General features: G+C 35.4%; 50 protein-coding genes (2 of these 50 only partly in view). 3 read left to right on the forward strand and 47 right to left on the reverse strand.

Annotated features, from left to right (window positions below):
- From wecB to RBU59_RS11990, 16 genes are all read right to left on the reverse strand, one after another.
- Positions 1-921, reverse strand: partial view of a non-hydrolyzing UDP-N-acetylglucosamine 2-epimerase gene (wecB, locus tag RBU59_RS11920; protein WP_308148087.1) — the 5' portion only. 177 nt of this gene lie to the left of the window's left edge; 921 of the gene's 1,098 nt are visible here — the first part of the coding sequence; its start codon is at positions 919-921; its stop codon lies off the left edge, out of view.
- 6 nt (positions 922-927) lie between these two features.
- Positions 928-2,115 carry a radical SAM protein gene (locus RBU59_RS11925; RefSeq protein ID WP_308148088.1) on the reverse strand — a complete coding sequence of 396 codons (1,188 nt, stop codon included), beginning with the start codon at positions 2,113-2,115 and terminating at the stop codon, positions 928-930.
- The gene (locus RBU59_RS11930; RefSeq protein ID WP_308148089.1) at positions 2,116-3,135 is read right to left on the reverse strand and encodes a polysaccharide pyruvyl transferase family protein; all 1,020 of its coding nucleotides are present in this window, start codon (positions 3,133-3,135) and stop codon (positions 2,116-2,118) included.
- A complete protein-coding gene (locus tag RBU59_RS11935; RefSeq protein ID WP_308148090.1) occupies positions 3,132-4,223 on the reverse strand; it encodes a Coenzyme F420 hydrogenase/dehydrogenase, beta subunit C-terminal domain in 1,092 nt (363 codons plus the stop codon). Before RBU59_RS11935 ends, RBU59_RS11930 begins: the two co-directional genes overlap by 4 nt.
- Positions 4,220-7,738: a methyltransferase domain-containing protein gene (locus RBU59_RS11940; RefSeq protein ID WP_308148091.1), complete on the reverse strand. Its 3,519-nt coding sequence runs from the start codon at positions 7,736-7,738 to the stop codon at positions 4,220-4,222. Before RBU59_RS11940 ends, RBU59_RS11935 begins: the two co-directional genes overlap by 4 nt.
- 2 nt (positions 7,739-7,740) lie before the next feature.
- Entirely contained in the window at positions 7,741-9,474 is a 1,734-nt protein-coding gene (locus tag RBU59_RS11945) for a glycosyltransferase family 2 protein (RefSeq protein ID WP_308148092.1), read from the reverse strand.
- Entirely contained in the window at positions 9,467-10,597 is a 1,131-nt protein-coding gene (locus RBU59_RS11950; RefSeq protein WP_308148093.1) for a glycosyltransferase family 2 protein, read from the reverse strand. Before RBU59_RS11950 ends, RBU59_RS11945 begins: the two co-directional genes overlap by 8 nt.
- Positions 10,598-10,667: 70 nt before the next feature.
- On the reverse strand, positions 10,668-11,729 hold the full coding sequence (locus tag RBU59_RS11955) for an FkbM family methyltransferase (protein ID WP_308148094.1): 1,062 nt from the start codon (positions 11,727-11,729) through the stop codon (positions 10,668-10,670).
- Between the two features lie 17 nt (positions 11,730-11,746).
- Complete coding sequence (locus tag RBU59_RS11960; protein WP_308148095.1) at positions 11,747-12,466, reverse strand: IspD/TarI family cytidylyltransferase; 720 nt, start codon at positions 12,464-12,466, stop codon at positions 11,747-11,749.
- Between the two features lies 1 nt (position 12,467).
- Positions 12,468-12,644: a hypothetical protein gene (locus RBU59_RS11965; RefSeq protein WP_308148096.1), complete on the reverse strand. Its 177-nt coding sequence runs from the start codon at positions 12,642-12,644 to the stop codon at positions 12,468-12,470.
- A 62-nt stretch (positions 12,645-12,706) separates the two neighbouring features.
- Positions 12,707-14,026: a hypothetical protein gene (locus RBU59_RS11970; RefSeq protein ID WP_308148097.1), complete on the reverse strand. Its 1,320-nt coding sequence runs from the start codon at positions 14,024-14,026 to the stop codon at positions 12,707-12,709.
- A gap of 324 nt (positions 14,027-14,350) precedes the next feature.
- On the reverse strand, positions 14,351-14,569 hold the full coding sequence (locus RBU59_RS11975; protein ID WP_308148098.1) for a hypothetical protein: 219 nt from the start codon (positions 14,567-14,569) through the stop codon (positions 14,351-14,353).
- A 167-nt stretch (positions 14,570-14,736) separates the two neighbouring features.
- A complete protein-coding gene (locus RBU59_RS28785) occupies positions 14,737-14,931 on the reverse strand; it encodes a transposase (protein WP_442871703.1) in 195 nt (64 codons plus the stop codon).
- A gap of 519 nt (positions 14,932-15,450) precedes the next feature.
- On the reverse strand, positions 15,451-15,618 hold the full coding sequence (locus tag RBU59_RS11980) for a hypothetical protein (RefSeq protein ID WP_308148099.1): 168 nt from the start codon (positions 15,616-15,618) through the stop codon (positions 15,451-15,453).
- Between the two features lie 372 nt (positions 15,619-15,990).
- Positions 15,991-16,371 (reverse strand): molecular chaperone, encoded by a 381-nt coding sequence (locus RBU59_RS11985; RefSeq protein WP_308148100.1) that lies wholly within the window; start codon positions 16,369-16,371, stop codon positions 15,991-15,993.
- A gap of 211 nt (positions 16,372-16,582) precedes the next feature.
- On the reverse strand, positions 16,583-17,803 hold the full coding sequence (locus RBU59_RS11990) for an FkbM family methyltransferase (protein WP_308148101.1): 1,221 nt from the start codon (positions 17,801-17,803) through the stop codon (positions 16,583-16,585).
- Between the two features lie 659 nt (positions 17,804-18,462).
- Here RBU59_RS11990 and RBU59_RS11995 point away from each other — a divergent pair.
- Complete coding sequence (locus tag RBU59_RS11995; RefSeq protein WP_308148102.1) at positions 18,463-19,638, forward strand: glycosyltransferase; 1,176 nt, start codon at positions 18,463-18,465, stop codon at positions 19,636-19,638.
- A gap of 194 nt (positions 19,639-19,832) precedes the next feature.
- On the opposite strand, the gene RBU59_RS12000 is transcribed toward RBU59_RS11995, so the two are convergent.
- From RBU59_RS12000 to RBU59_RS12140, 29 genes are all read right to left on the reverse strand, one after another.
- Positions 19,833-20,891 (reverse strand): glycosyltransferase, encoded by a 1,059-nt coding sequence (locus RBU59_RS12000; RefSeq protein ID WP_308148103.1) that lies wholly within the window; start codon positions 20,889-20,891, stop codon positions 19,833-19,835.
- A 32-nt stretch (positions 20,892-20,923) separates the two neighbouring features.
- Entirely contained in the window at positions 20,924-21,919 is a 996-nt protein-coding gene (gene pseB / locus RBU59_RS12005; RefSeq protein WP_308148104.1) for a UDP-N-acetylglucosamine 4,6-dehydratase (inverting), read from the reverse strand.
- Positions 21,920-22,031: 112 nt separating this feature from the next.
- Positions 22,032-23,051, reverse strand: coding sequence for a UDP-2,4-diacetamido-2,4,6-trideoxy-beta-L-altropyranose hydrolase (pseG, locus tag RBU59_RS12010; RefSeq protein ID WP_308148105.1), 1,020 nt, complete (start codon positions 23,049-23,051; stop codon positions 22,032-22,034).
- A gap of 12 nt (positions 23,052-23,063) precedes the next feature.
- The gene (gene pseC / locus RBU59_RS12015) at positions 23,064-24,185 is read right to left on the reverse strand and encodes a UDP-4-amino-4,6-dideoxy-N-acetyl-beta-L-altrosamine transaminase (protein ID WP_308148106.1); all 1,122 of its coding nucleotides are present in this window, start codon (positions 24,183-24,185) and stop codon (positions 23,064-23,066) included.
- Between the two features lie 16 nt (positions 24,186-24,201).
- Positions 24,202-25,497: a serine hydroxymethyltransferase gene (gene glyA, locus RBU59_RS12020; RefSeq protein WP_308148107.1), complete on the reverse strand. Its 1,296-nt coding sequence runs from the start codon at positions 25,495-25,497 to the stop codon at positions 24,202-24,204.
- Positions 25,498-25,630: 133 nt separating this feature from the next.
- The gene (locus tag RBU59_RS12025) at positions 25,631-26,290 is read right to left on the reverse strand and encodes a class I SAM-dependent methyltransferase (protein WP_308148108.1); all 660 of its coding nucleotides are present in this window, start codon (positions 26,288-26,290) and stop codon (positions 25,631-25,633) included.
- A gap of 19 nt (positions 26,291-26,309) precedes the next feature.
- The gene (locus tag RBU59_RS12030) at positions 26,310-27,509 is read right to left on the reverse strand and encodes an ATP-grasp domain-containing protein (protein WP_308148109.1); all 1,200 of its coding nucleotides are present in this window, start codon (positions 27,507-27,509) and stop codon (positions 26,310-26,312) included.
- Positions 27,499-28,203 (reverse strand): pseudaminic acid cytidylyltransferase, encoded by a 705-nt coding sequence (gene pseF / locus RBU59_RS12035; RefSeq protein ID WP_308148110.1) that lies wholly within the window; start codon positions 28,201-28,203, stop codon positions 27,499-27,501. The genes RBU59_RS12030 and pseF overlap by 11 nt, the downstream gene beginning before the upstream one ends.
- A 37-nt stretch (positions 28,204-28,240) precedes the next feature.
- Positions 28,241-29,296: a pseudaminic acid synthase gene (gene pseI, locus RBU59_RS12040; RefSeq protein ID WP_308148111.1), complete on the reverse strand. Its 1,056-nt coding sequence runs from the start codon at positions 29,294-29,296 to the stop codon at positions 28,241-28,243.
- Between the two features lie 160 nt (positions 29,297-29,456).
- Positions 29,457-30,614, reverse strand: a complete 1,158-nt coding sequence (locus RBU59_RS12045; protein WP_308148112.1) for a CgeB family protein — start codon at positions 30,612-30,614, stop codon at positions 29,457-29,459.
- Positions 30,615-30,685: 71 nt separating this feature from the next.
- Complete coding sequence (locus tag RBU59_RS12050) at positions 30,686-31,516, reverse strand: glycosyltransferase family 2 protein (protein ID WP_308148113.1); 831 nt, start codon at positions 31,514-31,516, stop codon at positions 30,686-30,688.
- Positions 31,517-31,537: 21 nt separating this feature from the next.
- Complete coding sequence (locus RBU59_RS12055; protein WP_308148114.1) at positions 31,538-32,695, reverse strand: CgeB family protein; 1,158 nt, start codon at positions 32,693-32,695, stop codon at positions 31,538-31,540.
- Complete coding sequence (locus RBU59_RS12060) at positions 32,692-33,747, reverse strand: glycosyltransferase (RefSeq protein WP_308148115.1); 1,056 nt, start codon at positions 33,745-33,747, stop codon at positions 32,692-32,694. The genes RBU59_RS12055 and RBU59_RS12060 overlap by 4 nt, the downstream gene beginning before the upstream one ends.
- 26 nt (positions 33,748-33,773) lie before the next feature.
- On the reverse strand, positions 33,774-35,612 hold the full coding sequence (locus tag RBU59_RS12065; protein ID WP_308148116.1) for a motility associated factor glycosyltransferase family protein: 1,839 nt from the start codon (positions 35,610-35,612) through the stop codon (positions 33,774-33,776).
- An 18-nt stretch (positions 35,613-35,630) separates the two neighbouring features.
- Positions 35,631-35,942, reverse strand: coding sequence for a hypothetical protein (locus tag RBU59_RS12070; protein WP_308148117.1), 312 nt, complete (start codon positions 35,940-35,942; stop codon positions 35,631-35,633).
- A 94-nt stretch (positions 35,943-36,036) separates the two neighbouring features.
- Entirely contained in the window at positions 36,037-36,867 is an 831-nt protein-coding gene (locus RBU59_RS12075) for a flagellin N-terminal helical domain-containing protein (protein WP_308148118.1), read from the reverse strand.
- Positions 36,868-37,049: 182 nt separating this feature from the next.
- On the reverse strand, positions 37,050-37,529 hold the full coding sequence (locus RBU59_RS12080; protein WP_308148119.1) for a hypothetical protein: 480 nt from the start codon (positions 37,527-37,529) through the stop codon (positions 37,050-37,052).
- Positions 37,530-37,558: 29 nt separating this feature from the next.
- Positions 37,559-37,927, reverse strand: coding sequence for a flagellar export chaperone FliS (gene fliS, locus RBU59_RS12085; protein ID WP_308148120.1), 369 nt, complete (start codon positions 37,925-37,927; stop codon positions 37,559-37,561).
- 178 nt (positions 37,928-38,105) lie between these two features.
- The gene (gene fliD / locus RBU59_RS12090; RefSeq protein WP_308148121.1) at positions 38,106-40,265 is read right to left on the reverse strand and encodes a flagellar filament capping protein FliD; all 2,160 of its coding nucleotides are present in this window, start codon (positions 40,263-40,265) and stop codon (positions 38,106-38,108) included.
- Positions 40,266-40,286: 21 nt separating this feature from the next.
- Positions 40,287-40,691: a flagellar protein FlaG gene (locus RBU59_RS12095; protein ID WP_308148122.1), complete on the reverse strand. Its 405-nt coding sequence runs from the start codon at positions 40,689-40,691 to the stop codon at positions 40,287-40,289.
- Between the two features lie 225 nt (positions 40,692-40,916).
- On the reverse strand, positions 40,917-41,138 hold the full coding sequence (gene csrA / locus RBU59_RS12100; protein ID WP_308148123.1) for a carbon storage regulator CsrA: 222 nt from the start codon (positions 41,136-41,138) through the stop codon (positions 40,917-40,919).
- Positions 41,138-41,605 (reverse strand): flagellar assembly protein FliW, encoded by a 468-nt coding sequence (gene fliW / locus RBU59_RS12105; protein WP_308148124.1) that lies wholly within the window; start codon positions 41,603-41,605, stop codon positions 41,138-41,140. Before fliW ends, csrA begins: the two co-directional genes overlap by 1 nt.
- 432 nt (positions 41,606-42,037) lie before the next feature.
- Positions 42,038-43,528, reverse strand: coding sequence for a flagellar hook-associated protein FlgL (gene flgL, locus RBU59_RS12110; RefSeq protein ID WP_308148125.1), 1,491 nt, complete (start codon positions 43,526-43,528; stop codon positions 42,038-42,040).
- A gap of 94 nt (positions 43,529-43,622) precedes the next feature.
- Positions 43,623-45,413 (reverse strand): flagellar hook-associated protein FlgK, encoded by a 1,791-nt coding sequence (gene flgK / locus RBU59_RS12115; protein ID WP_308148126.1) that lies wholly within the window; start codon positions 45,411-45,413, stop codon positions 43,623-43,625.
- 48 nt (positions 45,414-45,461) lie between these two features.
- Positions 45,462-47,198, reverse strand: a complete 1,737-nt coding sequence (gene flgK / locus RBU59_RS12120; RefSeq protein WP_308148127.1) for a flagellar hook-associated protein FlgK — start codon at positions 47,196-47,198, stop codon at positions 45,462-45,464.
- Between the two features lie 35 nt (positions 47,199-47,233).
- Positions 47,234-47,749, reverse strand: a complete 516-nt coding sequence (locus RBU59_RS12125) for a flagellar protein FlgN (RefSeq protein WP_308148128.1) — start codon at positions 47,747-47,749, stop codon at positions 47,234-47,236.
- Positions 47,750-47,800: 51 nt separating this feature from the next.
- Positions 47,801-48,079 carry a flagellar biosynthesis anti-sigma factor FlgM gene (gene flgM, locus RBU59_RS12130; RefSeq protein ID WP_308148129.1) on the reverse strand — a complete coding sequence of 93 codons (279 nt, stop codon included), beginning with the start codon at positions 48,077-48,079 and terminating at the stop codon, positions 47,801-47,803.
- 296 nt (positions 48,080-48,375) lie between these two features.
- The gene (locus tag RBU59_RS12135) at positions 48,376-49,641 is read right to left on the reverse strand and encodes a diaminopimelate decarboxylase (protein ID WP_308148130.1); all 1,266 of its coding nucleotides are present in this window, start codon (positions 49,639-49,641) and stop codon (positions 48,376-48,378) included.
- A gap of 401 nt (positions 49,642-50,042) precedes the next feature.
- Complete coding sequence (locus RBU59_RS12140) at positions 50,043-50,726, reverse strand: PHP domain-containing protein (protein WP_308148131.1); 684 nt, start codon at positions 50,724-50,726, stop codon at positions 50,043-50,045.
- Between the two features lie 597 nt (positions 50,727-51,323).
- On the opposite strand from RBU59_RS12140, the gene RBU59_RS12145 reads away from it, so the two are divergent.
- Both RBU59_RS12145 and RBU59_RS12150 read left to right on the forward strand, forming a co-directional pair.
- Positions 51,324-53,255 (forward strand): DNA gyrase/topoisomerase IV subunit B, encoded by a 1,932-nt coding sequence (locus RBU59_RS12145; RefSeq protein ID WP_308148132.1) that lies wholly within the window; start codon positions 51,324-51,326, stop codon positions 53,253-53,255.
- 392 nt (positions 53,256-53,647) lie between these two features.
- Positions 53,648-55,897 carry a DNA gyrase/topoisomerase IV subunit A gene (locus tag RBU59_RS12150; RefSeq protein WP_308148133.1) on the forward strand — a complete coding sequence of 750 codons (2,250 nt, stop codon included), beginning with the start codon at positions 53,648-53,650 and terminating at the stop codon, positions 55,895-55,897.
- Positions 55,898-56,151: 254 nt separating this feature from the next.
- Here RBU59_RS12150 and RBU59_RS12155 read toward each other — a convergent pair whose 3' ends face one another.
- Positions 56,152-57,105 carry an ABC transporter permease gene (locus RBU59_RS12155; RefSeq protein ID WP_308148134.1) on the reverse strand — a complete coding sequence of 318 codons (954 nt, stop codon included), beginning with the start codon at positions 57,103-57,105 and terminating at the stop codon, positions 56,152-56,154.
- Positions 57,105-57,671 carry the 3' portion of an ABC transporter permease gene (locus RBU59_RS12160; protein WP_308148135.1) on the reverse strand. Its footprint extends 534 nt past the window's final position, so 567 of the gene's 1,101 nt are visible here — the last part of the coding sequence; its start codon lies off the right edge, out of view — the gene reads right to left on this strand; the stop codon is at positions 57,105-57,107. The genes RBU59_RS12155 and RBU59_RS12160 overlap by 1 nt, the downstream gene beginning before the upstream one ends.

Consider the following 57,671-nt stretch of genomic DNA (forward strand, 5'->3'; position numbering starts at 1 on the left):
CTCAGGGCGTTCCGTGGTAGTTCGCATTACAAGCACCGGTTTTCCGAAGTGCGGAGCTTCCTCTTGAATACCTCCGCTGTCGGTTAAAATCAGGTGCGAACGAGCGATAAAGTTATGGAAATCAAAAACATCAAGCGGTTCAATAAGGTGCAACCTATCGGAATTCCCGAATACTTCGTTCGCCGTTTCACGCACTGCTGGATTTAGGTGAATGGGATAAATCGCCTTAATATCAGGATGTTCGTCAAGCACACATTTAATTGCCCTGAACATATTTTTCATAGGCTCACCGAGGTTCTCCCGTCTGTGTGCCGTTATCAAAATCAGTCTGCTGTCACTTGCCCATTCAAGTTGCTCGTGGACATAATCGGCTCTAACGGTGTAGCGGAGAGCATCTATTCCCGTGTTACCTGTCACAAAAATGCTGTCGGGATTTTTGCTTTCTTTGATTAAATTTACTCTTGCCATTTCGGTCGGGGCGAAACTGAACTTTGAAACAATATCAATCGCTTGACGATTAAACTCCTCGGGATATGGAGAAGTAATATCATACGTCCGAAGTCCCGCCTCAATGTGTCCAATGGGAATTTGCAGATAAAAACAGGCAAGAGCAGAGGCAAACGCCGTCGTTGTGTCGCCGTGAACAAGAACCAGCGCGGGATTTATCGCTTTAAGCAACGACTTCATTTTGTCAAGAACACTTGACGTAATATCAAACAGCGTTTGCGCCGGTTTCATTAGAGCAAGGTCAAAATCAGGTACAATGTTAAACACTTTCAGCACTTGGTCGAGCATTTCACGGTGCTGTCCCGTAACGCAAACGAGCGTTTCAAAATCGGGGCGGGATTTTAACTCCAACACAAGCGGACACATTTTGATTGCTTCGGGACGTGTGCCGAAGATTACTAACACTTTGGACATATATATTTACTCCAGTTCACAATATTTTTTATAGGTTACAGACTCTCTTAATTGCTTCCCAACGGGAATTTTGTCAAAATCATATTGTGCTTGACTTGCGCCGTTGCACCACGAACAGCCTTGCGGAACGACTACTCCGCTTAAATAATCTCGGAGCAACTGACGATTGCAATGCATTTCAGAAAAATCCACACTGTTGGTAACATTAATTGGAATATGTCCTAGTTCTCTTTCGGCGGCAAGAAAACTACATATATAGAATTTTGAACCTTTCAGTTGGACACAAAAATGACATTCGGCACGCTTTTTCGCGCCATCCTCATGCTTTTCAGATATTGCGCGGATTCTGCTCCAATGCGGATGTTTTAATACTCTATGCTTAATACTGTTGCTTTTTAACAAATCAACCAATTCAACCAGTTTACACGAAGCATCACCATAATCAGATATATCTACTTCAACATCGGTTTCTTTCATCACTCTCACAACATCGCTTTTAGGAATTAACGTACCATTAGTAATCAGCACGGGGCGTCTGCCAAATTGCTCTTCGCGCACGCAATATAGAATTTTCGGTAAATCAGGGTGAATAAACGGCTCCCCTCCCCGTATCATCAGATAATCAACGTAGTCAATATATTTTTTTGCATTGCTTATTCCTTTTTTTATTATTTCAAAAGGGACATCCGTCTGACGGACGAAATAGTGCATTAACGCCGCACAACCATCGCATTTGAGCGTGCACCTGTCTGTTATCATTAAGTCAATTGCATCAAAGCAGATTGCGTCCGCTCTTTTTGAAGTCTCTAAACCGGCTAAAAAACGGTTCGTATTAATTTCTCGTTGCCAAGAAAAATAAAACTCTTCCGGCTTAATTGCCATAAGCGACTCCAAGTCTATTCGTGTTGAGGCAATAATTTCGTCGTCCTTCGACATTAAATCCTCATATTTCGAAATTTCGGAAAACCCCAAACGTTCACATTCCATCATTATTTCCAGTTGGTGAACTTTATGACATATATAAACCTTGGCATTTTCACTCGCCTCATAAGGTTCAATAAGTATCCCTTTATACTCTTTGCCTTGCAACATTACGCTTTTGTCAAAAAAACGAACGTTCTCGCCACTCGCTATAAGTTTTTCTGCCAAATACACGGCTTTTAACGTAAATGGAGCAATTATATTAATTTTCATTTATGATTGTACCTCCAATTGATTTAGTAGCCAATTTTTAGAATCATTGATATGTTGTTGCAGTAAAAACGCCGGTTTGTCCCATTCAATATTATTGCGGAAATTAATAAAATTTGAATGGGTCACAAGACGCTCGTGTAATCCGATTTTATTTAGAAACGAATCTATTCTTTCTCCTGAATGTTTGTACATCACATTGAATTGCTTAGCAAAAATCGCAGAAAAAGAACATCCATGGAAGGACGAAACGAATACATATTCCGCATTCTTTATAAGAGAGACAAAATCAAACGGCGAAATATTCTTTTTTATTATTCTTCCACAAGATTCGCGAAGATAGCTATTGCCGTGAAGATCGATTAAATACACCGGCAACAAACTGCCATTATTACGCATAAATGTATCAATAATATCATACATTGTCGAAGATGCAAACTGCTGATTGTACACAAATACATATGGCTTATCGAGTTGCAAACTTTGTGCACAGAGACTTGACCAAGTTTGAGTATCAAGCAATAAGGTTGGATCGCAAGTGTGATGTATCGGGTTGCTATAATATGGTTGCAAAAAATCTTTCAATAAACTTTCACGCACAGCAATAGCGTCAAAGTTCTGTAACAACGCGGGCAAATCTAATAAATCTTTTTGCCGATATGCTTTCATATTCGCACTTGCGGAAAACGCAATATTCTTGCCACTTTCAAATACTTTTCCAAAATATGCTGTATCAAAGCCTTTAAATGTAGAAAAATCAAACGGATGCCATACCGTATCGCTTCCGTATATGATGATATCGTATTTATCATCGATGCCATATGGTTTAGGCATAATGTTTTCGCATATAAATTTTTCAAATACGGAATTTGTTGCAGGATATACACTTCTATGATAATCGGGAGCATAATCAATAACCGACACATCAAATCCTTTCTGTTGCAGAAACATTTTAAGTGCGTAACATTGAAGCAAAGCCCCGTAATTATGTGCAAAATGGAAAGTTACAATGCCAATTTTCATTTTGAGATATACTCCTTTATGAGTTTCAAAACAGATTCCCCTTTGCCGAATCTGTCATTAAATTCGCTCCGATATACTGACGGAGTCGGTTGATTGGTAATCATTGGAAGGTTTTTGCCTAACCATTCATCAGACAAGGTTACTTTCTTTTGCGTACAAAATGGTTTGCAATGTTCAAACAAGTCTTCTCCTCTTTGTGTATGAACAATCATCAAACTTGTTCCCCCGTCGTCAAATAAATCATCATCAAAATCTCGCACATTCCAGAAATCTGCAAGCGTGAAATCGCTTTTGTGCTTTTTCTCTCGAAATTTACACTGATAACAACATGAACGCGATATTAAATGGTAGGAACAAAATGCCATTACATAATTATCACTTCCAATGTTCGCATATTTATTTGCAAACTTAAATTCTTGTGCGAACATTGTCCAGGGCCTGGACTTTGTTCGCATATTTATTTTTTGTAATTTTGATCCATATTCTTTTTCCATTTCACGAACATAGTCCGCCCAATATAGCGGGGAAGTGATAGAGTTACACACAAAATCAACAGTATAAAGGTTATCGTGAACCCCAGTGATTTGCAATAAACCGGCCACTTGGCAGGGGCAACCTGAATACAACACAAGTTTGCCTTGTCCAAGCAGATTAATAATTTCAGTATATGCAGAAAGAGTATTGCTTTGGACATATTTTGATTGACGCAATTCCTTTAAATCCTCAGTTACCGCAACGCCGATGTGACGAACTTCAAAATCAGCCGTAAACGCCGCACCGAAAACAACTCCATTTCTGCGAATAACCTCCTCTGCAATCAGGCTAAATGCTCCACCCGTGCTAGACTGTTTCCGCACTTCCCAGTTATTGTGAATAACACCATAAAATGCACTCGGTTCTTCTTGCATTGGATACTCGTTCTTTAATAATGGACATACGTTTTTGCAAATTTCGCAATTTACACATTTACTTTCATCTACAACAGGATATAAAAACGCCTTGCGGTACTCCATTGAAATAGCACCATATGGGCATTTTATTTTGCATACCCCACAACCAGTACAAAGTTCGTCGCTAACTATTTTCATTTCATCACCTTTTGGTCAGAGAATTTTTCGCACAAGTACAAAACCCTTGTTGACTCAGAATTTTTCACTTGCAAAATTTTATATCTTTTGCAAAGTTCCGCCTCAAAATTATCCTTTGTGTACCAACCAAAGTCCGCATTTTTAAGCGCGAGTGAAACAACACTGTCTTCGCGTTCAATCCACTCAATAATAAGCCATTTTGTTGAAAACGACGCAAACTGTCCTATTATTTCTTTGAACGATAACTGTTGCGCAAACGCCAAATGGTGCATAACGGCAAGGGCAAGAACCATATCGCTTTTCATTCTTTTTATTGCGCTGTCACGCCAAGGAACAATTGCGGTGTTTCCAATAGGCGTGTCGCGGTAATAATCAGGCGTTGGAGTAATAAGGTTGAGATACACCGGATAAATATTCTTAATCCCATTGGTAGCAACCGTCTTGAAGACAAAATCCACACAGGCGTGGTCTAAATCGGCGACAATATAACGCTCAACCTCGTTTTTGAGAGCAAAGCCATACCAGCCCATATTTCCCGCCAAATCTATAATAGTTTTAGGGCTGACACTGCGAACCATTTCGATTACGGCGTTTTGCTTTTCTGAGAGTTTTTCACTTTCACCTGTGTCATATAATTCGTTTTGATAGCCATTCCAACCTGTTTGGAACATTTCGCCCAAATCTATGCTTTTAATATATTCACTTAGAACATCGCAACATTTTTGTATTTCCCCATCAACCGAATATTGATTACACTCGGAAAACACTTTATTAAACAGAGCAACTTTCTCTGTGGATAAATACGCCGAAACATCCTTAAATGACAGTTTTTGTTCAGCATTGTTAAGATACAAATATGCCTTTTCACGCAAGTTCTCTGACATCATCAGCAAAATAACGAAGTGGTCGTTAATAAATTCTTGCAGATAAAACCAAGGCATTTTACCAATACGAACCGCATCAAAATCAAAGAACACAAATTTGCCGTTATTGAATGTCGCGTTAAATGCGTGACCGTCTAAGCAACAGAGCCCGTTTTTATCTAATTCCGCAAAAAAGTCGAGCATAAACAAAGTATAATCATAAAACATCTGCGGTGACCATTCTACGCAATATGTGACCATCGGCAAAAACTCATGTTTGAAACAAAGCGGATAGCCGTCTGCGATTTTTTTATCTGAAATTTCAGTCGGAACTAAATATTTATTAAACAATCCGCCAGACGCACAGTGTGAAAATACATCTTTGTATTCGTCAGACAAATCATTTGCTATTAAGCGGTACACGCAGTTTTCGGTTCTATCGACAACAAGCCTATTTTTGGCAACGGTTTTCACCATTTCCATATTAGATGACAGATGTAAAACCCCTGATGTATCCCCGAAATTCGTATATCCGCCCAAGAATATCTTACTCCATTCAAAGAAATCAACTTCATAATCATAACCGTATTCCGCAAGTTGCTCTTTTATTTGCGGAAAAAATTTATATCCAACAGTAACGATTACTTTGCATTTGCTTTTATCGCCCGAACGCAATATTTCAGGGGAACTGATTGTAATTCCGCCTAAACTGCCGCCCCACAGTTTGCTGTTGTTATCAACAATGCCGTCAATTTTCATATCCGAACGCTCGGCGTAATACAGCGCGTTTCGGCAATCCGCACCGGCTCCGAAAAATATAGTCTTTTTGCCGTTATCATTTTTCCCTCTTTTTGCGCCTTTCCATATTACAAACAAGTCATCACGCTCGTCATCGCTTTTTTGATGCAACTCGCTTGAAGAAACATCATCGCAGTATTCTTTTAATAATTCTTCTAAAACATTCCTGTCAGGCCATCTTTCCCAAGGCGGTGTATCAAGTCTGCCCCAACCGGACAACTGCTTATCAATGATAATTATTTTACCGCCAAACTTGCACACACGGGCAAGTTCCCTGATAGCCGCACGTAAATTCGGCGAATGTTCTATACATTCAACCGTGTAAATCACATCGAACAAGTCATTTCCAAACGGCAAAAACTCAATATCGCCGACAGTTGTATTAATCGTATCAGGAACATAAGAAAGCATTCCGCTTGAAATATCAACACCCTGCAAATCACATTCCGGATATTCCTCTTGAATACGTTTCAGTATCCTGCCTTTGCCGCAACCTACTTCTAATACGCTGTCGCCGTCTTTAATTTCGCTGATAACCTTTGTAACTTCGGCATTATCTTTTTCGATTGTATCAGGCGCAACAAGCGAAAACTCATTGTCAAAATGAGACTTTATCATCAATTTATAGGCGTCAAGATAAAACTTAACAGCCCAAGACAATTCGCGGTCGGGATAATATTCCGCTCCGTCACCAACACTACCTAAAAATCCTCCATTATTTTCCATAGCGGATTCTAAATATTTCATTATACGGTTTGCAGGTTCATACTTTTCGAGTTTGTAAAGGCAAATCGCAATTTGTGAACAGCCCGTTAAGCACACCCAATCCACACCCTCAAACGCCGGAATAGAACCGTCCTCTTTTTGAGAAGCGAGCAGTTTATCAATAATCTCTGTCACGGCATCAGTATAGCCCATATCAATAAGTCCGTCAATTTGATATGCGAGGAAATGCGTTAATGTTTTAATCGAGCAAACATCCGGGGCGGACAAATAGGTTTTAACCGCATTATGAACCTGCTCTATTTTGCCATTGTCATTTGTCAACTTCGCAAAATCAAGCATTGCGGGCAAGGCGAACAGCATTATTGTTTCTGGGATAATTTTGTCGTCCTCGTAACTTTTCATGAAAATGCCGCCGTTACTTTCAAGGGCGTTGAAAAGATATTTTGCCGCCCTGCACTGTATGCCGTAGTATTTGTTGGTAACTTTATAAATGGCGTTAAGGCCGCGTAAGGCCTGCGCGGTGTCGAACAAATACGGGCGTTCTGACCCTGCGGCGTTAAAGGAGCCGTCATTATTGATAATGGAATTCAAGAATTTAACCATATTTTCGGCTTGTTCTTTGAACCCATATTGGAGCATAGTCGGAATAATATATCCAGTCACTTCCGGATATTCATATTCACAACCACGATATACCGAAACGCCGCCGTTTGCCTGCTGATTCTCCAAAATCCAAGTTAAAGCTTTTTCAACGGAACTGGCGTTCGGGAACTTGAACGGTGGTATTTTGTAATGTGATTTGAACAGAAAGTAAGACGCAAAATTGTTAAACCCAAGTTCACTAAGTTGTGATGAAACCTCGCTGAAAAAGTTACAAGAAATCAATATCAAATAAATATTCTTGTCAATTTCGCTCGGCGAAACAATTTTAATGCCACCGATAGTTTCGCCGTAACGATTGGGGTTATTGTCGGCAATACAAGCTATTTCAATCCCGTTTTCAAGCAGAAACTTTACCGCTTCCTGACCAATTTGCCCTGCACCAAATAAGGCGATTCTCTTTCCGGCAGACTCGTTTTCGAGTTTGCTTATAAGCGACAGAATTTGTTTTTTTGGTAATAACGACATTTTTATTCTCCTTTTATCCAGTTAAGCAGTTCCAAGTTAAGAAACCGCTCTGCGTTTTCATTATATCCGCGAGCCGACGACAGGCATTTTAGTGCATTTCCCTTGTCTTTTAAAACATAACAGGCACGAATATTTTTAAGATATGCCCTCATAGCAATTTGCGAAGTGTATTTGCTTGCGTTTTCTGCTAAATTTTTCAATGACAATTTCAATCTTATTCGCTGAATCTCTTTCTGTTTTGTCATTGTAAGCGATATTGTGGAACGACGGTATAGATAATTTGCCTCGTTTATTCTGCCGAAAATATAGCCTTTATTGTATGCCGTCAGCCAGAAAAGCCAGTCTTCCACTAAAAACCAGTTTTTATCATACCCGCCAACATCTGCGTAGACATCCCTACGGAACATAAAGTACCCGCCAATTGCAGAAATTATAGGGATTTCCTCAGGGTCACCGATATAATCACCTGCGATTTTGTTACCGAAATCGTCAATATATATTTCATTTCCATAAACAACATCTGTTTCAGGATTTTGATTAAGGTATTTTACTAACGTCTCAATGCCATTCGGCAAATATATATTGTCGTCACTTGTCCAAGTGAAAAATTCGCCTTTGGCAAGTTCAAAACCTGTGTTTAGTGCCTGGGGCAGATATTGGTTTTTGTCATGCTTTACACTACGAACACGGTCATCCTTGTTTATATACTCGGCGATTATGTTCGGTGTTTCATCCGTGCTGCAATCATCAACAATAATCAATTCCCAGTTTGCATATGTCTGCGAAATAACGCTGTCGAGGCTTTCACGCAAAAACAGTGAGCCATTATATACAGGAAGCACTATTGAAACTAATGGCTGTGCCATAACCCACTCCTTAATTTGCGGTTTTAATAAGTCCAAAGCATTCTCATTTATTTGTTGCGCTTTTTCCAAACATTTCAGACCTGCCAAAATATCAGGGATACGATAAGCAAAACCAACACACTTCAAATACGAGCGAACAACAATTTCAGTCGAATAAATATGCTGATTATTTTCCAAATTTTCAAGCGACAATTCCATACATCGTCTTTGTATGTCAGTGGCTCTCGTTGAGGTTAGCGACTGCGAACTGTCACGGTATTTATAATTGCATTCATTAATTTTGTTAAAAATGAATCCGGTGTTATACGCTTTCAGCCAAAAATGCCAGTCCTCAACCAGAAACCAATCAGGCTCATATCCGCCGACTTCGAAATACACTTTCTTTCTAAAAAGAAAGTAACCGCCAACGCAAGACAATATCGGTATACACTCAGGTTCAAGAATTTGTGCAATGGCATCGGGCTTTACTATTTCATTATCGTTGCTGTCAATTATTTGCTCGTTCCCATAGACAACGTCTGTTTCAATATTTTGCCTAAGATAATTCACCAATGTTTCGATTCCGTTCGGCAGATAGATATTATCGTCGCTCGTCCAAGTGAAAAGTTCACCTTTTGCAAGTTCAAAGCCTGTGTTTAGTGCCTGAGGCAAATATTTATTTTTGTCGTGCCTTACGCTACGAATACGGCTATCCTTGTTTATATATTCAGCGATTATGGTTGGCGTTTCGTCCGTACTGCAATCATCAACAATTATAAGTTCCAGGTTTGCATATGTCTGTGCTATGACACTATCGATACTTTCACACAAGAACCGCGAACCGTTAAATACGGGAAGCACTATTGAAACAAATGGTAAAGAATCATCCACAGTAAGTTCCTTCTTTCTTTTCTATGAAATATTCAATGATATTTTCTGCTATATCATAAGTAAGCCCGACAAAGTCATCACTCGAATCATTTTTCGGTATTTTTATAACGGGCTTTTCAAAAGTTTGAGTGCAATCAGAGTAGCAGATTATGAAGTCCGCTGTCTCTATATCGCTGACAATTTGCTCAACGAAAACGACTGCTTTGTCCGTTCCGCTTATTAACGCATTATCCCCGCTTGCATAGAACTTGCAAGCCCATAACTTTTCAAGGTTAGTATCAATCGTCAACAAATACTCCTTGATTTTCTCGAATTCTGATTTCTCCACAATAAAATTATTAAATCTGCGGCACAGAAAGCGCATTTGCGATATAAACATTTTCTTGAATTCATCAATATAAGTTTCGAATACTCCAAGTTTTATCAGGTTTTGTTTAAGAGTTTGCAAAGCCTCAATTAAACAATTCCCGTCATAGTTCTCCGACAAACTGTTTTTTCTGTTTCTGTAATAATTAACAAGTGGCTTTTTCACATAACTTACTGTTTTTGCATACGCTACAACAGCCGGGATTACCGCAACATCTTCAAAATAATTTAAGTTCGGAAACCGCATATTGTCAAACAAACTTTTACGATATACTTTGCCCCAACAAAATGTTCTGCAAACATTAAGCCTGCGAATAACATCGTCAAAACGAATTCTTGAAACAGACAAGTCTCCAGTAACGGAATCGATATAATTTATATCACATACGGCAATGTCGGAACTATTTTCTTTCACCACATCGATCATATGTTCAATAAAAAAACTGTCAATTGAATCATCGGAATCCAAAAACGATATATATTCGCCCGTTGCTTGTTCTATTCCGAAATTTCTCGCCGCACTTACACTATTTATAGGCAAGTAAAAATATTTGAACCGACTATTTTTTTCCCCAAATTCAGCGCATATCTTTCTGCTACCATCAGTTGAGCCGTTGTCTACGCACAGTACTTCTAAATCTTTGTACGTTTGTCCTGCCACAGAAGACAGACACCGTACAAGAAACAGTTCCGAATTGTAAATCGGGATAATTATGCTTACCATTATTTTACTTGCACTTGTTGATATTACCGACATTTTTATCCTGCTCTTTCATATTAAATTCCAAATATCTGCTCACCCGTCATTGCCTCGTAACACGACAAAATCAATACGCATATAGCACCGTGTCCACATAAGCGTTGGTATGATGCCGCAAATAGAACTTATAATCCGGTCTAAATTTATGAATTAACATTGGCAATCTGTATAAATCGTCATCGCAATGGTAGACGGAAATCGCCAGTTTCGGTTTTGTTTCCGTGATAATACGTTCCGCACCAAGCAAAGCGTCATATTCTCCGCCTTCAATATCCATTTTTATAAGAGTCGGCGGGATTTTCATTGTGTCAAGTTTCATTATGTTTACTTTTGTCAAATTTTTATCACTGGCATTTTGAACTATTTTACTGCTCATAGTTCCACGCATATCAAAACTTATCTCTCCATTCACATTTCCGACAGCCATGTTGAGTAATTGAATTTTGTCCATATCGCCGAAACAACGTTGCAACAAGGCGTAGTTCGTGTTGTCGGGTTCAAAGCCGTATACTGCTTTATATTTTCCGTTTGTTTCGAAGATAAAATCTACAATATTCCGCCCGTCATAAACTCCGCAATCCGCGAAAACTTCATTTTCCGCAAGCGTAAGAATGTCGTTAAAATACATTGGTTCTTTGCTCGACAAATCGCTGAAATCCATATTAGCGGTTCTGTATTTTTCTATGATATTTTTGTAAAGTTCTTTAGATTGGGGGTCAAATAACACTATACATTCTTCAATATCAAGTTCTTGCAAAACATTATATTTTCTCACCAAAAAATGCGTATCTGTCAGAGCGGTTTCAGGAATAGGTTCATCAGCATTTTTATATTCGTTCGAGTAAATATCCGCAAATCCGAGCGACCGTAACTGCAAAGCTATTTCTCTATAAAATTCAGTATTAATAATTACCGTGATGTTATCGGCATTTTCGTCAAGCAATTTTGATGAATTGAATATTGGTTTACCGTAAAAACTCCTGCCTTGCAGCAAAGGATTATTGTCAAGAAAATATGCGATTTTATCTTTAAGCAGTTCTATTTCAATTCGGGAATATGTTCCGCAACCAAAGAAAACAAGTTGTTTCCCTTGCAAAATTTTGGTTACACAAGTTGCTAATACTGACATTTCAAAACCTCTCTTTATTATATCCCAAGTATCTGCTCATTCTCCATTGCCTCATATAAGGCGCGGAAGATGTAGAAATCTTGGGGTTTTGTGATTTTAATATTGTTGGTCGAGCTTTTAACGATGTTCATTTTTGTGCCATAATGACTGCACAGATTAGCAGAATCAATTGCACGAAATCCGTCAGATTTAGCCCGTTTATACAACTCATAAATCTCGCCGTAACGAAAACTTTGAGGTGCTTTCGCGGAATACATTTCCCAACGTGAGGGAACATCACCAACTGTTTTACCGTCAACGCTTCTGATAACACTCTCTACGACAGGTTCGCAAGTTATCGCGTTCCCGAATTCTTTTACCTTGGCGATGTTCTCAGAAATCAATTCTGCGTTTATCAACGGACGGACTCCATCGTGAATAAGCACAATATCGTCAAATTTGTGCATTTCTTCCATTGCTTTCAACCCGTTGTAGATGGAATAATCTCCGCCCTCGGGATTGCCCGCAACTATCTTTGACACCTTGGTAATCTCGTAAAGCCTAAGAAACCGACGGAGTTCTTTAATCCAGTTTTCAAGACAAACAACAACAATCTCATCCACTTCGTTGTGAAATTCAAAGTGTTCAATCGTATAAATTAAAATCGGTTTGCCGTGCAGTTCAAGGAATTGCTTAGGCTTTTTCGCTGTGTTCATTCTTATGCCGGTTCCTCCGGCGAATATCAGTGCAGTGGTCAAGTTATTTCACCTTCCTTTGAATTTTTTTAGCGAATGTTTCTCTCTTGCAACCTCGGCCGTTAAGCACCACAATATCGCCTGCCCAAAAGCCGTTTGTGACATAGCCACTTACAACCGGCACAATCGCATCCCCGTATCTCGGCGGGTCGCCAACTATGAAGTTGTCGCCCTCTTTCATCCCCTGCTCCGAAGGTATCTGATTTGCTCGTAAAAAAATCTGTTCATTTTGATATTCCTATTTCAGTTCCCTAAAACTTGTTTCTTTACAAAATCATATATTGCTTTGCCCGCTGTACCAGAGCTTATGTTGCGTTCAGAAAAAGTGTACGGCAAGTGGTCAACTAAATATGGAATGTCATATACAAAATCATATTGAAATCTCCCTGCTTCATAATCAGCGTATTCGCCGAAAGGCTTGTCTGTCGGTTGCTTTGAAAAACTATTTAGTAAATCTTCAGGATATTTAAGTTTGATAACTTCGTACTCGTTTTTTGCGACATCAACTTTGATTATTGCCGTCTTCCTGCGAGAAAACAGATAAACGAAAACACCGTCATCAGTCAAATAATAGCAACCGTCCGTGATGTTCGGGTCAAAAGTACTTTCTTCAGGTGGCAGATTTAGTGCGTCTATTTCAGAAGTTTGAGTATTCACGCGCAGGAACATATTTGACCGCAACGATTGAAATATGGCAAAACCGTTCAAATATATTGCCACATACAGCTTTAGTGTTTCTGAACTCTTAAACCCTTTCGGAAAATTTAGGTATTTAGTTTTCGCTCCCGTAACTAAATCCCATTTAACTAAGCTTGTGTCCAAACAACCGAGCCAGCAGTTTCTGCCGTCATAGCAAATGGACATATATTCGGATGCTTTATCAACAGTTCTTAAACTTTCTGTGTTGCAATCAAACTCAATAACACAATTAGGATTAAGTGTAACAAGCATAATTTTGTTTCCTGCGAGACAAGATGAACGTACATAAGTGCTGTTTGCCACGAAATTCGGAATGTTTATAAATCTCAACTCATCTTTTTGCAAATCAAGCACACCTATTGCGGGATAGAAAAATGGTATAAGGTAAAGCTTGCCGTCAAGATAAGCCGACCTATTTAAATTCACAGAATAATTTTCATTAATCCAATACTCTTTCTTTGAGGAGTTTTTTACATTATACCGTATTAAGTTTTTTGTTCTTGTCGGTATCAAAAATATTTCATCTTTAAGCAATGTACTTAACATCCTTGGATTGTTCGCAAGTACGTCACTGTCATCAGCAATCGCAATGGTCTCAACTTCTCCGCTTTTCAAATTAACTTTTGCAAGCAACGAGTTTGTTAAGAATGTGGTATACAACACATCGCCATCAATAACGCCGCTCAACAATGAAAGGGGATTTACAAAATCATGGTATTGGTATATTATCGGCTTCCCCGTCTTCTGATACAGCGTCATAACGCTCGACGCGTCGCCATAATATGCATCGCTCATAGCGATTACCCTGTGTAAGTCTGGACTATCATCGTAGATGAAATTTGACCGTTTTTTATTGTTTTCCATTTTTACTCCTACTGTTTCTTGAAAATTAGTTGTGTCGACGTAATAAGCATTTGACATTCCTATTGCTACAACCGTACCATTGATATGGATAGAAAACACCCGATTTTCGTCGCTTTTTCCTATGAAAGCTTCCGTGTTTTGCGACCATTTGCAACCAAAGTTATCCTAATACGCAACCAAATGCGACCGCCGAATTGAATTATTTACTTATATTCATTACCCTCATTCAAGGAAATCCGATGTATTATCATAAATGCCAAAATCTTCTTTTATATAATTCCTTTTTCTAATAGCTGCCGTCTCATTGTTTTGTAAGTACTTTCATTAAGCGGATGCGGCGCCACCAAAGCACCATATGCCAAGAAGATTGGCGAATGACCGTTGAGATTCACCCGCTGTATAGAGAATACGAATTTGAGAGTATAAACCTTCTTTTTTATGCTTAGCATATTTATTATAATATTTCTTCGCACGCTCCATATCTCCACATTCATAAATAAATCCAACACCTATAGTAGATAGATAATCGCTTACACCTTCCATCTTACATTCTTTTTAACTATCGTTTTAATTTTTGTTCAATATACATAAAGCATATATTATATTTCGACATAAAGCAATAAAATATAAAGAGATAAATTTAATTTTTGCGAAATATATATTACTCATCTACTGTCCTATCAGCACTTACAGTGTCTGGCAATGGGTGATCAAAATTTAAAACAGATCATACGCTTAATCATTTTTAACCGACTATTAATACCTTCCAGTAACCCGTTGTTCAGAGAACTGGCAACCGCATTTTCTACTGCTTCAATATCTTTGTTGCGACCTGACACAAAAGATTTCAAATTTATTACGCTGCAGTTTTCAAAGTATTCTATAAACAGGATAAGCAATGACATGCGTTTCTTATTAAAATTTTCTGGGAATACTTTGGCTGCAGTATTAAAATTTGTGGATATTTATCAGATATATAATGTCAGTCATCAGACTCTATGTATTTATTCATCCAGATATGTTGAAAGACCTGGGTTCGCTTTTATGAAATGAAAAGGAACTTTTTTATGATTGATTAGCTTCCCAATACTGTTTTTAGATGAATGGTATTCTATATTGTATATCTGCAGAAATTTCTTAGAGTAGTCATAAAAAGTAGATATAAATTCTTATATATTGATGTTCTTTAAGCCATTATTTAAAGGACGAACCATCTCGACCATCAAGAATTGCGACTGAATTATGTGAATACTCATCACAGATAACGGTACCGTAAGTCTGCCCTTTTTTAAAAGCAAAGCATCAATACCAATAAAACTGCCACACTGATGTTTGCTGTTCTCATTATCTAGTGATTAATAGCCTTATTACCGTATCATCGCTAACCTTATTACCATTTCACGGCAAATTCGAGAGCAGCCTTCTCAACTGGTATTCATTGCAATACTTAAAATGAGTTGCTCAAAACGCTCTGTTTTTCGGCGGTAAGTACCAGTAAATCCTTCAAGTTCTTCAGCAAATACTTTTTGTTTACATTTAGAATTTTCACAGTAATAGAGGTATGCAATTATACCAAGTTCAACCTCTTTCAAATATAATTCATAGTAATAACAAGGTAACATCTTGATATATTTTTAATGTGTTTTACCGTTTATACTGATACAGTGTATATGATATATATAATAAAACGCCGTATGTGAGAAAATGTCTTCTCAATCGGCGTAATTATTTTTTAGAATCATTTTTTCTTAAACGTCCGCACTTAGCCAACACACAATGAATTAGTTTTAAACTTTCATAAGGCAGATTCTCTTCTGCCTGTTCATCAAAATATGTCTCCACTTCTAAAAAATCACCTTCAGAACCGGCTATAAATAATTCTCTGGCATATAGATTCAGTAATTTCTCGGATAGTTTTTCACTTCGTTTTATTACTGAAAATTTACTGCGGAAAGCTAAAATAATTAAATAGCTATATTTGTGACTATCTGGATCCTGCTTTTTAGCGTTGACAGAAAGGGCAGAATATATTTTTCCAAAACCATTGCTTTATCTAAATCGTCATGTTCTTTTATGGAAATACTTAACTTATTTATTGCAATATTAATATTTTCTTTATCAATAGCATCTCCACTCTCATTTATTATCTCCATCGTCCGGTTTAGTACCTCAATTGTCCAATTAATACCATTAGTAATAGCTTGAAATAACTCGTCTGTATCAGCTCTCTTCTCGCCTCTTAATTCATTAATAATTGATTTAACAGCCGGTAATAATCTATTTAGATAATTATCTAATTCCTCCAATGCTTCCATCTGCTGTTCTCTCAGAGTTTTCTCTTCCATATTAATCGCGCCCCAGGACCTGGGTTCTCCTTTCACTCATGCATTTTTATATACTATAACATCTAAAAAGACATTTAATAATCTTTTTCCCAATGTAATTAGATTAATTTCTCTATAAAAATCTCTGTTTTGCAATAGAAACAATTGTATAATCCGATTTTATTTTCAACTGATCTATAACCTTTACTATATACAACAATTATCACATGCGTCATAATGCAAACAAAACGTATTCTGTTGGACCAAGTTGACTTCCATTATATCTCATATAAAAATGATAATTAGGATCCATTTCTTCAATCATACGAGGTATCTTCCATATGTCTTCGTTATTATGATATGTACAAATGGTCAATTTAGGATGTTCATTCATTATGTGCTTTTTACAACCCTTTAAAGCTTCCTGTTCTGCACCCTCTATATCCATCTTAATAAACGTCACTTTTTCTGTTATGTCATTATCAATTGATACAATGTCAACCGGTATTTCCCCTTTTTCCTTTACCATATTGGAAGAGCCTGATAAACCGAACTTATGAAAATACATCGTTTTATTCTCCGCTCCGACACCTTTATTTCTTATTACAATATTATCGTAAGCGGATAAAGTATCGTGACATTTTGACACACTTTCCTCCGTAATTTCATAACAATATATTTTCTTATAATGTCCGTATGTTTCTATAAAACTTTTTGCCGAATCACCATTATAAGCTCCTATATCCACAAATACTTCATTTTCATTACAAGTAACAAGATCCATGTCAAAATAATCAGCAAAATTATTTTCCTTAATTTGAAACAAAATAGAAAGATCGAAATATAACCAGTTTCTGAGTATACCAGATAAAACCATCTTAGAGCGGTAATCTTCTAAACGTTCATATAACCAGATGAAATCCTCCTGATGATCTTTTAGCGCCCTGCATCTTTGTTCAAAAACGTCGAAATCATTCATTTCCATATTTAGGCTACCCCAAAAATCCTTAGTAATGCCATAAAAATGTTTTAACTGTTGATAGTAGTCTTCATTAACCGATCGAATATTTATTAAATTAGTAATACAATTCGCTACCATATCCGTATAATCTGTTACGGTAACATAATCCATTATTTTATAAAATTCCCGGTCAACGCTACTTGGCAAGTCAAATCGGCGTTTTACAGTTTGAATAATTAAATTTCTCCATTTGTCCACTTCTATTATAAACAATTCAAGATTTTTATCATCAGCGCCAAGTGAATCTATATATTTTAATGCATTATTATTATTAATCTTTTCAGTACTAAAAACAGCCTCATTTATTTCCAATATAGCATCATGTATATCGTTTATTAACTCCATATTTACTGTATTCTGTTTTCGTATCATATTTTCTATTTGTTCAATACTTCTTAAAATGCCTAAAATCTGCTTATCATCTGCATTCATGTTATATCCTTTCTCAGTAAAAACTATGGGGCTTGTTTGGGTTAATTGTAAGGTTGTTTTTCTTCCTCATTTTTGTTGGCCGAATTAATTGTTTTATATTTTCATCCAAGGCAGGTACTACCTCTGTTTTACTTTCTTTAATATCCATAACTAGAAATTCATAAAAGAAGTCTTTAATTGTCAGGTTGCTATAAAAATTTATTAATTATAACTAAATTTCAATAATATCATAAAAAATTCTTAAGTATTACAATATAAAAGTGCAACTTTTCAAACGGTATATCAAAAATTCTTTGTTACTCTTAAAAACAAGCCGTATATTGAATGAATATACGCATGTATTATATTTCGACATAAAGCAATAAAATGTAAAGGGACATAATGTTTTTTTAGCAAAAGTATTTTCCGAAGAATTTATGATAGAAAAAATTTTCATCTCAGTTTCTGCTTTGTTAATTGGGAACTCCGTTCATATCACCTTTGAGTACAAATCATTGTAATTAGCGTAAGTTTTTCTCTCATACCGAGATAATCAAAAAGTATAAAGAAATATATAATGAATACACCCTGAACACAAATTAATTATTGCTATTTATAAATTAAACCAATATAATAATATAAATAACCTGTATAAAAAATAGATATGGAGAAAGTAGCTTATGGCGGAAAATATTATAGTTTTAAAAGGGCAATCTCAATACAATGTGTTACGTATCGCTGCCGATTACATGATAGAATCATTTAAAAAAAGAGGTTATAATGTAATTGAATTCGATCTTACCACAGATGGAGCATTAACTGAATTTATTGATACTGCAACGAAAATAACTTGCTCATTAATATTTTCTTTTCAAGCCTTACTTTTTGACGTTCTCCTAAGTGATAGTAAAACCGCTCTACTCAATCAATTGAACATTCCTGTATTTGGACATATTGTGGATCATCCTATTTATCATAATTTAAGATTATCACAAGTAAATGGGGATAATATATACTTAGGCTGTATTGATCAAAGCCATGTTGATTATGTTCATAAATATTATACAAACATAAAAAATGTAACCTATTTACCTCATGGAGGATTTAATGCAAGTACTATTACTCCCTATCAGGAAAGATCAATTGACTTATTTTTCCCTTGTTCTTATTCGGAGCCGGATGAGATAATGAATAAAATTAATGCTCTACCAGAAGTCTATCAAAATATGTGTATAATATTTATTAAAAAAATGCTCGATGATCCAACACAAAATTTACAGGATACTCTGTATCAATATTTAGATAATATAAACTTTATCTATGAAGATGAAGACTTTACTCAGATAATGGAAATTGTAAAAGTAGTAGATCAATATATACGTGCTTATACTCGCGATAAATGTATACGATATCTGCTTGATAATGGCATTACGGTAACAGTGTCCGGTAATGGTTGGCCTAAATTTAAATCAGCTCACATAAATAATCTTAATATACTTGAATCGAACGGTATGGCATTTGGGGATGTATTAAATGTTATGGGGAAATCAAAAATGGTCTTAAATCATATTGCAACTCACCAGAATGGTACTCACGAAAGAATTTTTACAAGCATGATGTGTGGAGCTGTCTGCCTAACACTCGATTTTCCTAGCGTACATACTGAATTTATAGACTCTAAGAATATTATTTTATTTTCCGATAATAATTTAAAGCTATTTACAGATAGAATAAAAGATTTACTATCATATCCCACTAAGGCAGAAGAAATAGCAAAAAAGGGTACTCTTATCGCTGCTCAGTCACACTCATGGTTAAATAATGTGGACAAAATACTAGAAATTATTAAAAATTAAATATTCTTTCATTTTGTTTAAATTTACATGAACTCCTTTTTAAGAATTCCTAATTTAGATTTTTAATCAATAATATAAAAAATCCATGAAATGCATATTAAAGGCATGAGCTTCAACTTTTACCGCAATTCATGGATTTTGCAAAATAATCCAAGTACATATATATAAATATAAACTTTGATACGTTCTCTATATCAAGAAGTCAATAATTTTTTACTTCTAAGAACTGCAAGGTTATAGTTTTCACATTTATTATAATATGTTTTTGCCCTATTAATATCTCCCAAGCATTCATAAATGACCCCAATATTGTAAAATGCCAGGTAATCATTTACTCCCTCCATCTTACATACTTCTTTTTTAGCGGCTTTTAAGAATTCATCAATAGCTTCCTGATACTTGCCATTATTCATCAAAACCAATGCAATTAAAAAGATAAAATCCGCCGATTGTGAAAATTCATCATATACATTTAACAATTGTAAAGCGATTTCATACTGGCCTGTATTTAAAAGAGAATACCCATAGCTTTCAATCATATCCTGCACATATTCAAGTCCAGGATTTAAATCACAATATAATGCTTCTCCCAAAAACTTGCTTGAGCCAACATAATCTTCCTCCATATAATAACTTTTTCCTAATTGATATAAAATGTACGGATCATTTGGTTGTTTTTTTAATGCTTGTTTTAATAAATTAATATTTCTTAATGCCTTATTCTTTCTTTCTTCTAGAGTACCTCCATATCCTGAGTGTATAATTTTTATAGGGGCGTTATATGTTTCAACAATAGAATTATCATATGGTTCTAATTGTTCATGAATCATTCCCTCATATTTAAAATGTTTTTTTGAAAATAACCTGCTCACTCTTTCCTTGTATTTATAATCAATACCCTTTCGGTTATACTCATTAATACATAATAACCGTCCAATTTGTTTAGGTTTTTGATTTATTAAGCGTTCTATTAAATTCATATCAATGCTTTCGATAATCTCATCACCGTCTAAAACCAGGATATATTCATTCTTTGCTTTGCTAATAGCGTAATTTCTTGCTTCACTAAAGTTATTATTCCATTTATAGTCATATATTTTATCCGTATATCTCTGCGCAATGTCTTTTGTTTTATCCGTAGAACCTGTATCAGCAATTATTATTTCATCTATAAAACCTAAGACACTATCCAGACAATTTGCTAATTTTCTTTCCTCATTTTTCACTATCATGCAAAGACTTATTGCAATCATTAATGGCATTCCTCTCTTGTATTAAATTTCTTTTACTTAATACTCTTTAATGCTTTTTCCAAATCACTACTGGAGAGCCATTTTGTATTATTGCCTGAATTATATTCAAATCCCTCTTCTACTAATATACCGCCCGGTAATAATGATTTATTTATATCCACCCATTCAAAATTAGGGTAAATAATGTAATGCTTATCATATTCATAAGTGGATCTGGAATCATCCTTTGTTACCATAACCTCATGCAGTTTTTCACCTTCGCGTATACCGATTTCTTTTAATTCTGCATTCGGTAACATTGCTTTTGCCAAATCAGTAATATTAAATGAAGGAATTTTAGATATATAAGTTTCTCCGCCTTTTGCTTCTTCTAATGCTTTAAACACCAGTTCAACACCTTGCTCAAGTGTTATCCAAAAACGTGTCATACGAAAATCTGTAATTGGCAGTACAGTTTCACCTTTTTCCATTAAATTTTGAAAGATAGGTATAATGGAACCACGGCTTCCTGCAACATTACCGTATCGAACGATGGCAAACCTGGTATCTTTCTGCCCTGAATAAGCATTCGCAGCAATAAAAAGTTTATCCGATACGAGTTTTGTACCGCCATATAAATTAATAGGGTTAACCGCTTTATCCGTAGATAAAGCGACTACTTTTTTAACGCCTTTGTCAAGAGCTGCATCTATAACATTTTGTGCACCGTGAATATTCGTTTTTATAGCTTCAAACGGATTATACTCACAGGTCGGCACTTGTTTCATAGCTGCCGCATGTATAACATAATCAACACCTTCAAATGCTCTATAAAGTCGATCCTTATCTCTTACATCCCCTATAAAAAATCGTACCTTAGACATGTCCACTTTATCAGCATACTCTGTTTTCATGACACTTTGTTTAAATTCATCCCTTGAATAAATAATAACTTTATTGGGGTTAAATCTTTGAAATACCATCTCTAAAAACTTCTTGCCAAAGGAGCCAGTTCCACCTGTAATTAATATATTCTTACCATTTAACATTCCATAATCCTCCAGTATTTTATATCAAATAATCTAAATTTAACTTCAATTTTCGTTAAATATAAGATATTTATATTTTATCTATTCTTTACTTTATATTGTTTCAAAGCTCCTATAACATTAATATCTCTCCTGCTATTCTATCCGCTCCTTGCCCATCTACTAAATCCATCATGCGAATAGATAGATTACCTCTGCGATTATAATCATTATCCAATGCTTTCAGTTCCTTTATAATCAAATCAAGACTTTTATTCATATCATTTCTGATATCTCCGGCATAATATATTAAACCTTGACGATTGAATTCTTCTATCCCTCGAATTTGATTATCTGCAAATGTAAAACAAATAGAAGGAATTCCGCAGGCACATAATTCATATAAGGTAGTTCCGCCAGCTGATATTGCGATATCACATTTACACATTAGTTCAGAAATATGGGATATATTTTCATATAAAAATATATTATGAAATTCTTTTTCCAATTTATATAATTCATCTTTATGAACATTAAAGGTACCAACAACGATATGTAGCTTCCAATCCGTAAGAAATGAAAATTTTCTAATATATTTTATCAGTTCTCCAGACATATTGTAAGAATCAGAACCGCCTGTTGTTATTAATATATCTTTGACCTTAACTTTATGGATGCGTTTAATACCCGCAAATTCTTCTCTTAAAGGAATATATCTTGTACCAATCAAAATTTTTGTACTCTCATACTTTTTTTCATAATCTTGTTTATCAGCACTTATGCTATAGTTAATTAACATATCAAGCGGATAAATTGATTCATTTAAATCATCCATATAAATTACTTTTGTTAAATCGCTTAGAAATTGCATATAACGATCTGTGACAGAATAAGAATCCACCATTAGCTTTTCAATCCCTATTTTCTGGATTACTCCAGCCAATTTTTCCATTTCGTATTCCAGATTATTCCATGTGGTATCCAGGTTTATCATGGAAAATCCGTTCCCGGTAATTAACTTTTCAGCTTCTCTGTCCGCAGTTATAAAGGTAGTATCTTCACCGCGTTTTTTCAAAGACTTAGCTATTGCCAGGCACCTCATGATATGACCGCTGCCTATCTCTGAGTTGGCATCTCCACGTATATAAAACATAGTAATTCCTTTCTATATTAGTTCCTTTACCTGTTTAATAACATAGTCCTGCTCATCATTTGTTAATTTGGCATACATAGGAAGACTGATAAAATTCTGATATACTTTTTCTGCATTAGGACAAATTACATCTTTATAGCCGTGACTACGGTAATACGGCTGCGTATAAACCGGTATATAATGGACATTTACTCCTATATTTTTAGCATGAAGTGCTTCAACAACCTTTTTTCTGTCTTGTTCCGTAACCTGGATTACATATAAATGCCAGCTGTTATTACATCCTTCCTTTTGTCCTGGTATAATAATTCCATCCAAATCTTTAAATGCCTCATTATATTTTTCCGCAATCTCTCTTCTTCTGGCTATAAAGAAATCCAGTTTCTTCATCTGACTTAAACCAAGAGCGCTTTGTATATCCGTAATTCGATAGTTATATCCCAATTCCTGCTGCTCATAATACCATGGTCCGTCATTTGATAATAAAAGAGAAGTATCTCGAGTAATACCATGACTTCTATATAAAATAAGCCGTTCATAAAGCTCTTTATTATTTGTGGTAATCATGCCACCTTCACCGGTTGTAATATGTTTTACCGGATGAAAGCTAAAGGTAGTCATATCGGATATGCTGCCGATCCGCTTTCCATTATAATCCGCTCCTAAAGCATGCGCTGCATCTTCTATAACTAAAAGGTTGTATTCTTTCGCTATTTGCCTGATTTCATTCATCGCACAGGGCTGTCCTGTAAAATGTACTGCAATGATTGCTTTCGTTTTATTTGTAATTTTTTTTCTGATATCAGCCGGATCAATATTATAGGTAACCGGATCAATGTCTGCAAAAACCGGTGTGGCCCCACAATATAGAATACAATTAGCGGAAGCCACAAATGTTATAGGTGAGGTAATAACCTCATCACCCTTTTGAAGCCCTGCTGCCAGGCAAGCGACATGAAGAGCAGCCGTACCGTTGGATACTCCAACGGCATACTCTGCTCCCACATAATCAGCAATGGCTTTTTCAAATTCCGCTATTTTAGGGCCAGTAGTCAGATAATCCGACTTGAGGGTCTCTACTACTGCCTGTATATCATCTTCATCAATCCATTGTCTTCCATATGGTATCAGCATAATTGCATCTCCTCTTTTAGTTTTTAATAGTTCCTCTGTCTGTTGGGTTCCATTCTTTTGCAAACATTTCGTATTTGTCAGTTATTTTATCTACCTCTTGTTTTACTTTATCTAAAACTTTTTTATCCGATTTGTTTTTCAAAGTAATTCCAATAAGGTGGCCAATACGGTTCATTTCACCTTCTTTTGCACCTCTCGTTGTCATCAAAGGGCTTCCAATTCTTATCCCGCTTGTCAATTCCGGTGATAACCTATCGAATGGTAACAAATTTTTATTTGTTATAATTCCTACCGATTCCAATAGCAATTCTGCTTCTTTTCCAGATTCAATATTTTCTGGTATTTTTACCAATACTAAATGTGTATCCGTTCCATCTGTTACTAATCGTAATCCCTCATTTTTACATCCTTCTGCAAGTGCGGCTGCATTTTTTACTACCTGATGCTGATACAGACTATATTCTTTTGTCATACACTCTTTGAACAGCACCGCCCGTGCAGCTATCATATCTGCTTTGGGCCCGCCCTGCATTCCTGGAAAAACACCTCTGTCTATTTTATTTTTCAATTCTTCTTTGCACAGTATAACTCCACATCCTCTAGGACCGCGTAAGGTTTTTTGAGTAGAAAAGGTTACCACATCTGCATAAGGTACTGGAGAGGGTATTGCCCCACCCGCAATCAAACCAATAATATGTGCAGCATCCACCCAAAGGTATGCTCCTACTTCATCTGCAATCTTTCTAAATGCCGCATAATCAATTAACCTCGGATATGCCGACCCACCACATATAATTATTTTAGGTTTCTCTTCTATAGCAATTTTTCTTACCTCTGATATATCAATTTGTTCTGTCTCTTCACTTACTCCATACTGTACAACATTATAAAATTTTCCGCTAAAATTAAACTTAGCCCCATGACTCAGATGCCCTCCTGCCGATAATGACATTGATAATATTTTTTCACCTGGCTTTAAGAGTCCCATCAATACAGATGAATTTGCAATTGAAGCATTTCCACTCTGAAGATTAGCATGTTCACACCCAAACAACTTTTTTAATCTTTCAATTGCAAGTAATTCAATCTTATCTTCATTTGTTGTACCAGAAACATATCTTTTACCCGGATATCCCTCTGTATTTTTATTCGTAAATATACTTCCCTCTAAGCATGTAGATAACGGAGATGCAATATTCTCAGAGGCTATTAAGCCGATAGTTTTTCTTTGTTTATATTCTTCATCTTCTAAAAGATCGGCCAACTCGTTATCAAATTTTCTAAGCATCTCTAATCTTTTGAATGTGTCCATTTCTTTTCTCCTCAGACATATTGTTTTATGTCCATAACTATATAATTTTGTTATTACAGTACTTCATAATATTATATTTTCAACTTATAATGCTGTAATATCAATCCATATGTATTTTCAACATTTTTACGTGTTAATTTTTCTGTGCTGTAATGTGATACCAAGAATTCAATTTTTCCATATTATTTTCAGTAAATTCAAATAATTCCACCTTTTCTATAAATAAACCTGCATCAATAAAAATTCCTTTAATTTCTTCTAATGATGGAATATAATAATAAACTCCATCCATTCTTTTATACATATTATCTTCATTTTTATTAGTCTCACTAAAAAATGAATCCCTTTGTGTGCGGCAATCACAGAAAATATATCCATTAGGTTTTAAAATTCTACAAATTTCTTTAATATAAGCGGCCACCATATCTTTTTTATAAGAAAAAAGCACCCCCCATGCAATTACAATATCCTGTGATGCGTCCTCAACTGAAATATCAATATCATTGTTTTGAATATATCTCACTTTATTCGATAATCCTAAACGTTCAATCCTTTGTTTTGTAATATCAATGCATTGCTTTGCAAAGTCTACTGCTGTAACCTGAAAGCCCATTTTTACTGCTGCTTCTGTATGTCTTCCTGTTGCACAGCCTAAATCTACAATATTACCACCTTCCGATTTATGTCTGCTTAAAAAACGTATTACATTCTCATCAGGATATTCCAGATATGCAATTTCAAAATGTTTACCCCAGCTTTTCTTTGCCTCTTCAAATAATCTTTTATCTTCCATAAATTATTAACCTCCTGATTTATTTAAATTGTTCCAATATCCATTTACTTTGACGTATCAAATCTTTCTCACTATCTCCTTCTACAATAAAGAATCCCCTGTTCATAATTGAATGCCCATTCTTTACCTTATTCATATATTCACCTTCCCTGATATTACACTGCCACAAGCGAAGGTTACACCTTCCGTTATTTTTCAAATCGCTTTCATCCGGAATCTGTGAAATAACCTTATCTTCAAAATCAAAAAAACGTATCTGCAATTGTCTAATAACCTCAGGCCTAAAATTAAATTTTTCTCCCTTTAAAAACTTGATATATTCTTCAGCAATATCTATTCCTGTAGATTCCGGTACAAAAACGTTATGTAGATTATGGCCTGATGGTCTTGGAGATATTTCAATAACGAATACATCATCATCATTTATAATTAAATCTGCATTTAGTAAACAATCATCATAAGATAAAACCTTTATCACCTTACTAACTTTTTGATATACCCGTTGCATTAATTTATTATTAGCTTCGTTATCTACTACTGAAAAACTGGAAATTGGCTGCCTTATTGGAAGTGGTGTGATTATTTTTTTCCTTAATAAAGTAATAATCAATTTTCCATCAATAACTGCACCATCTACGCTGTATTCGGTTCCTTCAATTGCTTGTTCCAAAATAAAATCTTCAACACTGTCTTGAATATTCGTCTCTGCTTCCCACAAATCTACTTCATTACTGCAATAAAATACATCTCTGCTTCCTGAACCATACCGTGGTTTTAGAATTGCCGGGAATTTAATATCATAATCTTTGCTTAGCTCTTCTTCATATGGTTTTAATAAATAACACTGAATATTTCTAAGTCCTTGTTTATATAACACTTTATGAAATTCATATTTATCTGTACTAAGTCTGGTGGGCAGCTCTTTAATTCCTTTAAGATTATATCTTTCGTTTATATACCCAGTTACAGCTAAATATCTGCCTATCGGAATTGGTATAATAAAATCAGGTTTTATTTTGTCAATTACCGCCGAGACAGCTTCGGTATCAGGTATATCTACTGTAATCGCTTCATCTGCATACGGCATTCCTGCTGCCTTGGGGTTGCCATCCAGAGCATATACATATATGCCATGCTTTCTAGCCATCTCTATGGAATGTATAGCATCACCGCTTGCACCTATAACTACACCTGCCAACTGATTATTTCTATCTTTCATGGTTTAATCCTTTCATGATCTGATATTTTATTTCAGCAATCTTCCAATCTTCTTCACTATCAATATCCTGCACTTCTGATTCAGAAACAATTATCGGCATTATACTATCTACTATCTGTCCGTTCAATGACTGATATTTTTCTATGTCATAGCAATAAAACTGACCACAATCATGATACAAACTCTCAATGTCCTGTGACCGCGTGTTCAAAAACTCAGGCCATTTCATAGCCAGATAATCATCTTTCATAATGAATCCTCTCATAGGCGGATATGAAAACTTCACTACTGGCATTATCTCTACTACGTCATTTTCTTTTAATTTCTTCATAGCAGAACATAATTTATCCGATGTAACAAAAGGTGCTGCTGCATAGATACAAGCTGCGTACTGAAAATCTTTGCCTAATTTCTTATAATTATCAATGACCTCCAGCACTACTTCTGATGTTGTAGCATAATCACCCGCTGTTTTTTCGCTCCTCATAAAAGGAACTGATGCCCCATACTGTAATGCCAATTCTGCTATTTCCTCGCTGTCAGTGGAAACCATAACTTCATCAAAAATATCAGCTTCTATTGCAGCTTCTATTGAATAACTAATAATTGGTTTTCCGCAGAATTGCCGTATATTTTTCTTCGGTATTCTTTTACTTCCACCTCTTGCGGGAATAATTGCTATAGTTCCCTTCATTTATATTCTCCTCTCTTTATAATTCAATTAAATAATTCTATAGTTGTATATATTTCCACTCTAACGGTGTACCCCTGTCAATATCGCAGGATGCTTTTTTCCCTATTATTTCTTCATAATATTTTGTATGAAGTCCTATGCCTGGACGAATAGATCTAACATTTACTTCCGTCAAAACTTCACCTTTCTTTATCGGTTTTACTGCAAATAAAGAACGTGAACCACTTCTTGCGTTTATCTGTTTTTCTGTCAATTGATAAGTAGCTGAACCCATTGCTTTTTCCACATTTCTGATTTTTTGAACCATCTTGGCAAATTCTTCCGCTTCCATTGAAAAATCAGAATCAGCTCCCCCATCACTTCTCTTTAATGTGAAATGCTTTTCAATTACTTTTGCCCCTAACGCCACTGCCGCCACAGCAGTTTCATCGCCTAAAGTATGATCTGATAATCCTGTCATACATTGAAACGTCTCCGTCATATTTGGTATCACCTTTAAATTCATTTCCTCATAAGGTGCCGGATATGCAGATGTACATTTCAGTAATATTACTTTCTGGTTTCCTTCCTCCTGACACGCTTTTAATGCCAGTTCGATATCACTAAGATAGGCGATTCCGGTTGATATAAAAATAGGTTTCCCGGTTTTAGCTATTTTTTTAATAAGGGGTATATCATTAATTTCAAAAGAAGCGACCTTATAAGCAGGCACTTGCATTTTTTCCAAAAAATCTACTGCAGTCAAATCAAAGGGTGAAGAAAAAAGTGTAATTCCAATACTTTCTGCGTATTCTTTTAATTTCGGCTGCCATTCCCAAGGAGTATATGCCATTTTATATAATTCATATAATGTCATTCCACTCCATAACGAATCACTTTGCGTTCTGAAACACTCGCTATTACAATCTAATGTAATCGTATCAGCCGTATATGTCTGCAGTTTTACCGCATCTGCACCGGCTTCTTTCGCTTGTTTAATAATCTCCATTGCATGATTGTAATCCATATTATGGTTTGCTGACATCTCAGCTATAATATAAGATGGGGAGTTATAGCTTATAGTTTTTCCTGCAATATTTATTTCCTGGTTCAATTTTATCCGTACCTCTCCATTATTATTTATTAGTATCTACTACATAATTTATCGGATTTTTCACTATTATGTTTTAGTCTTTCAATATACCATTGTAAAATTTATATTTAGAATAATGATGATGTTAATAAGTTCGAATTTTATATATCAAATAGAGTTCTTACAAACTTTTCAGCATCTCTTCTAATCTCAGTTCAAAAGTATGATACTGCTTTACCTTTTGATATCCACTAAATGCGATTTTTTTTCTTTCATCCTCATGCTTTAAATAGTATCCCACCTTATAAAGAAGTTCCTCTTGGCTTCCAAAGGTATCCAAATCCTTACCAATCTCAAAATACTCCGGAATTTCTGCCTGATAGTTAGTAAGCAAAAATCCTCCGGCCCCCATAATATCAAATATACGTAATGATAAACCTGTCTGAATTGTTTTAGCAGTTATATTTAGGTTGATTTTGCTGCATTTAAATATTTTTGGCATGTCTATTCTGGACCGTGCAGGCCCTTTGTTATGGATTTTGTTTAATAAAGAAGTATCACTTAACGTATATAAATCTACCTCAAACCGCTCAGACAACTTCTGTAATAAACGTGTTCTTTCCAGCTCACTACATTTTATTCCAATATACTCCTGTGCGACAATCGCCTTATCATTTTTCCTATAATCTTCAGCTAAAGGTATCCACCCGGCATACTTCTTAAATTCCTGAACAATTTCATCTGTAAGTGCATCTTGAATTAAATTATATCCGTAAATTTTTAATTGAGCTTCCATAATACCGTTTACATAACCTTTTAGATAGTCAGGCATATATTCTATTCCATTGTACTTGCATTTTTCCGAATATAAAGAACCCACTAAAGAGACATCTGATTCAAAATTCTTTTTGTCCTCTGCCGTTAAGATAACCTGATCAAGATGAGTAATATTTGCAGCAAGAGGCAAATAAAAAATATTTTCAGGAATTTCGTTTTTAAATTCGTCGTACAAGGTTCTGTCAAATATAAAAATACGATTACATTTATTATAAATTGTATTAGAATATAGCTGAAACAAAGGACTATCCACTGTCCATGATATATACATAGTATGGAAGATCTCACAAACCCGTGAAATAATTGGCATAAAATTAATTGAAAATACATAGTCATATCTTGATTTCATCATTAAATCAGAAAGCTGTAATAGATATTTCTTGTCATAATCCACACTTTCAATTTTTTGATTAAATCTGGTAACTTCGAAACCAAGCTGTCCAAATGCTTCGTCAATATCCGGTTCACAAATGCTGTTCCATTGGCAAAAAAGTATCCTCATTAACTATCAGTTCTCCTATTCCATATCCTCTGTCTAAAGGAAGGTTCTCAAAATTTCATGTCAATCAAATTTTATAACAAGACTGTTTCAATCAGCTTATTGACCTCATCGGCTTTATTAATTTTCAAAGCATGCGCTTTAATCTCATTCACTTTTTCTTCCAATAAGTTGTACTTTATATATTCTTCTTTATATATTTTCAGCATACTTAAAGTAGCCTGTACATTAGATACAGTATCAGAAGAAAGACTTCCCGGCGTCAGGTAAGCTTTAAGCAATAATTCATCTACTAAAATAATTTTATAATCCTTGGCTATACGTATACATAATTCCCAATCTTCCAATTTACGCAGTTGCGTATTAAACATCCCCACTTTATTAAAACATTCTCTCCTAATTAACATTGTAGGTGTTCCGACAAGATTTCTATGTAAAATCTGTTCATAAATATATCCTGATTTTTGGTCTAATGACATACTTTCAGGCGGATATTCAATTCTACCCTTATCCCCCAAATCATAAAATAATCTGGTGTAGACCATCCCTGTTAACATATCAGCCTCATCCATTACGACAACCTGTTTTTCTAATTTATCCGGAAGCCATTCATCATCACTGTCCTGAAATGCAATATATTTACCTTTAGAGGCCCGGATTCCTATATTTCTGGCATTCGCCGCTCCTCTGTTTACCGGAGATTTTATATAATGTATCCTTTCATCCATGATATCCGCAATGAATTCTTTGGTTCCATCGGTAGAACCATCATCTATAATCAATAATTCATAATCTGTAAACCCTTGATTCAAAACACTAATAATTGATCTTTTTAGGGTATGAATCCGGTTATAGGTTGGTAAAATAACGGATACTTTTACAGGATCTGCATATATATTTTCCATTTCGCTGCTCCTTTAAGAATTCTAAAATACAGTTTTCATTATATAATCCAATCTTGTTTGATAAGTATGATATTCCTTTATTTTTTTATAGCCTTTTTGTGCAATTTGTTTTCGTTCTTCCTCATGTGCCAAATAATAACCAATCTTATTTTTTAAATCAGCAATATTTTCGTAAATGATTAAGTCTTTGCCGTCTTCAAAATAATCCAATATTTCTTCCTGATAATTCGTTAATACAAAACCACCAGCTCCCATTATATCAAATATTCTGAGTGGTATTCCTGTTTTAATCGTTCGCAGGGTAATATTAAGATTAATTTTACTATGACGAAAAACCTTGGGCATTTCTGTATAATAATCAATATAACCTCTGTTGCGAATAAAAGGCAGCTCATCCGTATGACTGTTTGTATATAAATCTACTTTATACATATCCGACAGAGTTTCTAAAATCATTCTCCGCTCCATTGAGGTAACTTTAACTCCCAGGAACGTATTAGCATATATCATTTTAGCTTGTCCGATGAAATTATCATTCAATTTTAAATATACATATTGGTTTAATACCTCCAAAATGTTATCTGTCAGTAATTCTTCCAAAAAATTATAGCCATACACCTGAAGCTGAGCTTTCATAATTCCTTCCAAAAACCCTTTATAGTATTCTGGCAGATTAACCATTGCATCGTAGGAAATTTTGTTGTCATATAAAGTACCAACAAAAGAAATATCCGATCTATATTTTTGAATATCCTCATTTGATGCTCTCAAATTATCTAACCTGTTTACATTTACAGCCAACGGCAAATGATATACCTGTGCGACTCCCATGGTTTTTATATCATCATAGAGTGCCCTATCGAATATAAATATATAATTACATTTATTATATATAGCTTTAGAATATAGATTCAAAGTAGGACTATCAAATACCCATGATATATATTTAACATCTTTTTCATTGCAAATATTCGATATAATCTGAAAGAAATTAAACGATATTACTGCATCAAACTTATTCTGTTGTAATTTATCAGTAAATAATTTTGTAAATACTTCATCTTCTTCAAAATTTCGGAAAGTGTATTCGATACAATCGATTTCATGACCATTTTTAATTAAGTTATCTTCCAAATCTCTGATTCCATAAGTAATCCATTTATATATTAAAAATCTCATCCCTTTATCTCATCTAAGTTTATTTTATCATATGCTTCACAGTATCTTTCTGCTATATATATCCATTGTTCCGGCTTTAAATTTAATTCTACAGTCCGTAATAATTCCTTATCTAAATCAGAAAACTCGTCATAATAAATATTATTCTTATAATTTGGTATTAGTTTTTTTAGGTTATCTTGCAATACCGCAAACAAATTGGTAGGAATTTTATCATAGTCATACCGGCTAAATAAATAGTGTAATGTATTTATATAATACAGCTTTATAAATATAAATTCGATTTCATTTGCAAAAGTATTATAAACACCCAGTTCCATAAAAGTTTTAAGCTTCATAATCTCAATTTCCATACGGTCCATATGCCGGATGGAATTCCTTTTTATGGTAGTTGAATTAAAATTAATAAAATAATGATATAGATACTCCTCAATTACATAGTATCTCTCAATATAAAAACTAATTACCGGAAACCAATAATTATCCTCATAAAACAAATTTTCAGGAAAAAAAATACCGCTTTCAGTTATTATCTTCTTTTTATATAACTTGCTCCATACTCCGCCACGTTTATCTTCCAGAAAAAATTCTTTCCTTTTATCTATACTGTCTATTACTTCAAATTTATCCGGTTCACCTGTTAATCCCATGGTAATCGGTATAGCTTTACCAAAATCCCTTTTATATTCACAAGTTACAACATCGCAGTCATATTCAACAGCTTTGTTATATAATTTTTCGTACATCGTTGGTTCCACCCAATCGTCTGCATCAACAAAACCGATATAATCAGCCGATGCATAATAAAGTCCAAGGTTCCTTGCCCCGCCCTGCTTTCTGTTTTCTTCTGAGTTGATCACAATAATGGAATCTGTATATTCTTTTTCGTAACTTAAAAGAATATCTAAAGTCCCGTCTGTAGATGCATCATTTACAAAGATTAACTCCAGTACGTCTAAACCAATAGTCTGAACAAGCAGTGATTTTATACAGCGCTCCATGTATCTTTCCATATTATAGCAGGGAATTATTATACTTATTTTTTTGTTCATACACTTCTCCTACAGTTTGATTTGATTTACCAGAATTTCTTTAGCTCTTCTTCAAGCATCGGCTTCATTTCCCTGGCCCCGGTACGAATTAATTCATGCATAGCTTTTGTTCGGTTAAATGTATTAACTAAATCTTCATCCTGGTCCTTGCTGAATAAATAAATACCTGCCAGCTTTTTAGATGCTTCATCTGATATATATGTATCAATTAAATTATATACCAAGGTGCCCTCAATAAAATCATTTATATTAGTTACCTGTCTTACCATTCTTCTACATTCTGCCGTATCGAACATATTACTTTTACATGCTTTTATAATTTTATTACATAAAGATATAGCCTTATTCGATTTGTTAATAATTTTATCCAGATCATTTCTGCTATTTTCAAGAATAGATTTAACTTGAACTAAATTATCTTCACTTAATGTTGGTTCAATACTATTAACAATATCCTTGCAATTTACTTCCTTATTGCAATACTGGTCAATAACATCACTAAGTGTCATTACCTTGGCACCTTTTATCTTAGCTCCACCCTCTGTTGCATTAATCACATCAATATCTGGCACCAATTCGATAGAGTTTTCAAACCATTTAAGATAAATATACCAATCATGCCTTGTTTTTATAGGATTTCCATCATTATCCTCTATAAAACGGATACCTTCCTCTTCATTGCGAACACTGGAGATTTCGCCGCCTGCGTGAGTAACACCATTTCCATATGCAAGGTCCTGACCAATTAAAACAATTCTTTTAAATTTTAGTGCAGCACAGATAGAAAATGCACCGGTAGCTACGGAACCCCCTGCAGCGTAATATGAAATTAACTTTCCGAAGTTTGCATAAATTTTATTTAAATATGGGTGACAACTGAATAAAATTTTTCTCGAAGTATGATTTGCTAAAATAGTATGATTTGCTTCAACCTTGCAAAATAAAGGAACATCCTTACACCTGGGGTTAGAAAAATATTCGGCGGGTTTTTTTGCATCTATTGTAACGGCAAAATCCGGTTCAATATCATGATTAAATAAATGCCTGAGTGCCGTATCAGTTGCAACAATAATAGCCTTACCCTTTGCACGCTTTAATTCATCTATATTTTTATCCAAAGAAGGACCAGCCGATACTATAATTGCGGGTATATCCTGTGGAAGTTTTCCTAAATACTCTAGTACCGTATTAGCATCTTTAATGCAAAATAAATTACTTATAGTATTATGAACTATTGATTTTCCAAAGTATGATTCCGTGTTTCTATTTATAAATGTCCGTTCATTATTTTCCTGAATAATAATTAAAAAATCTCTATATCTATTTAAAAACGCTTTATCATATTGGGGATGTTTACATATAATTTGTGAATATACATTCGTCCAATGTGTGTTAGCATCTATTGCATTCGTAAAATTAAGTTTATTCTCTTCTCCTACAAAAAAAGAAATGTTACAATTCTTCCAAATATCTGATAAATCATATTGGTGTAATACAAACATAAATATTTCTTTTACTGGCTCATAAATTATAACCTTAGCTCCATCTTCCAGATGTTTCAACAATTCCCTTACAAAACTACCATTACCAAATCCAAACATAGAAACTACTATACCCAAATTATCATAATTATATTGCTCAGCCCATATTCTCGCTTCTTTTATGGGATAATAACTACTGTTTAAACGATATTTTTTACCTTCAATTTTAATTATTAATGAAGTTTGATCTTCTTTTGTTTCTAATGTTTCTATTTGAGTTACCAGTCGTCTTTCCAAATTCTCTTGCTCTGCCTTGGTAATATCCTCATAGAGTTTAGGCATATTCGCTCTTATTTCATTGAGATTTTGCTCGTATATATTCATGACAGTCACCTTATATTTTTATAATTGTTCAATTATGTTTTTAAATTGTTCTGCAATTTCATATTGAAGTATATCTGCTAATAATACGGAATCCTTTATAGCTAATGCTTCCATAGCATCACTTAATCTTCCGATAATCTTTTGCTCATCTATCTGAATTTCATTATTATCATTTTTTAATCTGAAAATTTCGTTCAAGGCTAACTCTATTTTATTTAATGTAAGATTCAATTTGTTGTATCCCAGATTTTCCTGCTGCTGATAGAATAATACAGTAACTTCCTCGATAGCTAATATGGCTGTTTGTATTATTTTTTCTGTATCTTCCATAATTTATACCTCCCATATAAAAACACATATTTCTTTTTACTTTAAAAATGGGGCCGGCCTTAAGGCCAGCCCCATTTTTTTGCTCATTTTACAATTATCTTAATAATGATAATACACCTTGTGTAGACTGATTAGCTTGAGCCAACATAGATTGTGCAGCTTGTTGAAGAATATTGTTCTTTGAGTATTGAACCATTTCTTGAGCCATATCAACGTCACGAATACGAGATTCAGCAGCCTGTAAGTTCTCAGCTGTATTGTCAGCATTAGCAATAGTATGCTCTAATCTGTTCTGAAGAGCACCAAGTTTAGATCTCTGAGTTGATACTTTAGTAATAGCATCATTTACAGTACTGATTACTTTAGTAATAGCAGAAGAATCACCATTAGAAATAATAGCAGCTACAGCCAAGTTAGAAATGGAAAGGTTGTTAACTGTCATTGCACTAATAGAGAAAGTGATAGTCTGATTTGTATTAGCACCAACCTGAAGTTGTTTATCAGTTAAACCACCACTTAATAACTTCATAGTATTGAATTCAGTCTGGTTTGCAATACGGTCAACTTCACTAGTTAATGCTCTAACTTCTTCAGCAATAGCAACACGGTCAGCTGTAACGTTAGTACCATTAGATGCCTGAACTGTTAATTCTCTCATTCTTTGAAGTATGGACTGTGTTTCATTAAGAGCACCTTCAGCTGTCTGAACCAGAGATATACCGTCCTGAGCGTTAGTAGATGCCTGATCAAGACCTCTGATTTGACCTCTCATCTTTTCAGAAATAGAAAGACCAGCTGCGTCATCACCTGCACGGTTAATTCTATAACCGGATGATAATTTTTCTGTTGATTTGGATAACTGTCCAGTTGTAATACCTAATTGTCTGTTTGTGTTGGCAGATGCCATATTGTGTTGAATTATCATATGTATTTCCTCCTTGAAAGTGCAGTAGCATCCATGCTACCGTTTTTTATGTTAGTAACCAACATTTTCTGCTAATTCTTAAAGTTTGTACGTACCTTGCGAAGAAACAAAAAATATTTGTTTTACTTACAACATATATCGGGTAGTTGTAATTGAAACTTTATAGTATATAATAAATTTTTTTATTTTTTTTTGTCGAGAAAAAAAGATTCTCCCACTTGTTGATTATACATATTATTGTAATAATTAGAAGCTGTCCGGTTGCTTATTTTTAAGTTCTTAATCTCTTTCTTTTTGCCAAGAAAGTAAGCTTCTATTTTATTCTTTATACGCATTTCAGTACCTTGCATTTTTGTACTTTTATCTGTTATCTGGCGTATCAATTCCTGTAAATGTTCGATCTGCTCCCTATGTTCCAATCGTCTAGTACTAATCTCTTCTTTTACATAGTGGTAAATTCTTTCAAAACCCTCGTCCAGTTGATTTATTTGCTCAATATATTCATCTTTTTCAGACAGGGTTCGCTCAAATGCTTCCATATCAGGATTAAAATCATGGAAATATTCTTCCTGTAAAGCCGTTATTGCTAACAGTTTGTCCAACAAAGCATTTTTCTTAACCAAAGTATCCGTTAATATATATATATAAGTGTTATTATCCATGCTTAATCTCTCTTTGTTGCTTTTTAGGTTTATTTTGCATGTTTCATGACTTCTTTCCAAGTATCCCTCATATCCCTTAAATAACCAAGAATCTCTTCAAGAATAGCTTTATCTTTATTAATATTTGCCGTTATCAGCCTTTCATTAATATACTCATACACTTTGTCAAAATCTTCTGCTACGGAATATTTAAAATCCAAAGTTGAACGTAAATAATCAATAATTTTTTCGGTTTTAATAATATTGGTATTACTCTTATTAATGTCCTTTTCTTCTACACCGATGATTGCTATATTACAATATTTAATTGCTCCATCATATAACATTAAAGTTAATTCAGCTGGTGAAGCAGTTGATACCTTATTATTCTGATACGCTGTAGCCGCATTGATTGGCATTTTTCCCTCCTATTAATACTCTTTCACTCTTTTTCATGATTTTCTTTTAAAATATAAGCAATTATGCAACTGTTACGTATTTATTATATCCTGTTCTACTATAAAAATAAAGACACAAAATAGTTATTTTTATATAATATTATAAAAAATAAATCTATAAATAGTTAATTTTACTTTACTACTTTGACGTGCCAAGCAATCCTGATAAGGCATTGCCCTGTGACTGCATTTTAGCCAGAGCCGTCTCCATGGCCGAAAATTGCTTATAATATTTATTTTCCATTTCCGTTAACTTTTTTTCTAATACTGCAACTTTCTTCTTATATTCAGTCTGCTCATTATCCATTAACTTATCATTATAAAAATTGTATTTACTTCTGACATTAGGAATAGAGCTCATATTATCATTCATGGTTTTATATAATTTACCAAATATTCCCGATAGAGCCTCTATTGTAGCATCCGGATCTTCATTAAGTGCTTTCAATAATTTATCATCCTTATCAGAATAGGTAGAGTCATCCTTATTTCCATAGATATGTAACAAACCTTTTTCCGTATAGTCTGTAGAAGTCTGAATTCCAAAAGTAGATAAAGAATATTTTTTATCACCCACCTGAACAGAGGACATTATAGCCGTTTTCATGGAATCTAATACAGCACCCAAAGTACTATCGCGCCTTAATATGGAGTTTTTAATTTTCGTCTCCCATTTTTCAATCTGATCATCGGTCATAGCTTCTTTTTCATCATCCGTAAGAGGATCATAGCCACGTGAAGAACCAGCGTAATACAAATCGTTCATTTCTTTCAGAATATCATTATAAGACTTTATAAAGTTCTTTATCATATCATAAGTTGCCTGAGTATCATTTGATACATCCAATGTCACGGTTTTACCCGGTTCAGTTTTGCTTTTTATATTAATGGTTAACCCATTAACCGTTAAAGTATTTGAACTACTGGTTAATGATGCACCATCCAACACAAAGGAAGCATCTGATGCCTTTACAACACTCATAGCATTGGGGTCTGCTGCTGTGACTTCGTCACCTGTTATTTCACCAAAACCGAGCGCAGATAAATCACCTGTCTTATTGCTTAAATAGGAATTTATTTTACTATAGATTCCACTCGTATTAGCTGTGGATAACACATTTTCTGCAAATGTCGGATCAGTTATTGCGGTTTGATAAGCAGTGTCTGCATCTGCTGCATAAATTGGGTCACTTGCATATTTTCTATTTATGGCTTGAGAAAATATTATATTTCTTTCTTCGTCTAAATAAGTATTATACTTATCTGTTGTAAGATCATCTACTGTTTCGCCGTCTTTCAGTGTCAGTTTACCTGCAGCGATCTGCTCTTCTATCTGGGTTTTTATTTCAGCTTTAATGGCAAGAGTTTTCTTTTCATCCTCTGTACCGGTATAACTATTAAGGATCGCGGATTTTACATCCGTTTCCTTTACATTAGCGATACACTCTTCTTTTTTATCTGCTTTCGCTTTCTCCACCGCATACGTCTGTAAGGTTTTAAGGGCATCAATCTTTTTCTGTTCATCTTCATTCGCTCCGGTTGTACCATTCAACGCTTTCGTATACAAATCTCCCAAATCGCTGGATGAAATTCCCTTTATAGTTGTTAATGCGGCTGAAACTTCCTTTTGCTTTTCTGCATTAAGTCCATTATATCCGGTTAGATTTTTGATATCATTAAAGGATGTTGCATCTGTGGTTATTGTAAAGGAATTTGCTGCTCCGCTTGCTTTCGAACTGATAAAAAGTCTATTTTGTGTTTTATCATAGTTGGCAGTCAGACCTGCGCTGGTGCACGTATTGATAAAATCATTTAACGTTGTTTTATCGGTAACAACAAGACTCTTCGTTTTACCGTTACTAGTAACATTAATTGTTGTGCCTACTGCCATATCTAAATCTGCTAAAGTAGTGTCGTTAGTGACTGTTTTTCCATTTTTGTCTGTACCTAGCTTACCGCCGGTTACATATTGTGAACTGGCCAGATTACTTATAGAAAGAGTATGCGCACCTTCCGGTGCACTAGCACCCCCTGTTACTTTAACTATATCTTCATTTGAAGAAGCTGCCTTTTTCGTCTTATAACTCCCCTGTAACCTTAAATCACTCAGACCACCCGTACCCATACAGAGTTTTACTAACTTCGCATTTAACTCTTTCCATTTATCTTCTTTCCATTCGGACGTAGTTAATTTATCAGAAGTCTTTTTATTTTTCATCTTCTGAGCACTTACTAATTCCTTAATAATTGATTCAGTATCCATATTGGATATTAATCCTGTCATTCGTATTGTTGACATAACCCCTGCTCCTTTCGTTACTTACCTTTTTTCATCAACGAGTAAACCGGCAACCTCCCAAAGCTTCTGAATCATCTCCAAGGTTTCTTCCGGTGGTATTTCTCTTATTACTTCTTTTGTATCAGTATCTAAAATTTTTATTGATACACGGTTTATCTCCTTATGATAGGAAAATTCGCATTCTGTTCTAGAAATTTTTATTTTATTATTTGTTTCCTTTAAAATGCCTTTTAATCTATTCTCCTGTGTTTCTTTTTGTTTTTCTTCTTCCTTGCTTTCCTGTTTACCGGTAAATGTTTTTCCTGTAGTATCTGTTACTTCTGTGCCGATTGGATTGACTCCGGCTGTAGCAGTAACCTGCGGCACTTTTTGTTCCGGCTTATAATCAGCATAGGATACTGTATTTGATATTGATTCGATTGACATTTTGCCACCTCCGTGTGATGCGGGAAATTATCCCATCCTTTTGTATTTAGCTATTATATCGGCATTTTTTGTAAATTACTTATATTACTAATCTGTATCCTTCTCCGACATAAGACCTATTTTTGGCTTCCTTGCCCTTAATTTGTGCTTATTTATTCTCCTCAATTATACTATTACATAGTACTTCATTGCTTTTTATTTATTATATATTCAACAAACATCTTATTAATGAAACAACTTTTTCATCACATCCATAGATGCCGAACTATCAATTGCTTCTTTATTGGCTTCCTGGATCTGGATATAGATTTCTTTTCTGTAAATAGGAATGGATTTTGGAGCACTGATTCCTATTTTAACCTGATCGCCTTTTATCTCCAGGATAGAGATTTCAACATCGTTGCCGATCATTATGGATTCATTCAGTTTTCTGGTAAGGGCAAGCATTATTTCTCTCCCTTCTCTTCTTTAAGCTTTTTCATTTTATCATATATATAATATTTTACTTCATAATTCTGGTTTTCCAGGATTACCTGGGAACCTTTTCTGGTGTCTGAATTTATGATAAACGGAGCTTTTAAATTTACCGACATTTTCGTAATATCCGCTGGTACTGTAAGCGACAACAATATTATAAGATTCTGTTCATTAATCTCACCCAATGGTTTTAATATCTCATCTTCCACAATCGGGTTATAGTCTTCTTTTACAAGAAAAGGATTTATAACAGGTAAGGCAAGAGCCTGCTCATCCAAACTTTGGAGCCAGGAGATATTTGCTTTTCCTCCATCCTCTACATCGTATAATATGGTGTACTTCTTATACTCTTCAAATCCCATAATCCCCTGAGGAAAGGTAATTACTTTATCTGCATCCAGATCTATTTCACCGAAATATTTTGTTTTTACTAACATGTTTCTCCCTTCCGTCCTACCTTTTTTATAATGGCATACTCGACCGAGGAATCGAATATGCCACCAATCTTAAGTTTATTACTTTCTCCGATTTTATTTGTAATCTAATTTCCAGCGTTCTTAATTATATATAGATATATTTTTTCTAATTCAAAACTCTTAATAACATATGAATTTGTTTTTTCTTATTCAAAACTCTTAATAACATATGAATCTATTTTTATGATTCAAAACTTCTTTCTTAATAATTATTATTCTTTAGATTATAACAGATAATCAAATCCATAAACCACATAATTTAAAGCATGCTGTATTATAAACCCAATAATCCTATTCATAAACTGTATGTTCTATACTAATGCAGTACAGTCATTCTAATGTAAATCATACTACTGAAAACATCTCTGTAATTTTATCTCATCCACTACCCTTTTACAGAAAATCAAGCAGTGTATTTTTAACAACCTTAGCCGCCGCAGACAGAGAAGCATTATAAATTACTTCGGCAGAACTTAATTTGATATAAGTATCTACCATGTCTGCATCTTCATTTTTAGATAACAGGTCTTCAAACTCTACCTGCTGATCAGATAATCTGCTTTCTGTAAGCTCAAGCCTTTTATATCGGCTTCCAAGATCAGCTATGGCAACATTTAGAGTATCCTGGGATTCATTGGAATCAGTGATTCCTTTTTCAAACTTATTCTGCATTATATCATTTTTAAGCGTCAATTCTGTCTGTAACTGTTTCTTTAATTCATTGAGTTTATCCGTCTGATTTGCATAATTGGTATCAGCAAGCATTTTATCAACTTGTGCTATTTTAGCCTCTGTCGCTTTCACATCCTGTACCGAGGCTAATATTTCGTTTATATCTCTTCCAATGTCCTGCTGCAGAGCATCACTGCCTTGCGTATTCACGGTTAATTTTTGACCAAAATTAACTTCATATTGAATATCCTGATCCTGCTTCGTATATACCTTAATATCAGTAGCAGGGTCACCGACTTCATGAACTTTACAGTCAAAATAGTGTTCCGGCCTTAAATCCCCCTCTTTAAAACTGTTTTTATTATAATCAAGAGAGATGCTGGTTGCATTCTTCAAGTTATTATATACGTTTTTACCCAGTATTAATTCACCGGTATCAGTAATATAATTTATATCGTCATCACCCGGATTATAAGCATTTGCACCTTTTGAGTTTAATTTATTAATCGCAGTGGGTACGTATGTACCTGCCACTTCATTTCCGGAAGCATCTTTCACTTTATACGAAAAATTACTCATATTTATGTCAGCCAGATTATCATAAGACAATCTCAACCGGTAAGCCGTCTGCATGGTAGGAGAAGCACTATAATCATTTGTCGGAGAATAATTGTCCACGGAATAACTTCCAACTACTCTGGAAATAGTTTCAATCTCACTTCCGGTAAGTTTTTCCGTTATGGTATATTCTAAATTTTTAGTATCCTCACCAAAAATCAAACTGGTATCGGTCTTATACCCTGTAAATACATATCTTCCGGCGTAGTTTGCATTTCCCTCCTGATAGATCTGCTTCTTATATTGTTCCAGATTCTTTATGATACTTTCTCTGTCATCCACGGATAAAGGATCACTGGAACCCTGGACGCAGGCTGTATTAACCAGCGTAAGAATATCATTAATATTATCCATGGCTCCTTCCGTTACATCCATCCAGGATTTCGCATCCGGTATATTTTTTTCCAGATATTGATTCAGTTCCGTTAAGTTGGTTCTTAATTTTAAAGCTCTGACTGCAATGATCGGATCTTCTGACGGGCGCTGTATCTTTTTACCGGAAGAGTATTGCTGTTCTAACCCCGCAAGCCCATTCTTATTTTTATTAATACTGCTCATCATATTATTGGTTATCATCTGATTTGTAACTCTCATTTTATACCCCTTTCGCTTATCACAGCTTCCTTCCTCCATAATCGTAAAAATAACCGGTTTGTCATTCTTCTACTCACGCACAAGTTTTAAAAGATTATACCCCTGTGCCATTGATTAATTTATCATAAATTTCGTTCATAGTCTGAATTACTTTAGCCGAAAGGTTATAAGCATTCTGAAATTTTACCAGGTTCATGGCTTCTTCGTCTTCGTCTACACCGGCTACTGATAATCTTTGATTGCTAATCATATCCAGGATATTTTTTTGGCTTTCTGCAAAATTTTTTGCTTTTTTCGTATCAATACCAACCTCACCTACCAGGGTTTGAAAAAAGGATGCAGGCGTTCCCTGTTTAAACATGGAGACGTCTTTTTTCAATGCTAATAAAGAAGTAAGGACATCGTTATTTTCTACTCCGTTTACGATTTGTCCGTTTGAAGTTGTAACAAACTTACTGGGATTATTTAATATTTCATCTGTGATGGTAAAATTTGCTGCTGTCATCTTATAATAATCTTCATAATGATCGAACTGATAATTATCTTCCGTTACCGGATCCTTGCCATTGAAAAAGTCCAGCCCTTTATCACCCTTCAGATCCTGTCCGCTCTTATGAAGGTCATTGAATTTTTTGGAAAATGTCCTGACTAATTCATTTAATTGGGATTGATAATACGGTATACCTTTATAATTAATATTCTCCCCTATGGAAACATTACTTGGAACAGCTTCTGCAAGAACATCATCGTCAGAAACGAAAAAGTGATATTTACTGGTATTGGTAGCGGGATCGTATTCTACTTTAAAACTGTCATATTTGTATTCTTTTGTACCGATTGTTATGACACCGTTACTTGGTATGTTTAATTTCTCAATTGCATTAATATTACTAGAGGGAACAACAACCTCATTGGTATTCTTCCCATCTAAGGTAGTCGCATGGATTTCTGATATCTGTCCTCTAAACCCTTCATTATTATTCCCATCACGTACTTCAATCAGTGATTTAAGATATCCGCCTAACGTTGGACTTTTGGTATTAAAGGTATTTCCATTGTCCCATTCTATATCATAAAGCCCATCGATATCATTTTGATCTGCTTTTTCTTTTCTGGGTATCAGCTTAAGCGTATTGGAAGAGTCGGTATTGACCAGTGTCTGCCCATTAATTTTAACGGTAAAGCTGGTGACCCCAACATCATTCCCTACAACATTTTCACTATAAGAAATGTTTACAATTCCGGATAAATCATCTAATAATAACTGTCTTTGATCCCTTAAGTCATTGGCTGTTCCGCCGCTGGATTCCAAAACATTAATCTGTTTTGTAACCTGTGCGATTTGTGCCCCCAGGGAATTAATTCTTTCTACCTGATTTTTGACCTCGAAGTTGCATTCTTCCTGAGTACTTGAAAGATTAGCCGATAAGTTGTTAAAATACTCTGTTAGACTTTTTGCAAAGTTTGTAACTTCTGTTCTTTTGGTCAAGTCAGCACTACTGGTAGACAGTCCTTGCATGCTGTTGAAAAAATTGTTAAAGGTTGTTGTAAATCCCTCAAGTGTAACTTCATTAAAATAATTTTCTATTTCCGTCATACTGTACTCTTTAGCAGAATAGGAACCGTATATTGTATTATTTTCACGGTATTTTACGTCGTAGTAGCTATTCCTGGTCTGCGTAATTCCGGTTACATCTACACCGGTTCCCGCCATACCATAGGAACTGTTAACCCGAATCGCAACTCCGGCCTTTTGGTTTACTACTTGTCTGGTATAACCCTCTGTTTTTGTATTAGCTACGTTGTGAGCTGTTGTATTAAGGGCTGCCTGGTATGCATATAACCCCGATGTACCTATATTTAATCCAAAAAATGTTGATGGCATGTTTACCTCTCATTCCGCCGCCCTCACCGGCATAAAATTTTTAGCTTTTTATCTTCCAAGTGTATTTATGATATGTTCCAGCATTTCATCAATAACATTAATATATCTGGATGATGCATTATAGGCATGCTGAAATTTAATTAGATTCGTTAATTCTTCATCCGAAGATACCCCGGCAACCTGCTGCCTCTGATCATCTATTTTGTTGGCTAACGTAGCCTGGTTCGTACTTATACTGTTAAGTTCTTCTCCCCTGGTCGCTAATTCACCTATGAAAGCTGTATAATAATCACTAAAATTATTTTTCGTTAAAGTATTAGGTGAGATAGTGGCAAATGCTTCTTTCCACTTAGACACTAAGGCTTCTGCAACTTTCTGATCCACATCTCCTGTTTTCGCATTAGAGCTGATCGGAATAAGGGAATAATTGCTCTTAATATCTTTGTTTATCTCAAGTTCCCCTAATGTATATAAGGAATAAATATTGTCCGGATCTTCTTCATTATATTTCTTTACCGCTATTGTCTTTGTCTTTGGAGTAACGCCGTCTGGCTCATATACCTGATTCCCGTCTGCATCCAGTTCGTTCACTGTAACATTAACGGTTGTATAACGTTCCATAGACTTACGTTCAAAAAGCGCTTCCCCCATGGTATTATTACTATCCATACCTGCCGGAGCATTCGCTTCATCAAGTACTGTCATTTTAGATCCATCTGCTAAAGTAATTTCTTTATTCGGACACAAAATATCATTAATTGCTGTGACAACACCGTGAATTAACTGGTCAAACTGGGCCTGCACCGTCATAATAACAGAAGTATTAATTGTACCGTTATATTCATCCTGTGATTTTAACATATCCGTATAGTTAGCCGTATCATTTCCTCTGCAGACCAATAAACCTTTTAAGGAACCAACATCCGTATCATTATTTGCTGTAGCATTATTTTCCAGATTAAATACATCTGCATTGTCAAAACCAGTCCATATCGGTTTTAAGAGATCTGAGGTATCGCTTACCTTAGCCGTTCCCATTTGGTATGTATTACTTTCCGTAACCAGCGGAGCACCCTCTGCGTTAACAGTAACAACACCGTTTGCATCTTCTTTATACGTAATGCTGATAATCTTGCCTAACTCATCCAGCAGATTATTTCTTTCATCTCTTAAGTCATTGGCATGTTCCAGTCCATTACTTTCATATCTGCTTATTTTATTATTTAAATCATAGATGCCTTTTGCGATTTTATTTATACGATCGACTTTATCTTTAATCTGGGTATTTAAATTAACCTGATATTTCTTCAACTGATTTTGTATTGCATCCGCACGTTCCAAAAAGGATTCCGCATTCTGCACTACAGTTGAACGCGTTTCAATCAAACTTGGTGTTTTTGATAATTCTTGCAGAGAGGTCCAGAGATCTGACATGGAGTTCTGAAAAGTTACTCCCTCCAGTTCGCCGAACATACCCTCTACTTCCTGTACCGCTTCATACTGCACTTCATAAAAGCCCTGTCTGCCAACTTCCTGCCGGTATGCTTTGTCTAAAAACATATCCCGGACTTGTCTTACTGCTGCAATGTCTACACCTAAACCTGACTGAAGTGTAGATAAATGTGTAACACCCCACTTATTGTAACTGCTGTCAGCCTGTACTACCTGCTGCCTTACATAACCGGTCGTACCAACATTGGTCAAATTGTGTGCTGTGGTATTTAAAGAGTTCTGTCCGGCTCTTAAACCGGATACTCCTATATATAAGCTGCTCATTAAACTCATAGAATTTCACCTGCCTTTGCTTGCTTTGTTTCCCGCTACTGCTTTGCGTCAAACATCCCTGTCTGCAAAGTGGGCATATCAAGTTGTGCCGCGCCCTTGTTGTAGCTTAGATTCCCCGGTGACATCCTTGTACTCTGAATAAAATTCATATTGAATTCTATCATCTCTAGGGATTGCTGTATTAACGATTTGTTATGATTGTTGATATCAACAAGTCTTTGAATTGTTTTTTTTAGATTATCATGAATTTCGGAAAGTTGTCTCTGTTCTTTCGGTTGTTTATCAAGTATCTGTATGATTGTTTTAATATGGATTGTCTTAGGATCTCTGCTGATTACAGTACCTATATTCCCAATGATGTTCTCCCGTTTTCGTTCCAAAGCAGTAACTTTGTCTACCATAACCTGTTCTCTGTCGGTAATGTCCTGCAGATTATCCAGGTCATTACTTATAATTACTTGGGTTTTATTCTCCGCAATGGGAATTAACTGCTTATAAATTTCATACTCTTCTTCCAACGTATGAATTAATTCTTCAATTAAGCTTGCCACTAAAACAACCCTCTTTTCCTATGAAGTAAATGTAATGAAATAGCTTAGCGGTTAAATTAATTTTTCATAATAGCTATCCACTATTTTATCCGCAACTTCTTTCGTACTTATGTTATAAGTTCCTGATTCCATACGGTTCTTTATATCATTTATTTTGTCTGTTCGAATATCCTGTGTACCGGCAACCGCTTGTTTTGCAATCTGATAATCTTTTGCAGTTCTTGATATTTCAAGTTGATCCGCTGCTTTAGTTCCTGAAGTTTTCCTTGTTTTTTGTACTGCATTTGTCTGATATACCTGTGAAATTTTGTTATATGCATCTACACGCATTATTTCCACCACCTGTCTTAACCTTTTCATATTTCTTATATTTTATTTATCGGACATTTTAAACTTTACATTATAGTTATTTTTTGCTTTTTTGAAAATTTTATAGGAATAATGTACTAAGAACATCAATTCTTTTTTTAGTTTAGAATCCTTGTTTTGATTGTTAAAATGTGTTATGTGTATTCTGCCCGGGGGCATTTTATTTTATAAGGAAGTTCTTAGGCTTACTCTTTTAAACCAAAAAAAACCACTGTAATTACTACAATGGTCTCTTAATCAATCATTTTATTTCATTTCTAAAGTTCAATATCTTTCAGAACATCACAAAAATCAAAGGTAGCGAAATAATCTTTCGGTTCTTCCGCTCGACGGATTAACTGAACGGCTCCGTCTTCTTTTAATAACAGCTCTGCTGATTTTAACTTACCGTTATAATTATACCCCATTGCGAATCCATGGGCACCGGTATCATGTATCACCAGAAGATCGCCAATATCTATCTTAGGCAGCATACGGTCTATTGCAAATTTATCATTATTTTCACATAACGATCCTGTTATATCATATTTATAATCGTTTGGTTCATTTTCCTTACCCATTACGGTAATATGATGATATGCACCATACATGGCAGGTCTCATAAGGTTAACGGCGCAGGCATCCAAGCCAATATATTCTTTATATATATGTTTTTCATGAAGGGCGGTTGCTACCAGATGTCCATAAGGAGCAAGCATATATCTGCCTAACTCTGTATAGATTTCCACATCACCCATACCGGCAGGTACTAATACTTCTTCAAATGCCTTGCGTACACCCTCTCCAATTTCCATAATATCATTCGATGGCTCATCGGGTTTATAAGGAACACCTATTCCGCCGGACAGATTAATGAATTTAATATGAGCACCTGTTTTTTCTTTTAATTCTACCGCCAGCTCAAATAATATCTTTGCTAATACAGGATAATATTCATTGGTTACGGTGTTGCTGGCCAGAAAAGAATGAATGCCGAATTCTTTAGCGCCCAAACTCTTTAATTTCTTATATCCCTCAATCATCTGCTCTTTGGTAAATCCATATTTGGCATCACCGGGATTATCCATAATACTGTTGCTTATTTTAAATAATCCGCCGGGATTAAATCTGCAGCAGATTGTTTCCGGAATTCCTGTTGTCTTGTCCAGAAAATCGATATGGGTAAAATCATCCAGATTAATAATAGCATTTAATTCTTTGGCTTTCATAAATTCTTCTTTAGGAGTAGCATTGGAAGAAAACATAATATTATTACCTTTGATTCCAAGTGCTTCCGAAAGCATTAACTCTGTCAGAGAGGAGCAGTCTGTTCCGCAGCCTTCCTCGTTTAATATTTTAATAATAAATGGATTCGGTGTAGCTTTTACCGCAAAATATTCTCTGAACCCTTTATTCCAGGAAAATGCCTCTTTTAATTTTCTTGCATTTTCACGTATCCCTTTTTCATCATAAATGTGAAACGGAGTAGGATATTGTTTTGTTATTTCTTTTAACTGTTCTAATGTTACGAATGGTTTTTTCATCTTCGCTCCAATCTGCCTTATAAAAAGGCGGCTGTTTTATGTTAAAATTCTGTATATTTATTCATTTTTTATTATAGAAACCACTATAATATATAATCAAAAAGTTGTCAATTGCTTTTCTGATCTATTTTATGTTATTGATAAATTTTGCTTTGACAATCCTATACTTGATAAATATTATATCTGTAAGTACGATTCCTTATGTACTTTTATCGATACTCTTGTCCTTTATTTATACAATTACTTATTCTTCCATCTATACACTTATTTATCTTTCTATGTGATTACTTATCCTTCTATCTATACAATTATTTAATTTCCTACTATCTAGACGGTTGCTGCTCCTTCTATCTATACAATAGCTTATCTTCCTATCGTAATAATTATAATGATAAAATTGTTTATATACTTTCTTCCATTGGGATTATGGTATAATTTTTCCTCATTTTAACACAATGAATAAAATCATGGATATCTTTGAGAACATAATCAAACTTCATTCCAACATGTACAGAAGTTGCATGATGTGCATCCGAGCCTCCGGTTACCGGCTTGTTTTTCTTCTTTGCATACTCCTTAGCTTTTTGATTAAAGATAGGAAGCTGATTACCTGCATTCACAATTTCAACTGCATCCTCGTATTCCGGAAATAACCGGATTTCAGGAATATAATCCGCATTACGAAATGGGTGTGCATGTACAAACAATCCACCCACTTCTTGTATACGCCTGTAATGTTCCGGAATATCCCAGTTCATAATATCCGGATTCTTAAGCAGCCACTGCTTATCCAAACCATAAACTAAAAAGTCGGTGCCGCAAAAACTTTCTTCCCAGCCAAATAAGACGGATAACCCTATTTTTTGTCCTTCTTCCAGGGCATGCTCATAACCTAAGGTAAATCTTTCTACCCTTTCTTCCCATGGTAGTCTTCTTGGAACTGTTGAGTTACCGTTAAAAAAATGGTCCGTTATTATGATTCCCGTATATCCTAATTTCTTATATAACCTGGCCTGATTCGCTCCGCTTATGGAAGCACAGGCGCTGGATTCCGACGTATGCACATGAGTATCGTATTTATACATGATCTGACTATCTTCTTTCCTATATTATTTCTATCTGAATCTGTATTGCTGTATTTTTATATCCTCTGTTTATATACTCTTTTATATACTTACTTTAAATACTTATTTGCAGACTTTGTTTCATTACTCTTTTTCAATACCTTGTCTATTATACACACTTATATTTACGTTTTATATATGTTTATATATGTTTGTTTTTATATATTTGTTTTTATATATTTGTTTTATTCCTTGCTTATACTCGTTTTATATCCGTTTTATAACTCGTTTTTTTACACGTCTTATATAATCCTCATTACCGAACTTAGTTTAGCATAAATATATGTCGAATACAATCCTTGCTGTGGCTTTAATCGAATACATTCGTTCAATCGTTCCGTAATTATCCCCTATTTAGTAGGAAATTGGTACTCTTTCCGAACATATGATTGTTCAAAAAACTGGATTTCAAACAAAAGATATGTTACAATATTCCTAATTGCTTAAATCAGCCAATTGAAACAAATTTATATTGGACACTTGCCTTTTAAAGGCGTACAGACATGGACTTAAAAATCGGCATGGCTGATTCATATTATTTAAGAGAGGATTCAAATAATGGAACAATATACAGGAAGTCAAATTGTAGTTTTAGAAGGATTGGAGGCTGTCAGGAAACGGCCGGGAATGTACATCGGAAGTACCGGCTCCAGAGGTTTGCACCACTTAATCTGGGAGATTTTAGACAATGGGATTGATGAACATCTGGCAGGTTTTTGTACACAAATTAACATCCTTTTGCAAAAAGACGGCGGCATAACCATTCAAGATAACGGAAGAGGCGTGCCCGTAGATATTCATCCTACTAAAAAAATCCCTACTGCACGTGTGGTTTATACGATTCTCCATGCCGGCGGTAAGTTCGGCGGTTCCGTTTATAAAGTATCCGGCGGACTTCATGGGGTAGGTGCTTCAGTTGTAAATGCACTGTCCAGCCGAATGATTGTTGAAATTAAACGGGACGGTAAGATATATCGGGACGAATATATAAATGGAGGGCATCCCGCCCTGGAACTTATGGATGGTCTTCTTCCCGTAGTTGGAAAATGTAATAAAAGTGATACCGGAACCAAGGTTACTTTTTATCCTGATGAAACAATCTTTGAAACCGTTGAATTTAAAGCGGATACAATAAAGAAAAAATTAAAAGAAATTGCTTTTTTAAATAGAAACCTGTTAATTATTTTCACAGATTTAAATACCGGAGAAGAGGTCTCTTATCAGGAGGAATTCGGGATTAAAAGTTTTGTTTCCTATTTAAACAGGGACGCAACGCTGCTGCATGAAGAACCGATTTATATAGAGGGAACCAGTGGGGAGATCGAAGTGGAGGTTGCCTTTCAATATACCGATTCTTACACGGAACAGATTAATGCTTATTGTAACCGTATCAACGTTGTGGACGGAGGTACTCTTGTAACCGGTTTTAAAACGGCACTTACCAGAGTAATGAACCAATATGCCAGAGAACTGGGAATTCTGAAAGAAAAAGATGAGAATTTTGACGGGAAAGACATCCGAAACGGTTTAGTTGCAATTATTTCTATTAAACACCCGGATCCCCAGTTTGAGGGTCAGACAAAAACAAAACTCGGCAATACGGATGCAAAAAGTGCCGTAGATGAAGTATTTGCAGCTGAAGTACAGCGTTATTTTGATAAAAATGTGGAAGTGCTTAAAAGTATACTGGATAATTCCATGAAATCTTATGCTGCCAGAAGAGCCGGTGATAAAGCCCGTACCGCTGTAATGAAACAGTTATCCGACGTGGATACCAGAAGTAAACTTGCCTCCTGCTCCTCCAAAAAACCGGAGGAGTGTGAAGTTTATATTGTGGAGGGGGATTCGGCGGGCGGTACTGTTAAAACTGCCAGAAACCGCAGGACCCAGGCCGTACTTCCATTACGCGGTAAGATTTTGAATGTGGAAAAGTCCTCTTTGGAGAAAATTCTGATAAATAATGAAATTAAATCCATGATTGCTTCTTTCGGCTGTGGTATTGGAGATGATTTCGATATTAATAAACTGCGCTATGGTAAAATTATTATATTAACCGATGCCGATGTGGACGGAGCTCATATCAGTACCTTACTTCTTACTTTCTTTTATCGTTTTATGCCGGAGCTGATCTTAGAAGGCAAGGTATTCCGTGGTCTGCCGCCGTTATATAAAGTCGACTATGAAACTACGGTAAAGGGTAAAAAGAAAAAACAGTCCGAATATTTGTTTAATGATTTTGAACTGGAGAAATTCCGTAAAAAAACAGAACATAAAATTTTAAGTCTGCAGCGATACAAAGGTCTTGGTGAGATGGATGCCAATCAGCTATGGGAAACCACATTAAATCCCGAGACCAGAATCCTTGCCCAGATTACTATCAGCGATACCGTAGAAGCGGATGAAATTACGAACACCTTAATGAGCAGCAATGTCCCGCCAAGAAAGACATTCATTCTGGAAGAAGCAAAATATGCAAATCTGGATATTTAATCAGAGGCTTATTATGATGTGACGATATTTTAGAGGCTAAAAGACAGATTTTGAACATTTTCTGTCTTTCATATCTGTGTTTTTGCTTGCCTTACATTCACTACGTTCATACGGTCGGCGCAAAAACACAGATATGAAATCACGAAAATGTAATTAAGCTTTACCAACCCTCTAAAATATCTGAAAAGCAGGTTATTAATTCCAAGAATAATGATATTAGGTAATTGCAAAACTCCGATATTGTATCTATATATCATCCAATTGATGCAATTTTATCGCTGAATCTTGCCCGGAGGGCAACTGAAGCTATAAAATTCGCATCAGGATAGTATATCGAAAAACTACATAGTTTCGCAATTACCTAAGAATAATCATATATAAAGGAGAACTTTATGAGTAATAATACGGAGAATATTATACAATTGGATTTTTCAGAAGAAATGAAAAATTCTTATAGAGATTATGCCATGAGTGTCATTATTGCCAGAGCACTGCCGGATGTGAGGGATGGTTTAAAACCGGTCCAGAGACGTATCCTCTATGCTATGAGCGAACTTGGCTTAGACCCGAAAAAACCCCATCGAAAAAGCGCACGTATCGTCGGTGATACCATGGGTAAATACCACCCTCATGGTGACAGCTCTATCTATGAAGCCTTGGTAAGAATGACGGAAGACTACTCTCTTTCCATTCCTTTGGTAGACGGCCATGGTAATTTTGGTTCCATTGACGGTGACGGTGCTGCTGCGATGCGTTATACGGAGGCTCGTTTATCTTTAGGTGCAATGACTATGCTAGACCATCTGGAAAAAGGTCTGGTTGAATTTATTCCTAATTTTGATGACAGTGAAAAAGAACCCACCGTACTCCCTGCCATGATTCCCAATCTGTTGATTAACGGTACTACCGGTATCGCCGTAGGTATGGCTACCAATATCCCGCCGCATAATCCGGGGGAAGTAATCGACGGTGCTATTGCTTATTTGGACAACCCGGACATTACTATTGAAAAATTAATGAAATATATTCCGGCACCGGATTTTCCCACCGGCGGTTCCATTATAAATCAAAGCGACATACTTAAGATCTATGAATCCGGGGAAGGTAAGATTCGTCTTCGTTCTAAAGTCGAAATTGAAAACGGTGAAAACGGCCGTAAGAATATAGTAATTACCGAGATTCCTTATACCATTGCCGGTAATAAGACTAAATTGGTTGAAAGCTTAGTCTCTATGATGAAAGATAAAGTTTTTGACGAAATCTTTGATGTGAGGGATGAATCTTCCAAGGAAGGTATCCGTATTGTCGTAGAAGTTAAAAAGGACCGTGACATTGATAATCTGTTAAATGGTCTGTATAAGAAAACTCCTATGGAAGATACCTACGGCGTAAACCTGCTTGCAGTAAAAGAACAGCAGCCCATCGTATTTAACTTAAAAAGTATTCTGGAAGAATTCATTCGTTTCCAGGAAGAACTGTATACCAAAGAATTTAAACATCTGTTAGAAAAAGCAGAAAACCGTCTTGAAATTGTAGATGGTTTAATACAGGCTACGGACGTAATAGATTTAATCATTGAGATTTTAAGAGGAAGTTCCTCCATAAAACAGGCAAAAACCTGCCTGACCGAGGGGGATATTACGGATATTAAGTTTAAAACCAAACAGTCCGCGAAAGAAGCCTCTACCCTTAATTTCACCGAACGTCAGGCGGAGGCCATCCTGGCCATGCCGTTAAGTAAATTAATCGGTTTGGAAATACTGAAACTACACGAGGAGAATAATTCTCTGCTTAGTAGTATAGCAGAATACAAAACTATTCTAGGGGATGTGAATGAATTAAATAAAGTCATTAAAAATCGTCTGAAAGAGTACAAAAAGACATTTAACGTTCCCAGAAGAACTTTATTAGAAAATGTGGATGTAAGCGCCGGATATGTAGAGGAGGTAAAGATAGAGGATATCTATATACTGATAGACCGTTTCGGCTATACCAAATCTGTGGATACCTCCAGTTTCTCCCGTGCTGCGGAGGAGAATCTAAAAGAGTTTGCCCATATCATATTAATGAAAAATAACGATAAATTATGTTTATTTACCGCTGAGGGCAATATGTATCAGGTTAAAGCAGGTGCTATTCCCAAGTGTAAAATAAAGGATAAGGGTGTTTTGATTCAGACTTTATGTAAAGTAGATAAAGAAAACATCATAATGTACACCTCCTTTGAACAGTTATTCGAGTCCCAACTGGTATTTTCTACGAAGTCCGGTTTTATCAAACAGGTGTCCGGAGTAGAATTTGAAACAAACCGTTCCGTTATCGCCGCTACAAAATTAGATGAGAGCGATCAGTTAATAAGTGTAATTAAGCTAAGTGCCAGTGAAATCTTGTCAGGTGACAGAAAAGTAATCGTACTTACGGAAAAGGGATTATCCCTTGGATATTCCCTTAATGAAGTCACCGAAATGAAAAAAACAGGTCGGGGTGTCAAATCCATTGATTTAGAAAAAAATGATACGGTTGCATTCACTGCCATCGTTAACCCTACCGATGAAACCTTTGTATTTAATGGCAAGGAATTAAGTGTTAAGAAGGTTCGTAACCGTAAACGCGGTCAGAAAGGGCAGAAAGCACAGCTATAAACCTGCCAATAAATTAAAACTAAGGTCTGTATGAAAAAGAGTCTGGCTTGCCAGACTCTAGCGCTGACGCGCTGTCACGACAGTGACATCTTCCTTAAGTGCGTCATGTGCATCCTGCCGGTCGGGCTTTTTTATTGCATAGGTAAGTTCGGAGAACTATCCTATGTAATAAAAAAATGGTTCAATACTGATATCCGTATTTTAACAACGGGGGATATAGTATTGAACCATTTTTTAGTCTAGGATAACTTCTCTTATCTGCTTCCCTTATCGTATGGTATACCCTCAGCTCTCGGAGCCTGAGAATTTTTAGATGAGAAAGCCAGAATGATTAACGTAGCTATATAAGGGATCATTTTATAAACTTCATTGGATATGGGCAGATCCTTTAATACCGGAATTCCTGAGTAAGCAGAGGCAAATGTTTTCATAATTCCAAAGAAAAATGCCGCCACAATAATCCGTTTTGTTCTCCATTGTCCAAAGATTAATACCGCCAATGCCAGGAAACCGTAACCGGCTACACTTGCATTAAAGTTGGTGGAAGTCGGTACGATAAATACCAAACCACCGATACCGGCTAAAACACCGGAGATAATTACACCTGCATAACGGATCTTGTATACATTAATACCCACAGAGTCGGCAGCCTGAGGATGTTCCCCGCAGGCACGTAACCTTAAACCGAATCTGGTATGATTAATCACTACTTCCGATAATATGGCAATACCAATTCCCAAGTAAGTGGTAATGTAGCTATTTCGGAATAATAAAGGTCCTAATAACGGAATATCTCCTAAAACCGGTACTTTCGCTATATGAAAAGTATCCTGAAAAGGAATTTGCTGCAGACCCTGTACCATTCTGGCAACAAAGATGGCAAAAGCCGGAGCAAATAGATTTAGAGCCGTACCGCTGATCGTCTGATCGGCTTTCAAATTAATGGACGCAAATGCATGGAGCAGTGAGAAAATTGCTCCGGACAGACCGGCTATCAATACCGCTAAAAGAAGTAAAATCTGTCCGCTCATTCGAGTCTCAAAGATATGGATAAAAGCGATACTGATAAAACCGCCTATAATCATGATTCCTTCCAGGGCGATATTAACGATACCGCTTCTTTCCGAAAACATCCCCCCCAGTGCGACAATTAACAGAGGAATTGCAAAAAACATGGTCTGCTGTACAATAAAATATATAATCTCCATCAGCTTTCCTCCTTTGCTTCACCAGTGGCTTTGCGGACCAGTTTACCGATAATGCTCTTAAACAACAGGGCAAATGCACCGCAATATATGATTGCCGATATAATAATATCAATTACTTCCGGTACAAAATTATATAACTGCGTATTATTACCGCCTACGGTTATATGGGCAATAAACAAACCTGCAAATAAGATGCCGATAGGGTTACTCATACCAAGCAAAGCCACGGATATACCATTAAAGCCCTGAGGCGCTAATACATCAAGTACCTGCAGATATTTTCCCGAACCGGCAAGATATAATAAACCTCCGCCGAGGCCGGAGAGCGCTCCTGCTATTACCATGGATAAGATAATATTCCTCTTTGCATTGATACCCGCATATTTACTTGCGCTGGGGCTGTGTCCGCAGGCTTTTAATTCATATCCGAATATGGTTTTATTTAAAATAATATAAATAAGAATCACCATTAAGACAGCTATAAAAATACTGATATTCATATTAGTTGAACGGAATAACACATCCAGCCCGGCTTTTGGTATGATTGCAGACTTAGCTACAGGCAC

Origin of the sequence: Anaerocolumna sp. MB42-C2, from assembly GCF_030913705.1 — a bacterium.
Taxonomy (GTDB): Bacteria; Bacillota; Clostridia; order Lachnospirales; family Lachnospiraceae; genus Anaerocolumna.

Coding starts and splice junctions, on each gene's coding strand:
- RBU59_RS11925 (WP_308148088.1), bottom strand. CDS start 2,115: ATGAAAATTAATATAATTGCTCCATTTACGTTAAAAGCCGTGTATTTG.
- RBU59_RS11930 (WP_308148089.1), bottom strand. CDS start 3,135: ATGAAAATTGGCATTGTAACTTTCCATTTTGCACATAATTACGGGGCT.
- RBU59_RS11935 (WP_308148090.1), bottom strand. CDS start 4,223: ATGAAAATAGTTAGCGACGAACTTTGTACTGGTTGTGGGGTATGCAAA.
- RBU59_RS11940 (WP_308148091.1), bottom strand. CDS start 7,738: ATGTCGTTATTACCAAAAAAACAAATTCTGTCGCTTATAAGCAAACTC.
- RBU59_RS11950 (WP_308148093.1), bottom strand. CDS start 10,597: ATGTCGGTAATATCAACAAGTGCAAGTAAAATAATGGTAAGCATAATT.
- RBU59_RS11955 (WP_308148094.1), bottom strand. CDS start 11,729: ATGTCAGTATTAGCAACTTGTGTAACCAAAATTTTGCAAGGGAAACAA.
- RBU59_RS11965 (WP_308148096.1), bottom strand. CDS start 12,644: ATGAAAGAGGGCGACAACTTCATAGTTGGCGACCCGCCGAGATACGGG.
- RBU59_RS11970 (WP_308148097.1), bottom strand. CDS start 14,026: ATGGAAAACAATAAAAAACGGTCAAATTTCATCTACGATGATAGTCCA.
- RBU59_RS11975 (WP_308148098.1), bottom strand. CDS start 14,569: ATGGAAGGTGTAAGCGATTATCTATCTACTATAGGTGTTGGATTTATT.
- RBU59_RS28785 (WP_442871703.1), bottom strand. CDS start 14,931: ATGTCATTGCTTATCCTGTTTATAGAATACTTTGAAAACTGCAGCGTA.
- RBU59_RS11985 (WP_308148100.1), bottom strand. CDS start 16,371: ATGGAAGAGAAAACTCTGAGAGAACAGCAGATGGAAGCATTGGAGGAA.
- RBU59_RS11990 (WP_308148101.1), bottom strand. CDS start 17,803: ATGAATGCAGATGATAAGCAGATTTTAGGCATTTTAAGAAGTATTGAA.
- RBU59_RS11995 (WP_308148102.1), top strand. CDS start 18,463: ATGGCGGAAAATATTATAGTTTTAAAAGGGCAATCTCAATACAATGTG.
- RBU59_RS12000 (WP_308148103.1), bottom strand. CDS start 20,891: ATGATTGCAATAAGTCTTTGCATGATAGTGAAAAATGAGGAAAGAAAA.
- pseB (WP_308148104.1), bottom strand. CDS start 21,919: ATGTTAAATGGTAAGAATATATTAATTACAGGTGGAACTGGCTCCTTT.
- pseG (WP_308148105.1), bottom strand. CDS start 23,051: ATGTTTTATATACGTGGAGATGCCAACTCAGAGATAGGCAGCGGTCAT.
- pseC (WP_308148106.1), bottom strand. CDS start 24,185: ATGCTGATACCATATGGAAGACAATGGATTGATGAAGATGATATACAG.
- glyA (WP_308148107.1), bottom strand. CDS start 25,497: ATGGACACATTCAAAAGATTAGAGATGCTTAGAAAATTTGATAACGAG.
- RBU59_RS12025 (WP_308148108.1), bottom strand. CDS start 26,290: ATGGAAGATAAAAGATTATTTGAAGAGGCAAAGAAAAGCTGGGGTAAA.
- RBU59_RS12030 (WP_308148109.1), bottom strand. CDS start 27,509: ATGAAAGATAGAAATAATCAGTTGGCAGGTGTAGTTATAGGTGCAAGC.
- pseF (WP_308148110.1), bottom strand. CDS start 28,203: ATGAAGGGAACTATAGCAATTATTCCCGCAAGAGGTGGAAGTAAAAGA.
- RBU59_RS12045 (WP_308148112.1), bottom strand. CDS start 30,614: ATGAGGATACTTTTTTGCCAATGGAACAGCATTTGTGAACCGGATATT.
- RBU59_RS12050 (WP_308148113.1), bottom strand. CDS start 31,516: ATGGAAAATATATATGCAGATCCTGTAAAAGTATCCGTTATTTTACCA.
- RBU59_RS12055 (WP_308148114.1), bottom strand. CDS start 32,695: ATGAGATTTTTAATATATAAATGGATTACTTATGGAATCAGAGATTTG.
- RBU59_RS12060 (WP_308148115.1), bottom strand. CDS start 33,747: ATGAACAAAAAAATAAGTATAATAATTCCCTGCTATAATATGGAAAGA.
- RBU59_RS12065 (WP_308148116.1), bottom strand. CDS start 35,612: ATGAATATATACGAGCAAAATCTCAATGAAATAAGAGCGAATATGCCT.
- RBU59_RS12070 (WP_308148117.1), bottom strand. CDS start 35,942: ATGGAAGATACAGAAAAAATAATACAAACAGCCATATTAGCTATCGAG.
- RBU59_RS12075 (WP_308148118.1), bottom strand. CDS start 36,867: ATGATAATTCAACACAATATGGCATCTGCCAACACAAACAGACAATTA.
- RBU59_RS12080 (WP_308148119.1), bottom strand. CDS start 37,529: ATGGATAATAACACTTATATATATATATTAACGGATACTTTGGTTAAG.
- fliS (WP_308148120.1), bottom strand. CDS start 37,927: ATGCCAATCAATGCGGCTACAGCGTATCAGAATAATAAGGTATCAACT.
- fliD (WP_308148121.1), bottom strand. CDS start 40,265: ATGTCAACAATACGAATGACAGGATTAATATCCAATATGGATACTGAA.
- RBU59_RS12095 (WP_308148122.1), bottom strand. CDS start 40,691: ATGTCAATCGAATCAATATCAAATACAGTATCCTATGCTGATTATAAG.
- csrA (WP_308148123.1), bottom strand. CDS start 41,138: ATGCTTGCCCTTACCAGAAAACTGAATGAATCCATAATGATCGGCAAC.
- fliW (WP_308148124.1), bottom strand. CDS start 41,605: ATGTTAGTAAAAACAAAATATTTCGGTGAAATAGATCTGGATGCAGAT.
- flgL (WP_308148125.1), bottom strand. CDS start 43,528: ATGAGAGTTACAAATCAGATGATAACCAATAATATGATGAGCAGTATT.
- flgK (WP_308148126.1), bottom strand. CDS start 45,413: ATGCCATCAACATTTTTTGGATTAAATATAGGTACATCGGGGTTATAT.
- flgK (WP_308148127.1), bottom strand. CDS start 47,198: ATGAGTTTAATGAGCAGCTTATATATAGGAGTATCCGGTTTAAGAGCC.
- flgM (WP_308148129.1), bottom strand. CDS start 48,079: ATGCGTGTAGATGCATATAACAAAATTTCACAGGTATATCAGACAAAT.
- RBU59_RS12135 (WP_308148130.1), bottom strand. CDS start 49,641: ATGAAAAAACCATTCGTAACATTAGAACAGTTAAAAGAAATAACAAAA.
- RBU59_RS12140 (WP_308148131.1), bottom strand. CDS start 50,726: ATGTATAAATACGATACTCATGTGCATACGTCGGAATCCAGCGCCTGT.
- RBU59_RS12145 (WP_308148132.1), top strand. CDS start 51,324: ATGGAACAATATACAGGAAGTCAAATTGTAGTTTTAGAAGGATTGGAG.
- RBU59_RS12150 (WP_308148133.1), top strand. CDS start 53,648: ATGAGTAATAATACGGAGAATATTATACAATTGGATTTTTCAGAAGAA.
- RBU59_RS12155 (WP_308148134.1), bottom strand. CDS start 57,105: ATGGAGATTATATATTTTATTGTACAGCAGACCATGTTTTTTGCAATT.